Raw genomic sequence first — 44,236 nt, forward strand, 5'->3', positions numbered from 1 at the left:
ATCCCAACCTCTTTTTAATCGTTAGTTATTGAAAAATGTTTTGATATATTTGAATTTACCTTTATAAGGTGGGAAGACAAGACTTGATTCTAAACGAGTTGTTTTGAAAATATAAGATTTTGCATGACTGAAAGTATCAAAACTGTATTTACCGTGGTATTGACCAATACCCGAAAGTCCTACACCGCCGAATGGTAAATTAGGATTGGCTAAATGCATAATAGTATCATTGATGGCACCACCACCGAAAGATAATTCATTTAAAATACGTTCTGTAGTATTTTCATCTTCACTAAATAGATATAAACTCAATGGTTTAGGTTTACTTTGTAAAGTGTTAATAATTTCATCAAAATCATCGTAAGCAATAATAGGTAAGATAGGCCCAAAAATTTCGTCTTTCATAATTGTAGAATCAAATGTAATATTATCTAAAATAGTAGGGCTAATGTAGTTCTCATTTTGATCGGTATCACCACCGAAAACAATTTCATTTTGGTGTGATTCAAGTAATTGTTGTAATCGCGTAAAATGTTTAGCGCTAACAATTCTACCGAAATCAGGCGATGATTGGATTTGTGTACCATAAAACTCTTTAATTGTAGTTTTAATAGCTTTAATAAGATCTGCTTTTACCTTTTGATTGACTAAAATAAAGTCTGGTGCAACGCAAGTTTGGCCAGCATTAATAAATTTACCAAAACAAATACGTTCGCTGGCAACTTTAATATTGGCTGTGTCGTCAACTATAACTGGAGATTTTCCTCCTAATTCTAACGTTACTGGTGTTAAATTTTTGCTCGCCGCTTGATAAATGGAACGACCAACGTGTTCACTACCAGTGAAGAATATATAGTCGAAAGGTAATGCTACTAGTTGTTTTGTTACTTCTGCATCACCTTCAATAATGCTAATGTAAGCTGAATCAAATGTAGATTCAATAATATTTTTGACGACGTGTGAGACATTAGGTGTGAGTTCTGAAGGCTTCAAAATAACCGTATTACCAGCAGCTATAGCACCAATCAATGGCTCTATCAATAACTGAAATGGGTAATTGAAAGGTCCGATAATGAGTACCGTACCGTATGGTTCTTTCATTATATAGCTTTTAGTTGGAAACATGTGAAGCGGAGTATTTACTTGTTTACGTTTAGCCCAATTTTTAAGTTCTTTTCGTGCTAATTTTAAATTTTTTAGGACAAAACCAATTTCAGACGCATAAGCTTCGACTTTATTCTTTCCTAAATCTTGTTGAAAAGCGTGTAACAAGTCATCTTCGTGCGCTTTAATACTTTTACTAAGCGCCTTTAATTGTCTTTTTCTGAATTTAAGATCTTTTGTAACATGTGACTTAAAGTATTGTTTACTTTGGTTGAAAACAGTGTCGAACTGATTCAAACTAATTCCTCCTTTAAGTGTGTAAATGTATAACAGTATTATGTGAGAAAAAACTGGAACATAGTTATGTTCCAGTTTAATGTATATAAAATTAAATAGTAAAGGATATTAGCTTAATACTTCAGTAATTTGAGGTACAACTTGTTTCTTTCTAGAAACAACACCTGGTAAGAATGCTGTACCGTTTTCTAATTGTACATTAAATGCTTCGCCAACTTTATCTTTGTTGTCACCGATAACTAAGATTTTTGAATTACTGTTGATAATATCTGTCACTAATAAAACAAATAAATCATAATTTTGTTCTGTGTTTGCTGCTAACATTGCTGTAGCTAATTCATCGTGACGTTCAAAAACTTCGTCAATATCAACCGTGTTTACTTGTCCAATACGAGTTACATAGTCACCCATGTTGAATGATTTAGCATCTAATGATAATAAGTCCACTGCACTTTTATCTACTGTAGATGCACCAGCTTTTAACATTTCAAGGCCATATACTTCTAAATCAACATTTGCAATTGCTTTTAAAGCTTCAGCAGCAGCAACGTCTTCTTCAGTACATGTAGGTGATTTGAATAGTAAGCTATCTGAAATAATTGCAGAAATCATTAAACCAGCAATTTCAGGTTTGATTTCGAAACCTCTTTCTTTATACATTTTGTATAAAATAGTTGCTGTACAACCTACTGGTTCAGCGCGATAATAAAGTGGCGCAGCAGTTTCGAAGTTTGCAATTCTGTGATGATCAATAACATGTTGTACCGTAGCGTTTGCTATCGAATCCGCACTTTGTTGGAATTCGTTATGGTCAACCAATATTACATTTTGATCTGTTAAATCATCATTTAAAAGGTCTGGTGCTGTAATGTTGAAATAATCTAAAGCATGTTGTGTTTCTGGTCCGACTTCGCCTAAGCGGAAGGCTTGAGCATCTGTATTACCAGTTTGTTTTTCAAAGTCTGCCATGATGATTGCTGATGAAATTGCATCCGTATCTGGATTTTTGTGTCCGAAAATATAAGTTTTAGCCATAATTCAATTCTCCTTAAATAAATATTTAATATTATTCTAGCATGATTTATGCTTGATGTTCTACTTCAGCACCTAACGAATTTTTAAAATGTTCTAAAGCCCAACTATGACCTGTTTGGTTGAATGAAGCTACACCTCGTGCTGAAATTGCTATTTTGTAACCTAAATTATATGCTGAAATTGCAGTATGTAATACACAAATGTCAGTACATACGCCAACGATTTCTAAACGTTTAACACCACGTTCGCGTAACAGTAACTCTAATGGTGTGCCACAAAAAGAATCATAACGTGTTTTATCAATAAAATGGACATGATCATTGTATTGAATGTTTTGATAAATATCATTGACTTTACCATATAATTGTCTTCCTGACGTTCCCAATATGTTATGTGGGGGGAAGAGTTTGTTTTCTGGATGGTTATAATCGTCTTCGTGATGCAAATCCATCATAAAAAAAATAGGGCATTTATGACTATTGTAATCATCGATACGTCGTACGATGTAAGATTCAATCCTTTGTCCAGGTTTTCCACATGTAAGTTTCCCATTGTCAGCAACAAAATCATTAGAATAATCTACAACAATTAAGGCACTATTTTTCATAAATCTCTCCACACTCCAACTTTATTAATAAGTTATACCAAAAGTATATGTGTTAGCATAACTTAAAAAAGCAAATTAATCGAGTTTAAATATTTTATATTTTGTTAATTACTAACTATCAACACACATAGTGGAAAGGAAAAAATTATGCAAATAAACGCACAAGATTTTGGCTTAGTGGGACGCAATAAACGTAAAGACACACGAGCGATTCAACAAGCATTAAACGTCGCTAAAAAATATCCCCATACTACAGTGTTCATACCTAAAGGTGAATATCATATAAGAAAAGCATTGGTCATCTATGGCAATACTACAGTTATAATGGATAACCAATGTGTGTTAAAACGATGTGGCAGAGATGCTTTAATTAAAAATGGGAAAAAACCTCGAGTGTATTATGGATATAATGGCAACAGTCATATTACTATTCGTGGTGGTGTCCTAGATATGAATGGTATACAGTACCCGTATTATAATACAGCGCTATGTATAGGACACGCACGTGAAATTTTAATTGAAGAAGTGACATTTAAAGACGTGGTAGGAGGGCATTGTATTGATGCATGCGGCTTAAATGGTGTGCATATTAATAAATGCAACTTTTTAGGGTTTAATGACCCTAAAAATAAACGCCAATTTTCTGAAGCGGTGCAAATTGATATGCAAGTGAAAGGTGCTTTTCCGAAATTTGGAGCAACAGATGGAACTACGACGCAAAATATGATTATTGAAAATTGTTATTTTGGTTCGTCTGACACGCCAGGCATGAAAGCGTGGAATCGTGCTATTGGTTCGCATGCAAGTCGTTTTGACCAATACTATACAAATATTCATATTAGACGTAATACTTTCAATAACATGCACTATTATGCATTAACCCCGTTAAAATCATACAACATTTATATTTATGATAATTTATTTCAACAGTGTGCAGGTGGGATTCGCTATCTAGCTGTTAAGGAAGGCAATATACATGCCCAAGACTTACAAGGACGGATGAGTAAAACACAGGCTGGAAATAACTTAAACATTTATCGCAATCGTTTTGAAGGTCAAATGGCGTATGATGCAGTGCATATTAGGAGTTATGATAACATAAGACATTCTAATGTTGTCATTGCTAACAATAACTTCACCCATGATTCACAATCATTACATCTTGAGGATATTGAGCATTTAATATTAACACAATATGATAAGGTCAAATTAAAAACAATAAATGTTATTAAGTAAAAGCATAAACTATAAAAATGTTTTTAGAATTTATATATATAAGTAGGTTATAATGTGATACAATCCAATTGTTATTATTGAGAATATTCAGATAATAACAAGGGGGATTATAAAATGAAACAAAATAATACTAGTAATGTGAGATCCTCGTATTATTTAACGTTCTTTTCAAAAAAGGATAAAAATCAGTCTTATAATACGGGGCAATTAGTTGGCTTAATAGTAGGGCCGTTATTATTTGTGCTAACACTACTATTTTTCCATTCAGACTCATTATCTACACAAGGTACTTTTGTGTTAGGTATTACGCTATGGATTGCTGTATGGTGGATTACTGAAGCAATTCCAATAGCAGCAACGAGTTTGTTGCCGTTAATTTTACTACCTCTGGGTCATGTCTTATCACCTGAAGAAGTGTCAGCACAATATGGTAATGATATTATCTTCTTGTTTTTAGGTGGTTTTATATTGGCGATAGCTATGGAGCGTTGGAATTTACATACTCGTGTAGCATTAAATATCATTAATTATCTAGGAACAAGTACGGGACGAATTTTATTAGGTTTTATGATAGCAACTGGTTTTTTATCCATGTTTGTATCTAACACCGCAGCAGTGATGATTATGATACCAATTGGTTTAGCTATTATTAAAGAAGCGCATGAACTAAAAAGTAGTAAAACGAGTACAGAGAGTTTAAATAAATTTGAGCAATCTTTAGTATTAGCAATTGGATATGCAGGTACTATAGGTGGTTTAGGTACACTTATAGGAACACCGCCATTAATCATTTTAAAGGGGCAGTATCAATCTGCATTTGGTGAAGAAATTAGTTTTGCTAAATGGATGATTATTGGAGTGCCAACAGTTTTTATATTATTATTTATTGCATGGTTTTATTTAAAAAATTTAGCTTTCAAACATGATATGAAAGAATTACCTGGCGGACATGAAATTATTAAACAAAAGTTAGATGAGCTAGGGAAAATGAAGTACGAAGAAAAAGTTGTGCAAATTGTGTTTATGTTGGCGAGTTTTTTATGGATTACGAGAGAGTTTTTATTAAAAAATTGGTCTGTAACTTCAGAGATTGCTGATGGTACGATTGCGATTTTTATTGCGGTGTTATTATTCCTAATTCCTGCTAAAAATAAAGAACAACATAAACGTATCATTGATTGGAATGTGGCAAAGGACTTACCTTGGGGCGTATTAATACTATTTGGTGGTGGTTTAGCACTCGCAAAAGGTATTGCCTCAAGTGGTTTAGCTGCATGGTTAGGTGATCAGTTGAAGTTAATCCAAGGAGTGAGTCCACTCATTATCGTTATCGTAATAACATTGTTTGTACTATTCTTAACTGAAATTACTTCTAATACTGCAACAGCAACGATGATATTACCTATATTAGCTACGTTGTCGGTAGCGGTTGAAGTTAACCCATTATTGTTAATGGTACCTGCAGCAATGGCAGCGAACTGTGCTTATATGTTACCTGTAGGAACACCACCGAATGCGATTGTCTTTGGTACTGGAAAGATATCAATTAAAAGAATGGCATCCGTAGGTTTTTGGGTCAATTTAATCAGTGCATTAATTATTATTTTAGTAGTGTATTTTGTGATGCCATATGTGCTTGGTGTAGATCTCACGCAACCAATGCCACTAAAAGATTAATAGTAATGCATAGTACAAAAGTTTAGAAATATTATTATATTTAGCTAGTAATAGCATTAAGCAACAGAAAATAAGAGGATTAATCCTAAACATGGATTTGTCCTCTTAGACTGTCGATAAAGCTTCCGACTTTGTTGGCAGTTTTTTTGTGCACGCTTTCCGCGGGCGTCAGCACGTTACAAAACCGATACAAATTATATTTTATTAGTCAAAATAGGGCTCTTCGAAAACCAACAAATAGTAATAAAGAATTATAGATGTGAATATTTTATAAAACTAATAAAACGTCAATTTCTATATCGTATCAATAGAAATTGACGTTTATTTTTTAGTCAGAGCTTTTTATGTACTGGACTCTTTGTTTAATTGATTTTATTGAAAGAACCGATAAGTTTAGTATGGAAATCTAAAGTGTTTAATATGGTAATCACTTTGTTTAAATTTTCATTCATCGAACTATCAGCTTGAACGAAGAAGTGATACATACCTAGTTGTGTTTTTAAAGGTCTTGATTCGATCCACGATAAGTTGATGTCAAATAGAGCAAAAGTATTTAAGATGCTAGCTAATAAACCAGGCTTATCATGCTTTGGAGTTATTAATAATATGGTATCTGAAGCATTAGTTGTATGTTGTGCTTGGTTACTTACGACTAAAAAGCGTGTAACGTTATGTGGGTAATCTTGGATATTTTGCATTAATGGTGAATATCCATGTGCTTCGCCACTGCCTAAAGGAGCAATCGCTCCTACGGTAGGAGTGATTTTTTCTAAACTTTTGACAGTACTATCCACATAATCGTATTGATAGCCCTGTTTTTGAATAAATTGACTCGTTTGACTAATAGCTGGCGCTATGGAATAAACCTTTTCGATATTTGTAACAGAGCTCTCTTGGTCACCGTATAATGCGAATTGAATGTCTAAGTGAATTTCACCTTGGGCATAAATGTTTTGTTGTGTCAGTGCATCGGCAACTATATTAATAGTACCTTCAATTGAATTTTCAATAGGAACTACTGCGACGCTATTACTATCGAGAGAGACAGCATTTACAACTTCATAGAGGTTTGCTTTAGGAATATAAGTCATTTCTTGTTCTGATTTGTATTGTAGAGCTGCTAAATATGAAAATGTCCCTTTAGGCCCTAAATAATATAATTTCATAGTTTGATCTCCTTAACTTTATGCATACTTTAGTGGAACGGACAGCCCCGTTTTTCTTGCTGCTTATAATGAAAATTTGGATCATTCATAATGTTTGGATAGCCATGGTGATAGTTTGATACTAATGTAGGCGATAATGACGGCACTAGCCATGACCATTTTCCAGTTACATCTCGCTTGTTTTGATATTCGTTTTGTTCAAACAAGGAGAATTGTTTAGAAGCAGTATGATGATCCACAATAGATACACCAGCTTGCTTAAATGAATGATATACTGCGTGATTCAATTCGACTAAAGTACGATCTTTATTGAACGAATTATTTTTAAGTGTATCAAATTCAAGCGCTTCTGCAACAGATTCTAATAAATTATAGCGATAACTATCAGTAAAATTACGGACTGCAATTTCATTAACCATATACCAGCCGTTGAATGGTGCAGTTGGATACGTAATTCCACCAATCTTCAAATCCATGTTTGAAATGATAGGTACTGCATACCATTTTAATGCTAATGACTTGAGTTTCGGATACTGATCATGAGTTATTGCAACTTCTTTAATAATTTCAGACGGATATTCATAATAAGTTACTGGTTGATTTGGCATTGCATAAATTAGAGGTAAGACATCAAAATTTGTATTATTGCCTTGCCATCCCAATTGCTGAGCTAAAGCGGTCACTTGCTTTTCTGCTGGATCACCATAATCATCGTAACCAGCATAGCGAATAAGTTGATTGTTGAAAATTTTAGGTGGGTGCTCAGGATGATAGATTGTAATAAAAGGTTTGATTTTACCGTTATTTGTAGCTTCATTAATATGATGATTGATAGAAGCGATAAAAGTGTCTTCATCATCGACATCTCTAGCATCTTGAACTGTCAAAGTATTCCAGAAAAAACGTCCAATACAACGGTTAGAATTACGCCAAGCCATTTTTGCGCCGTAACTTAATTCCTCATACGTATGTGTATAGGAGCCTGTGTCAGTTATTTCTGCGGAGATTGCTGTTAAACGTTCGTTTAAGCTTTGATTATCATAATTTAACTCTGAGTACATCTGAGTAATAAAATTCTTGGCTTCTGTTAACATTTTTTAACACCTCAAAATTAAGTATAATTGATTTTGCTAAAAGGTATTGAGATAAATTAAAAAATGTCACTAATTTGTCGATTGAATGGTCATAAAACACACAAATTTTAAAAATGCTATATATCAATGATTTATGATAAACTAAGAAAAAAGGTTGATTGGAGAGATAATCTGTGCAGCAATTTGAGGATGATACGCTTACATTACATAATGATTTATACCAAATAAATATGGCAGAAACATATTGGCATGATGGTATTCATGAACGTAAAGCAGTGTTTGATTTGTATTTTAGAAGTATGCCTTTTAATAGTGGATATGCAGTATTCAATGGTTTAAAACGAGCTATAGAATATATTAAAAATTTTAAATTTTCCGAGTCTGATATTGAATACTTAAAATCTATAGGCTACCAAGAAGATTTTTTAGCATATTTACAAGAACTTAAATTTACTGGTAACATCCGTTCAATGCAAGAGGGAGAATTATGTTTTGGTAATGAACCATTAATGCGAGTAGAAGCGCCATTGATTCAAGCGCAATTAATAGAAACAATGCTCTTGAATATAGTTAATTTCCATACTTTGATTGCGACTAAAGCAAGTCGTATTCGTCAAGTTGCAAATGATGATGTATTAATGGAATTTGGTACGCGCAGAGCACAGGAAGCAGATGCAGCAGTTTGGGGAGCTCGTGCTGCATATATTGGTGGCTTTAATTCAACAAGTAACGTACGTTCAGGAAAATTATTTGATATTCCAGTGTCAGGAACACATGCACATGCAATGGTGCAAACATACGGAGACGAATATATTGCTTTTAAAAAGTATGCTGAACGCCATAAAGACTGCGTATTTTTAGTGGATACGTTCCACACTTTAAAATCAGGGGTACCAAATGCAATCAAAGTTGCAAAAGAATTAGGTGATCAAATTAATTTTGTAGGTATCCGATTGGATTCTGGTGATATAGCATATTTATCAAAAGAAGCACGTAGAATGTTAGATGAAGCTGGCTTTACAGATGCTAAAATCATAGTCTCTAACGACCTAGATGAACAAACGATAACAAGTTTAAAATCACAAGGTGCTAAAGTTGATTCGTGGGGAGTAGGGACGAAATTAATTACTGGTTATGATCAACCTGCCTTAGGTGCTGTATATAAATTAGTGGCTATAGAAGATGCAGATGGTAATTACGTAGATCGTATCAAATTATCAAATAATGCTGAAAAAGTAACCACACCGGGTAAAAAGAATGTGTACCGTATTATTAATAAAAAGACGAATAAAGCTGAAGGTGATTATATTACCTTGTCTCATGAAGATCCTAATGCAGAATCACCGTTGAAATTATTCCATCCTGTTCATACGTACAAAATGAAATTTATAAAGTCCTTTGTTGCTAAAGATTTACATCATGATATTTTTGAAAACGGGAAGTTGGTTTATGATGTACCTACAGAAAGAGAAGCACAGCTCTATTTGAAAGATTGTTTATCTCATCTATGGGAAGAAAATAAACGTTATTTAAATCCACAAGAATATCCTGTAGATTTAAGCACTGCATGTTGGGAAAATAAACATAAACGTATATTTGAAGTTGCAGAACATGTGAAGGAGATGGAGGAAGAAAATGAGTAATTTACAAGATATTGTCGTCAACGAAATGAAAGTGAAGCCAGAAATTGATAGTGAACTGGAAACACGAAATATCATTCAATTTATTAAAAATTACGTACAATCACATGGATTCATTAAATCACTTGTATTAGGGATTTCTGGTGGACAAGATTCAACCTTAACTGGAAAATTAGTACAAATAGCTGTAGAAGAGTTAAGAAATGAAAACAGAGAATGTAAATTTATAGCTGTAAAATTACCATATGGGCAACAACAAGATGCTGCTGAAGTTGAAGATGCTTTGAAGTTTATAGCACCTGATGAAATCGTAACAGTAAATATTAAACCGGCTGTTGATCAAAGTATTGCGTCATTAGAAGAGGCCGGCATTCAGTTAACAGATTTTCAAAAAGGAAACGAAAAAGCACGTGAACGAATGAAAGTACAGTTTTCTATAGCTTCAAATCAATCAGGCATTGTTGTAGGAACTGATCATTCTGCAGAGAATGTCACAGGATTTTATACTAAATATGGTGATGGAGCAGCAGATATAGCACCTATATTTGGTTTGAATAAAAGACAAGGAAAGCAATTATTAGTCTATTTAAATACACCTGAACATCTCTACAATAAAATCCCTACCGCTGATTTAGAAGACGACAAACCACAATTACCAGATGAAGCGGCATTAGGTGTTACGTATGAACACATCGATGATTATTTAGAAAACAAAAAAGTGCCAGATGAAGCCCAAAATATAATTGAAAATCACTATATCAACAATGCACATAAAAGGGAATTAGCCTATACACGTTATAGTTGGCCTAAAAACCCACAATTTTATAGTGACAAATTTTAATGCTACTGATACACTAATTTAGATTTAAAGTATTGAAAGAAGGAGTAAGTCATGTCAGTTATTGCATCAAATCCGTGGCTCATGGTATTAGCGATATTTATAATTAACGTAGCGTATGTAACATGTCTAACAATGCGAACGATATTAACGTTAAAAGGCTATCGATATGTCGCGGCAATAGTAAGTTTTGTCGAAGTACTTGTTTACGTTGTTGGTTTAGGACTAGTGATGTCTAGTCTAGATCAAATACAAAATATTGTTGCTTATGCCTTTGGTTTCTCTATCGGTATTATTGTAGGTATGAAAATAGAAGAAAAATTAGCGTTAGGTTATACAGTTATTAACGTTACATCATCTGCATATGAATTAGATTTACCAAAACAATTAAGAGATTTAGGTTATGGTGTTACACACTATACTGCATATGGTCGTGATGGTAATAGACTGATTATGCAAATATTAACACCGCGAAGATTTGAATTTAAGTTAATAGAGACCATTAAACAAATTGATGACAAAGCCTTTATTGTAGCTTATGAACCAAGAACGATTCACGGTGGTTTTTGGGCTAAAGGTCTTAAAACTAAAAAACTTAAACAATATGATACAGATGAAGTGGAAAGTATATGAAAAAACAACAAAAATTTACAGTTGAAGAACATGAAACAATAGAACAATGTTTGCAACGTATAAGAGAAGCAGGCTATATGCCTGTTAAACGTATAGAAAAACCTGTCTACAAAGAAAATAAAGATGGCAGTGTAGAAGTATTAAAGCAAAACATCGAATTTGTAGGTAAAAAAATAGAATAATTAAGCAATGGTTGAGTTAAAGTTATAGAAAAGCTACTCAACCATTTTGTTTTTAAATGTACACTTAAAAACCTTATACTTTTTAAGTTGATTCTGTTAAACTATAGTTGAAGGTACTAAACACGAACTTTATACGAAAACATTTTGATAATGTACATGTTTTGGAGTTTGTTACATAAAATCTTATAGATGATAGGAGTTTAATGAAATGATAGAACGTTATTCAAGAGAAGAGATGTCAAATATTTGGACAGACCAAAATCGTTATGAGGCTTGGTTAGAGGTTGAAATTTTAGCTTGTGAAGCTTGGAGTAAACTAGGTCATATACCAGAAGAAGATGTTAAAAAAATTCGTGACAATGCACAAGTAAATGTTGAACGTGCACAAGAAATAGAACAAGAGACACGTCACGATGTTGTTGCTTTTACAAGACAAGTTTCTGAAACACTTGGTGAAGAACGTAAATGGGTACACTATGGTTTAACATCTACAGATGTAGTAGATACTGCATTAAGTTATGTCATCAAACAAGCAAATGATATCATCGAACAAGATTTAGAACGTTTTATTGAAGTTTTAGCACGTAAAGCAAAAGACTATAAATATACTTTAATGATGGGTCGTACACACGGCGTACATGCTGAACCGACAACATTCGGCGTGAAAATGGCATTGTGGTATACAGAAATGCAACGTAATCTTGAAAGATTTAAGCGTGTAAGAGAAGAAATTGAAGTCGGTAAAATGAGTGGTGCAGTTGGTACTTTTGCGAATATTCCACCAGAAATTGAAGCACATGTTTGTGAACGTCTTGGCATTGGTGCAGCACCAGTTTCAACACAAACGTTACAACGTGATAGACATGCATATTATATTGCTACACTAGCATTAATAGCAAGTTCAATGGAAAAATTTGCAGTAGAAATTCGTAATTTACAAAAAACTGAAACACGTGAAGTGGAAGAAGCATTTGCAAAAGGTCAGAAAGGTTCATCAGCAATGCCACACAAACGTAACCCAATCGGTTCTGAAAATATTACAGGTTTATCTCGTGTTATTAGAGGCTACATTACTACAGCATATGAAAATATCCCATTATGGCACGAAAGAGATATTTCACATTCTTCTGCAGAACGTATTATGTTACCAGATGTAACGATTGCATTAGATTATGCTTTAAATAGATTTACTAATATCGTAGATCGTCTGACAATTTATGAAGATAATATGAAAGCAAATATAGATAAAACGTACGGTTTAATTTTCTCACAACGTGTGCTATTATCGTTGATAAATAAAGGTATGGTACGTGAAGAAGCCTATGATAAAGTTCAACCTAAAGCTATGGAATCATGGGAAACGAAAACACCATTTAGAACATTAGTTGAACAAGATGATACAATCACGTCACTTTTATCTACTGAAGAACTTGATGAGTGTTTTAATCCGGAACATCATTTAAACCAAGTTGATACAATTTTTGAACGTGCAGGATTAGTTTAAAATAGCGTGATTACAGCGTCTTATAAAGAATTTCAATTTTTTAAGGGAAATTACTACATTTTAATGCGTTAGTACGTTAAAATGAGATTAAATTGAAATGTACAGGGGTTGTTTTATATGCAAATTGAAAAATTAAGAGGACAAGCGTTAGACGAATTATTTGATGCAATATTAACGCTTGAAACACGCGAAGAATGTTATCAATTTTTTGATGATTTATGCACAGTTAACGAGTTGCAATCATTGTCTCAAAGATTACAAGTGGCAAAAATGATTAAACAAGGATTTACTTATGCTACGATTGAACAAGAATCCGGCGCATCGACAGCGACAATTTCAAGAGTAAAACGATCATTACAATGGGGCAATGACGCCTACACTATGATTTTAGATAGAATGAATATTGAAACTGCAGATTAGTATAACTGAATTATGTGAAGATGTTTCTGTTTGGTCACTTTAATAGTATACAGACAGTTACTAATGCAACCTCAAAGAGTCAACAACGAAATGTTGACTCTTTTTGTAGTGTCATAATATAATCTGTAGCTGAATAAAAAGCATAAATGAACTAGATCGTGCAAGGGGGATAATAAGTGAAGAAAAAAACTTTTAGTCTCGTGTTAGTTATTTTGATAGTTAGTTTCACAGTGTTTATTGTGCAATTATTTATTACTGTTAGTAGTAATAAGAGTAATCAATATACTGCTTATGTTAAGCCAGAAAATGCATTGCCAATCTTAACAACTGAAGACGGAGTAACTAAAGTAAATGGACACGTTTTAGTTAATGAACAATATAGTTTGCCGGAAACTTATAACCCAGGTGAAAGTAAACATGCACGTCGTCAGTTAAATAAATTGTTAGCACAAGCTGAAAAAGAAGAAATTGATTTAAAATATAGAAGCGGTTTTAGAAGCTACGAAGAACAACAAAAACTCATCAAGCAAGCGATTAAACAAGATGGCCGACAGAAAGCATATGATTATACTGCGAAACCTGGTCATTCTGAACATCAAACAGGACTTGCTTTTGATGTTGGAACAGATGCCCCTTTATCCAATTTTAAGAAAGAATTTGGTCACTCTAAAGAAGGGCGCTGGCTAGCAAAGCATGCTAAACAATATGGATTTATTATACGTTATCCTAAAGGGGAAGAAGATTGGACAGGGTATGAATATGAACCGTGGCATTTAAGATATGTGGGTGACAGTTTAGCTCATACAATACATGAAGAGCAGACTAGCTTAGAAAAATATTATAATTTAAAATAATATGGCATTTAACGACGGTTTTTTATTAAATGCAGCTACAAAATCATCTTAAAATTTAAGGTGATTTTTTGTTGCAATTTTAGAACTCAAATCATAAAAATGCTATAATCAGATGTATGCTATAAGAAGGAGTAACATGCAATGTATAACATTAAAGAATGGCAACATATTTTTAAATTAGACCCAGCAAAAGATATAAGTGATGCGGACTTAGAGTCCATTTGTGAGTCCAATACAGATGCTATAATAATTGGTGGTACTGATAATGTTACTGAAGATAATGTTATTCATTTAATGAGTCGCGTTAGGCGTTACCCATTACCTTTAGTATTAGAAATTTCTAATATAGAAAGTGTAATGCCTGGTTTTGACTTTTATTTTGTGCCGACAGTGCTAAATAGTAACGATGTCACATATCATAATGGGATATTACATGAAGCGTTAAAAACCTATGGACATATGATTGATTTTAATGAAATGGTTTTTGAAGGATATGTGGTGTTAAATTCAGACAGTAAAGTGGCTCGAAAAACACAAGCAACTACGGATTTAACAATTGAAGATGTTGAAGCGTATGCACAAATGATTAACAACATGTATAAATTACCAATCATGTATTTAGAATATAGTGGACAATATGGAGATGTCGAGATTGTACGCAGTGCCGCAGAAATGCTTACTGAAACTCAGTTGTTTTATGGTGGTGGGATAGTTGATTTAGATACTGCAACTGAAATGGCAACGTATGCAGATACAATTATAGTTGGAGACATCATCTATCAAGACATAAAAAAAGCGTTAAAAACAGTGAAAATAAAGGAGTTACATAAATGAATTCGTTAGTAGAGAAAATGAATGATGAACAAAGTTTAGCGGTGAGAACCACAGAAGGTCCATTATTAATCATGGCAGGTGCAGGTTCAGGAAAAACACGTGTGTTAACACACCGAATTGCTTATTTATTAGATGAGAAGGATGTATCACCGTATAACATTTTAGCAATTACATTTACTAATAAGGCTGCCAGAGAGATGAAAGAGCGTGTGGAATCACTTGTCGGGGAACAAGCTGAAGTGATATGGATGTCAACGTTTCACTCGATGTGTGTACGTATATTACGTAGAGATATTGATAGACTTGGTATAGAACGCAATTTTACAATTATTGATCCTACTGATCAAAAGTCAGTAATTAAAGATGTGTTAAAACAAGAAAATATTGATAGTAAAAAATTCGAACCACGCATGTTTATTGGAGCTATTAGCAATTTAAAAAACGAATTAAAAACACCTGAAGATGCACAAAATGAAGCAACAGACTATCATTCACAAATGGTCGCAACTGTTTACAGTGGTTATCAACGTCAATTGTCACGTAATGAAGCGTTGGATTTTGATGACTTAATCATGACAACAATTAAATTGTTTGAACGTGTTCCAGAAGTATTAGAATATTATCAAAATAAATTTCAATATATACATGTGGATGAGTATCAAGATACTAATAAAGCACAGTATACTTTAGTACAACAATTAGCGAGTAAATTTGAAAACTTATGTGTTGTAGGGGACTCAGATCAATCTATTTATGGATGGCGTGGTGCTGATATCCAAAACATTCTATCTTTCGAAGAAGATTACCCACAAGCAACAACAATATTTTTAGAACAAAATTATCGTTCAACTAAAACCATCTTAACAGCTGCGAATGAAGTAATAAAAAACAACTCTGAGCGTAAACCTAAGGGTCTATGGACTGGCAACACTGAAGGTGAAAAAATTCAATACTATGAAGCGACAACTGAACGTGATGAAGCGGAATATGTTGTACGTGAAATAATGAAACAGCAAAAAAAGAATAAAAAGTACAAAGACATGGCGATATTGTATCGTACAAATGCGCAATCACGTGTGCTTGAAGAAACATTTATGAAATCGAACATTCCATATACGATGGTAGGCGGTCAAAAGTTCTATGACCGTAAAGAAATTAAAGACTTATTAAGTTATTTACGAATTGTAGCCAATAGTAATGATGATATTAGTTTACAACGCATTATTAATGTACCTAAAAGAGGTATCGGTCCATCCTCAGTAGATAAAATTGCTAATTATGCACGTCAAAATGACATTAGTATGTTTGATGCATTAGGTGAAGTCGATTTTATCGGCTTATCCAAAAAAGTAACTCAAGAATGTATTACTTTTTATGAATTAATGCAGAACCTCATTAAAGAACAAGAATTTTTAGAAATAAGTGAAATTGTAGAAGAAATTTTACAAAAATCAGGGTATAGAATGATGTTAGAAAAAGAACAAACACTTGAATCTCGTAGTCGCTTAGAAAACATCGATGAATTTATGTCAGTTCCTAAAGATTATGAAAAAAACACCCCTTTAGAAGAACAATCGTTAATTAATTTTTTAACTGATTTATCATTAGTAGCTGATATTGATGAAGCGCAAATTGAAGATGGTGTTACTTTAATGACAATGCACTCTGCGAAAGGTTTAGAATTCCCAATAGTCTTTATAATGGGAATGGAAGAATCTATCTTTCCACACATTAGAGCAATTAAAAGTGATGATGAGCACGAAATGGAAGAAGAGCGCAGAATTTGTTATGTAGCGATTACTCGTGCAGAAGAACAATTATTTATTACCCATGCAACGTCTAGAATGTTGTTTGGACGATCACAGTCAAACTTACCTTCTCGTTTCTTAAGAGAAATCCCAGAAGAATTATTAAATAACACTTCAAGAACGTCTGCACAAAGTCATAAAATTAATACTGCAACTAAAAAACCTGAAAAACGAGGATTTAGTAAAAGTGTTCGTCCTTCTAAAAAACAGGTAAGCACAAATGAATGGCATGTAGGTGACAAAGTGACGCATAAGTCTTGGGGAGAAGGCATGGTTAGTAATGTAACTGAGAAAAATGGTTCAGTTGAATTAGACATTATATTTAAATCCGAAGGTCCTAAAAGATTATTAGCGCAATTCGCACCTATTGAGAAGAAGGGGGAATAACTTCATGAGTCAACAAATTGAACAACGTGTTGAAACGTTACGACAATTATTGAATCAATATAGTTATGAATACTATGTAAAAGATCAACCTTCAGTACCAGATAGTGAATATGATAAGTTGTTACACGAGTTGATTGATATAGAAGCAGCACATCCTGAAATGAAAACTGCAGATTCTCCGACCGTTAGGGTGGGAGGAACTGCACAATCAACGTTTGAAAAAGTAAAACACGATACCCCTATGTTAAGTTTGGGAAATGCTTTTAATGAAGAAGATTTAAGGAAATTTGACCAGCGAATACATGACCAAATAGGCACAGTAGAGTATATGTGTGAATTGAAAATTGATGGGTTAGCAGTGTCATTAAAATATGAAAATGGTGTATTTGTAAAAGGTCTAACTCGTGGCGATGGCACAACGGGTGAAGATATTACAGAGAATTTAAAAACCATTCATGCCATTCCATTAAAAATCAAGAAGCCACTTACATTTGAAGTTCGCGGTGAAGCATATATGCCTAGATCCTCATTTTTAAAATTAAATGAAGAGAAGGCTCAAAACGATGAACAGCCATTTGCTAACCCTCGAAATGCTGCAGCAGGCTCACTAAGACAATTGGATGCACGTTTAGCTGCCAAAAGAAAGCTCAGTGTGTTTTTATATAGTGTAAATAATTTTACGGAATTTGATGCAACTACACAAAGTGGCGCTTTAGATGAATTAGATGAACTTGGTTTTAAAACGAATCAAAAGCGTAAAAAAGTTGGAACTATTGACGAAGTATTGGAATTTATATCTTATTGGACTGAGCAACGTGAATCACTGTCTTACGATATTGATGGCATAGTCATTAAAGTGAACGATATTGAACAACAAGAAGAAATGGGATATACACAAAAATCACCACGGTGGGCAATTGCATATAAGTTTCCTGCTGAAGAAGTAGTTACTCAATTACATGATATTGAATTGAGTATTGGACGTACAGGAGTAGTAACACCAACGGCGATTTTAGAGCCAGTTAGAGTCGCTGGCACAACAGTATCAAGAGCTTCATTACATAACGAAGATTTAATTCATGAAAAAGATATTCGAATTGGTGATAGCGTAGTAATCAAAAAAGCAGGCGATATTATACCAGAGGTCGTATACAGTATTGTCGAAAGGCGTCCTGAAGGTGTTGAAACATATCATATGCCGACACATTGTCCTAGCTGTAATCACGAATTAGTCCGTATTGAAGGAGAAGTTGCGTTAAGGTGCATAAATCCTAAGTGTCAGGCACAATTAGTTGAAGGACTAATACATTTTGTATCTCGCCAAGCTATGAATATTGATGGTCTAGGTACAAAAATTATTCAACAGCTTTATGAAAATAATAAAATTAAAGATGTAGCGGATATTTATTATTTAACTGAGGAAGATTTGTTGCCATTAGAGAGAATGGGGACTAAAAAAGTAAGTAACTTATTATCAGCTATTGAAGCCTCAAAAGAAAATTCACTCGAACAGTTATTGTTTGGTCTAGGTATTAGACATTTAGGTGTAAAAGCCAGTCAAGTGATTGCAGAGAAATACGGTACGATTGATAAATTATTTGATGTTACGGAAGAAGAACTTATTGAAATTCATGATGTAGGTCACAAGCTAGCGCAATCTGTTGTAACGTATTTAGATAACGAAGATATTCGTGCACTCATTAATAAATTAAAAGAAAAACATGTTAATATGGATTTTAAAGGGGTCCGTACAACTAATATAGAAGGACATCCTGACTTTAAAGATAAGACAATTGTGTTAACTGGCAAATTACATCAAATGACTAGAAATGAAGCTGCACAATGGCTAGAGTTACAAGGTGCCAAAGTAACTAACAGTGTAACTAAAAAAACAGATGTCGTTATTGCCGGTGATGATGCAGGATCTAAATTAGCGAAAGCGGAAAAATTCGGTACTACGGTATGGAGTGAAAATGACTTTATCGCAAAACAAAAAGAAATTATGAATTAGAGGAGATAGTGCATGAAACGGACATTATTACTAATCATCTCAGCAATTATCGTATTATCAGCATGTGGCAATTCGGAAGAAAATAAAAAAGACTCAGATAATTCCAATGAGCAAGCAACAGAAAATAAAAAAGGCTCTGTGAAGGAAATAGCGACAGATAAAAATGTACAAGGTAATAATTATAGAACAATTTTGCCATTTAAAGAGAGTCAAGGTCGTGGTTTGCTTCAAGACAATATGGCAAACAGTTACAACGGTGAGGATTTCGAAACAGGCTTATTAGAGTTAAGTAAACAAGTTTTTCCTACAGATGACTACTTATATCAAGATGGCCAATATCTAGATAAAGATACTACTAATGCCTACTTACAGCCGAAATATACTAAAGATGAAATAGACAAAATGGATAAAGATGAACGTGAAGAAAAAAATGCTAATGAAAATTTAGGGTTAAACCCATCACACAAAGGTGAGACGGACCCTGAGAAAATTGCAGAACAATCTCCAGCATATTTATCTAATATTTTAGAACAAGATTATTATGGTAGCGGTGATACAAAAGGTAAAAACATCAAAGGTATGACAATTGGTTTAGCAATGAATGGTACATACTATTATCAAAAAGAAAAAGATGGGGAAACATTCAGTAAAAATCTAGATGATAAAGAAATCAAGAAACAAGGAAAACAAATGGCTAGTGAAATATTAACAAGATTACGTGAAAACAAAGATTTAAAAGATATTCCAATTCATTTTGCCATTTATAAACAATCTGGAAAAGATGCAATCATACCAGGTGAATTCATTGCAGGGACAACTGTAGAAAAAAGTAAAACGAAAATTAACGAGTGGAATGATATTAACCAAGAAACGGTATTATTACCTTCTGATGAAGCAGGAGAATTAGACGACAATTTGAATGAGAACTTTAAACAATTTAATGATAATTTACAGTCATACTTTAGTAATTTCACACAAGCTGTAGGTACAGCTAAGTTTGAAAATAAAAAAATTAAAGAACTTGTTGTCGATTTACCAATAGATTACTATGGTAGAGCTGAGACAATAGGTATTACGCAATATGTAACAGAACAAGCAGATAAATATTTCAAAGATATAGATGAATATGAAATTCATATAAAAGATGGCAACAGTTCGAAAGCTTTAATTAGTAAATCTAAAGATGATGATGAACCACAAGTTCATATTTACAAAAATAGTAATTAGCATATATTCACAATATGCATACAAAAACGAAAGCGCATGTAGTATGTATCATTTCTAGAAGATAGTAATGTCTATGATTGTAAACAAAAGAAAATTGTAAGTTAAATATGTGAGTTTATATTTAAGGGAGTAAGATTGAAGTCAACAATGAACGCGTAGACTTCAATCTTACTCCTATTTTGAATTGAATATGAAAGGCACATCGGACAGAGTAATATTTATTTGTAAAAATAAGTAACAATTACTAAATAATGCAGATGAAGTTAGTAATAAATTGAATATTTATTAAAATACTTAGATTTTTAAGGCGAATTTTGGTACAATTTTGTAATGAATGAGTAAAAGGAGGCTTTTTATTTAATGGCTAAAGTTACACGTGAAGAAGTTGAACATATAGCAAATTTAGCTAGACTTCAAATTTCAGAAGAAGAAACTACAGAAATGCAAGAAACGTTAGAAACAATTTTAAATTTTGCCAATCAAATAGATTCTGCAAAGACAAGCGATATTGAACCAACATATCATGTCCTTGATTTACAAAATGTATTAAGAGAAGACAAAGCGATAGAGGGTATTCCTCAAGAGCAAGCATTAAAAAATGCAAAAGAAACGGAAGATGGACAATTTAAAGTACCATCTATCATGAATGAGGAGGACGCTTAAAATGACCATCCGTTACGAATCTGTGGAAAACCTAATAACTTTAATTAAAAATAAAGAAGTAACACCATCACAAATTGTAAGTGATATATATGATGCAATTGAAGAAACAGATCCTACAATAAAATCATTTTTAGCTTTAGATAAAGAAAATGCATTACAAAAAGCTAAAGAATTAGATGACTTACAAGCTAAAGATCAAATGGAAGGTAAACTTTTTGGTATTCCAATGGGAATCAAAGATAACATTATTACTGAAGGTGTCGAAACGACATGTGCTAGTAAAATGTTAGAAGGCTTTGTACCGATATATGAATCAACAGTGATGAATAAATTGAAAGCTGAAAATGCTGTATTAGTCGGGAAAGTAAATTTAGATGAATTTGCAATGGGTGGTTCTACAGAAACTTCTTATTTCAAGAAAACAGTAAACCCATTCGATCATACAGCTGTACCTGGTGGTTCTTCTGGTGGCTCTGCAGCAGCAGTAGCAGCTGGTTTAGTTCCATTTACATTAGGTACTGATACAGGAGGTTCCATTCGTCAACCTGCAGCATATTGCGGCATAGTTGGGATGAAACCTACATACGGAAGAGTATCACGTTTTGGACTTGTAGCATTTGCCTCTTCATTAGACCAAATTGGACCATTAACGCGCAACGTTAAAGATAATGCATTAGTGCTTGAAGCTATTGCTGGTGTTGATGAAAATGATTCAACAAGTGCACCAGTTGAAAATGTGGATTTCACTTCTACTATTGGTCAAGATATTAAAGGATTAAAAATTGCGTTACCTAAAGAGTATTTAGGTGAAGGAATTGATGAAGAAGTTAAGGCATCAGTTAAAACTGCAGTAGACATTTTAAAATCATTAGGTGCCACTGTTGAAGAAGTATCATTACCAAATACGAAATACGGTATTCCATCATATTATGTAATTGCATCATCAGAAGCATCATCAAACTTATCTCGTTTTGATGGTATTCGTTATGGTTATCATTCACCAGAAGCAAACTCACTTGAAGAATTATATAAAATGTCAAGAAGTGAAGGCTTCGGCGAAGAAGTAAAACGTCGTATTTTCTTAGGAACATTCGCTCTAAGTTCTGGATACTATGATGCATTTTATAAAAAATCACAAAAAGTTAGAACATTAATTAAAAACGACTTCGATAATATCTTTGAAGATTATGATGTAGTAGTAGGACCAACAACACCTACAACTGCTTTCAACATTGGAGATGAAATTGACGATCCTTTAACAATGTATGCAAATGACCTATTAACTACACCAGTTAACTTAGCTGGGTTACCAGGTATTTCTGTTCCTTGTGGTCAATCAAATGGTCGCCCAATTGGCTTACAATTCATTGGTAAACCGTTCGATGAAAAAACGTTATATCGTGTCGCTTATCAATATGAAACTAAATTTAATCTTCATGATGAATACGAAAACTTATAAGGAGTGGAAATAATGCATTTTGAAACTGTTATCGGACTTGAAGTCCACGTTGAGTTAAAAACCGAATCAAAAATGTTTTCACCAGCCCCTGCACATTTTGGAGCTGAACCAAACTCAAATACTAACGTAATTGACCTTGCATATCCAGGTGTATTACCAGTTGTTAACAAACGTGCAGTCGATTGGGCTATGAGAGCTGCAATGGCTTTAAATATGGATATTGCAACTGAATCTAAATTTGATCGTAAAAACTATTTTTATCCTGATAATCCAAAAGCATATCAAATTTCTCAATTTGACCAACCAATAGGTGAAAATGGTTATATTGATATTGAAGTAGATGGTGAAACAAAACGTATTGGTATTACACGTTTGCATATGGAAGAAGATGCTGGGAAATCCTCACATAAAGATGGTTACTCACTTGTTGATTTAAATAGACAAGGTACACCATTAGTTGAAATTGTATCAGAGCCAGATATTCGTTCTCCTAAAGAAGCATATGCATACTTAGAAAAACTACGTTCTATTATTCAATATACAGGTGTTTCTGATTGTAAAATGGAAGAAGGTTCATTACGTTGCGACGCTAATATATCATTACGTCCATACGGGCAAATGGAATTCGGTACAAAAGCTGAATTGAAAAACTTAAACTCCTTTAACTATGTGCGTAAAGGTTTAGAATATGAAGAAAAACGCCAAGAAGAAGAATTATTAAACGGTGGAGAAATCTTACAAGAAACACGCAGATTTGATGAATCAAATGGCAAAACAATTTTAATGCGTGTTAAAGAAGGTTCAGATGACTATCGTTACTTCCCAGAACCAGATATCGTACCGCTATACGTTGATGAAGCGTGGAAAGAACGTGTACGTCAAACTATTCCAGAATTACCAGATGCACGTAAAGCAAAATATGTTTCCGATTATGGTTTACCAGCATATGATGCCCACGTCTTAACACTGACAAAAGAAATGTCAGATTTCTTTGAAGGTGCAGTAAAAGCTGGAGCAGATATTAAATTAACATCAAACTGGTTAATGGGTGGGGTAAATGAATATTTGAATAAAAATCAAGTAGAATTACAAGACACTCAATTAACACCAGAGAACTTAGCTGGCATGATTAATTTAATAGAAGATGGAACAATGAGTAGTAAGATTGCTAAAAAAGTCTTCCCAGAGCTAGCAGAAAATGGTGGCGATGCAAAACAAATTATGGAAGACAAAGGATTAGTACAAATCTCTGATGAAGCAACATTATTAAAATTCGTCAATGAAGCGTTGGATAATAATGAACAATCTGTTGAAGATTATAAAAATGGTAAAGGCAAAGCTATGGGATATTTAGTTGGCCAAATCATGAAAGCTTCTAAAGGACAAGCAAACCCACAATTAGTTAATCAATTATTAAAACAAGAATTGGATAAACGTTAATTGTAAGTTAAATCTATAGTTATTTTCAGTTACCTGCGAGCACAATAAATTACTCGCAGGTAACTTATTGTGTAAAAAATTTGAGTTGAGACAAAAATATATAATTGAAATGCTTTCAACTCGTTTCTAAATCCTTTAATATAGAAGATGAGTATACTAAGTTGAGGGATAAATTATGAGAAAAAAAGCTAGAATTATTTATAATCCAACGTCAGGCAAAGAGCTTTTTAAAAGAACATTGCCAGACGTTTTAATTAAACTAGAAAAAGCAGGATTTGAAACAAGCGCTTATGCTACCGAGAAAAGTGGAGACGCAACTGAAGAAGCCCAAAGAGCTTTGCAAGGAAATTATGATGTATTAATAGCTGCAGGTGGAGATGGTACTTTAAATGAGGTCGTTAATGGGATTGCTGAACAACCCAACAGACCTAAATTAGGTATTATACCTATGGGGACAGTCAATGACTTTGGACGCGCTTTACATTTGCCTAATGATATCATGAGTGCTATTGATGTTATTATCGATAATCACATAACTAAGGTCGATATAGGAAAAATGAATAACAGATATTTTATAAACTTAGCTGCAGGTGGCCAATTAACACAAGTATCTTATGAGACACCTAGTAAGTTGAAAACAATTGTTGGACCATTTGCTTACTATATCAAAGGCTTTGAAATGTTACCTCAGATGAAGGCAGTTGATTTAAGAATCCAATATGACGATGAAGTTTTCCAAGGTGAAGCTTTACTATTCTTGCTTGGGTTAACTAATTCTATGGCTGGCTTTGAAAAGTTAGTACCTGACGCTAAGTTAGATGATGGCTATTTTTCACTTATTATAGTTGAGAAAGCAAACCTAGCAGAATTAGGACATATTATGACTTTGGCTTCTAGAGGAGAACATACTAAACATCCGAAAGTTCATTATAAAAAAGCAAAAGCAATTAATATTTCTTCATATACAGATATGCAGCTAAATGTTGATGGAGAATATGGAGGCAAATTACCTGGTAACTTTTTAAACTTAAAGCAACACATCGAAGTATTCACACCTAGTGATGTAACAATCAGTGAGTTAACAGAGCAATAATAAATGTAATATACGAGCACGTAGTTTAATAATAAGAGGTTAGGTAAATATCTAAAAACATCCTAGCCTCTTTTAGTATGGAGTGAATGACTGTGAATACTATTCAAAAAAACGAAGTAAGAACTGGAAAAGTAGTGGACCTAACACATGAAGGACATGGTGTAGTAAAAATTGATCGTTATCCTATTTTTGTGCCTAATTCTTTAATTGATGAAACGATTGAATTTAAAATTATCAAGGTAAAAAAGAATTTTGCCATAGGTAAATTACTAACAATAGCGACAACAAGCCCTGAGCGAGTGGAACCACCTTGTGTGTATTACTATAAATGCGGTGGCTGTCAGTTACAACATATGAGTTATGAAACACAATTAGCGATGAAAAAAGAACAAGTTATCACATTATTTCATAGAAAAGCTAATTTTAACTCAACAATTATAGGCGATACTATTGGGATGACTAATCCATGGCGATATAGAAATAAATCACAAATTCCTATTGGGAAAAATAGTGATGACCAAGCAATAATGGGCTTTTACCGTCAGAGAAGTCACGATATTATTAATATGGACGAGTGTCTAATACAAGATGAACAACATCAACACATGATGAATTTTATTAAACAATGTTGTAATGAATTAAATATTAGTATTTATAATGAAAAAACAAAAAAAGGTTTGTTGCGTCATTTAGTAGTTCGTACTGGTCATCATACAAACGATTTAATGGTGATTTTAGTCACTAATGGAAAACAATTCCCGCAAGCTCAACAACTTATTTCACGTTTAATACAGAACTTTCCCCAAGTGACGAGTATTAAGCAAAATATTAATACGACACATTCTAATGTCATTATGGGTGATCAGTCATATACATTATATGGTGAAGATAAAATCATTGATACTTTAAGTGAAATTACATTTAAAATCAGTGATCAATCCTTTTATCAAATCAATTCTGCTCAGACTGAAAAACTTTATCAAAAAGCTATTGATTATGCTAATTTAGCAGGAAATGAAATAGTACTAGATACGTATTGTGGTATTGGTACAATCGGGTTATATATGGCTCCTAAAGCAAAACATGTTTATGGTGTCGAAGTAGTCAAAGAAGCAATCGAGGATGCTAAGCAAAATGCTCAACTTAATGAATTTGAAAATACAACTTTCGTCTGTGGTAAAGCTGAAGATGTTATCTTACAATGGAAACAAGAAGGAGTACACCCAGATGTTGTGATGGTAGACCCTCCAAGAAAAGGCTGTGATGAAACATTTTTAAATACATTATTAGCCTTAGAACCCAAAAAAATAGTCTATATATCTTGTAATCCTTCTACACAACAACGTGATGCACAAATACTTGCAACAAAATATAATCTTACCCAAATTACACCAGTCGATATGTTTCCACAAACAACTCATGTAGAAACAGTGGCGCTTTTTGAACGCTTGACATCTAACGAATGATGCAGTGTAAAATGTTTCAATATGGAAAAGTTTATTAAAACTATATTACAGACAATTTATTTTATTGAATTTTATAATATAGGCATTTATAATCAAAATTGAAATTAATATTAATGTGATTGAGTGAGGAGGGTGAATAGTGTTTAAAGTTAGTTTGTTTTCAAATAAAAAGGCGCTAGAGCGCTTTGCATTGTTTCAACTTGCGGTTATTATGATTACCATTTTGTGTTCATATAAAATTGCTTATGCGTATACGCATATCATAGAACAAAATTTAATATTGAATATACTTTTCGGTGTGATTGGATTTGTAGTTGTAGCAGTTATACATGAATTTATTCATAACTTGTTATTCCGAGGTTTTTCCAAAGGAAATAAGCCTATTCATCGCTTCCACTTTGGCATAATATCAACACATATGCCTAACGTTTACTTTAAAAAATGGCAATATGCCATAATCATGCTTACACCGTTAGTTGTTATAACAACAGTACTTTCAATATTATTCTTATTCTTTTCTTATTCATCATTAATATTTATTGGAAGTTTTCATATAGGTTATTGTCTTCTTGATTTATATTTTGTAATGGGAGTATTAAATAATAAAGTGAAATACATTGAAGACACTGAAGAAGGTCTAATTTATTACACAGAATCACCATTACAAGAAGTACAATCAGAAACAAAATAATAGTACAAATGATTCACTCCAACATGTCAGTAGGACAAGCTTTTGGAGTGTTTTTTGTTTGATTGTATTATAATTTAACTGGTTGATGATACATGGATGAACAAATTATTGTGCAGGAGGGAAAAGTTATGCATGAAAGACGAATAATTCATATTGACATGGATTACTTTTTTGCACAAGTTGAAACGAGAGATAATCCATCTTTAAAAGGGAAACCAGTCATAGTAGGTGGTAAAGCAAGTGGACGAGGTGTAGTGTCTACGGCTTCATATGAAGCAAGGAAATATGGTGTTCACTCAGCAATGCCTATGGCTCAAGCGCATAAATTATGTCCCAATGGTTATTATGTAACGCATCGTTTTGAAGCATATAGAGCGGCCTCAAAAATTATTATGAGCATTTTTAAAAGTTATACTGAAATTGTTGAGCCACTATCATTGGATGAAGCATATTTAGATATAACACATTTAGTGAGACCTGACTTACCAGCATCAACGATTGCACAATTCATCAGACGTGATATATGGGAGCAAACACAGCTCACAGCATCTGCAGGTGTTTCATACAATAAATTTCTAGCAAAATTAGCGAGTGGTATGAATAAACCTAATGGCTTAACAATTATTGATTATCATAATGTGCATGATATTTTAATGGGCTTAGATATTGGAGACTTTCCCGGTATTGGAAAAGCAACTAAACAGAAAATGCACGACCATGAGATTTTTTGTGGCCGAGATTTATATGAACAAAGTGAATATAATTTAGTGCGGTTGTTTGGGAAGCGAGGTCACGGCTTATATAATAAAGCCCGAGGTATCGATCATAATTTAGTAAAGCCTACGCGAATTCGTAAATCAGTAGGTACTGAACGTACTTTTGCTACAGATATGAATGATGATGAGGCAATACTGCAAAAGGTATGGGAACTGAGCACTAAAACAGCTGAAAGATTAGCAAAATTACAAAAGTCGGCCAAAACAGTAACCGTAAAAATCAAGACATATAAATTTGAAACATACTCTAAGCAAAGAAGTTTGAGAGAGCCAGTGAGGTCTGAAACAGATATATACAATATTGCGTATGCTTTGTTTACAGAATTAAAAGAAGCGGATGTGCCGATTCGGTTAGTAGGAGTAACTGTTGGAAATTTAGAAAAAACGACATTTGAAAATATGACGATATATGATTATTTAAATTAATCCTTATCTTGTAATTGTTTACCATAGACGTTTAACATGGCTTGTAAGTTATCATAGTGTTTTAATAGGCGAAACGTAATCATAGCACAAGCTTTAGCATCGTTAAGCGCATCATGATGTCCATGAAAATCTAAATTATAAAATTTCATCATATGGTTTAACCCATAACGCGAGTTACTGACAGTACGTCGTGCTAATTGCAATGAGCAAAAATACGTCATAGCTGGTGTATCACAGTGAATATACTTGATACTTTCATGTAGTACAGTCATATCAAAAGAAGCATTATGAGCTACCACTGGTAATTGATTGATAAATTGCATCATATAAGGATATACTTCTGCGAAAGTTGGAGCTGATTTGACATCACTACTTTGTATACCATGAACTGCTATGTTTTGTTGTGAAAAGTAATCATGAGGATTGATGAGCGTATAAAAAGTTTCTACGATTTCATGGTTCACAACTTTGACCATACCTATAGAACAAATACTAGTACGTTTTCCATTTGCAGTTTCAAAATCAAGTGCTACGAAGGCATTATCGTTCATTAGCTTTAAATCCTTTCTGTGTGAAAATGAGTTTTAGACATATTACTATAAAAAAATAGTTCACGAGGTATTTTAACATACAATAGATAATATTTATTATATAATAAACATGAGATTGTGACAGCAGTGCTTAAAATCTGAGTCCTCATTATAGGTACTTCAAACAATAATCACACGTCCCAACCTCATGGTAATGTATCGTATTAATTTATTAGATGAAACTTATTATTCCTCTTCATCAAAAGAACGTGCAGCAAGCTCTTTTTCATATAGATATAACGTATTGTGGTCATCGCCAATACGTTTTAAGTAATCAATATGAGTTTCAAACATTGATTCTTCTTCTACTTGTTCATCTAAGAACCAGTTTAAAAATGAAATAGTAGCATAATCTTTATCTTTGTTCGCGATATCTGATAAGTTGTAAAATCTACGAGTAACATCTTGCTCTTGAGTTAGTCCATCTTCAAAAGTTTCTAAGATACTTTTGAATTCTGATTTAGGAGCTGATATAGCAGAAAATACGGCATGCTCACCACGATCATTGATATAATCATAAATTTTCTTACCATGGAAACGTTCTTCTTTTGCTTGTTGGATATAAAAATTTGCAAAACCTTCATAGGACTCTTTATCACAGTATGCAGCCATTGCCATATAAGCATGTGCTGCAAAAAATTCATGGTTCATTTGTTCATTTAAAGCATTTAACAATTCTTTATTTAACATAAATAACAGCCTCCTATTGGTGTAATTGGTACAAGTATAGCAAAACCATTGTTTTTAGTAAATAATAATAATTACAATCTGTGTATTGTCAAACCTTTTTAATTGAGAATGGTTTGGAAAGCAATTAAATCGTGTTATAATATTTTAGCGAATAATTAAGGGAGGAAACTTATGAGACATTGGACTGCAACTCGATTAGCCAAATTGGCAAGGTCAGCTAGTAGAGCTGTCGGTAAGAAAGGAACAGACTTACCTGGCCAAATTGCGCGAAAAGTGGATAAAAATATATTGAAAAATTTAGCTTCAAAAGTAGATGAAATTGTATTTATTAGTGGTACAAATGGGAAAACAACTACATCTAATTTAATTGGTCACACTTTAAAGAAAAATGATATTGACATCATACATAATAATGAAGGAGCTAACATGGCTGCTGGTATCACTTCAGCATTCATATTACAAAATACGGCTAATACAAAAATAGCTGTTATTGAGATAGACGAGGGTAGTATTCCAAGAGTATTAAAAGAGATGACTCCGACAATGATGGTATTTACTAACTTTTTCAGAGATCAAATGGACCGTTTTGGTGAAATTGATATAATGGTTAATAATATTGCTAAAGCAATTGAAAATAAGGGAATAAAATTATTGTTAAATGCAGACGATCCTTTTGTTAGTAGATTAAAAATAGCGAGCGATACAGTTTTATATTATGGTATCGAAAAAAATGCCCATCAATTTGAGCAAAGTACAATGAATGAAAGTAAATATTGTCCAAACTGTGGAAAATTATTACATTATGACTATATACATTATAATCAAATTGGACATTATCACTGTGCGTGTGGGTTCAAGCGTGAACAACCTAAATATGAGATTTCTGAATTTACATTATCACCATTTATAAATATGGTAGTGAATGAAACCACTATGAACATGAAAATAGCAGGAGATTTTAACGCATATAACTCATTAGCTGCTTACACAGTTTTACGAGAATTAGGTTTAGAAGATGACCTTATTCGTAAAGGCTTTGAAACATATACATCACAAAATGGACGCATGCAGTATTTTAAACATGGGGAAAAAGAGGCCATGATTAACTTAGCTAAAAACCCTGCAGGTATGAATGCCAGTCTGTCAGTAGGTGAAGAAATAGAAGGTAGCAAAGTATATGTTCTAGGTTTAAATGACAATCCAGCAGACGGTCGAGATACATCATGGATTTATGATGCAGATTTTGAAAAGTTATCACGTCAAACTATCGAAGCAATAATTGTAACTGGGAATAGAGCAGAAGAATTACATTTACGATTAAAGCTAGCTGAAATAACGGCTCCAATTATCGTAGAAAAAGATATTCACAAAGCGTCAGCGCTAACAATGAATTATGCTAGTTTTACAGTAGCAATTCCAAATTATACTTCATTAGCACCTATGTTAGATCAGTTAAATCGTTCTTTTGGGGAGGCAAACTAAATGAAAGAACTGACCATTTATCATTTCATGCCAGATAAATTAAATTTATATAGTGATATTGGCAACATTATCGCATTAAAACAACGGGCAAAACAACGCAATATAACAATTCATGTCGAAGATATAAACCAAACTGAAGGTGTAACTTTAGAAAATTGTGATTTATTCTTCATTGGTGGTGGAAGCGACAGAGAACAAGCGCTAGCAACCCAAGAATTAAGTAAAATTAAAAACACTTTAAAAGAAGCTATTGAAGATGGTATGCCAGGCTTAACAATTTGTGGCGGTTATCAATTTTTAGGTAGTAAATATATAACACCAGACGGTACAGAATTAGAAGGCTTAAATATTTTGGATTTTTACACACAATCTAAAGAAGAGCGTTTAACTGGTGATATTGTAATAGAGAGTGACACATTCGGTACTATTGTAGGGTTTGAAAATCATGGTGGTCGAACATATCATTCGTTTGGCACTTTAGGTAAAGTCACACATGGATTCGGCAATAATGATACAGACGGCAAAGAAGGTATTCATTATAAAAACTTATTAGGTACATATTTACATGGACCAATATTGCCTAAAAATCACGAATTAACAGATTACTTATTAGAAAAAGCATGTGAGAGAAAAGGTATTACTTTCGAACCAAAACAATTAGACAATACAGTAGAAGAAGCGGCAAAACAAGTTATAGTTAAGCGCGTGAAAAATAATAAAAAGTAGCTATTAATAAAACCACTAAGTTTACTTAGTGGTTTTTAGATTGTCGACTAAGTTTATGGCTTTGTTGGCAGTTTTTGTACACGCTTTCCGCGGACACTGCCTTAGCCTGTAGTCTTCGGCTAGTGCTCTTCCCGCAGGAGTCGGCCCAAAGCATTGCCAATATAATAATATATAAATTAAAAGATAAAAAAGAGTGATTTGAGAGAAAATTGGGCGATGCAAAAGAACAGTATAGTTTGCTCGATGGACGATATATGGATTCCAAAGTTTTCATAAATAACACACTAATTTGTCCTGCCATGAACCTTAAAAAATTAGCAATGTAGTTAGTAAAATAAATAATGAACGCCTGATAGACACTACTTTTATGAAAAAACTATATAGATAAAATAAACAAACACCACCTTTGCAAATTAATGTGAAGGAGGTGTTTATGTTTTGAAAGTCTAAGTAAGCATACTTAGTGGTTTTACATATGTATTATGATTACGCATAGCGTTCATCTAAAATACGATAAATCAATAAAATTTCGTAAATGATGTGACTTTTAAGTTGATGTTCATCGAATTCATCCAGTCCTTTAACTGAATTTTTTAATATAGAAGCACTTTGCTTTTCTCTTTTGAAATGACCTGTTGCTATTATTTGATTAATACTATTTGCAATGGATAAGATTGCGTATTTTTCTTCAATATCAAAGCCAATTGCTGTGCGTTTAGGTAGATATATAATGTTCGATAAATGAGAAATAAAAAGGCGATCTGTTTGTGCTAAAGTTTGAAGTTTTTTAAATTTTATCCATTCTTGCTTATCGTTTTTATGATATGCTAATTCATCGTTTTGATAATTAATTAAAGTTTCTATTTTTTTGCTCGCATCTAATAATTGGTTAAGTTGTTGGTTTGACTGTTCGGATTTAAATTGACTGAGTAATAATTGTTGCATGCGATTACTATATAAACTGTACATTTTAGACTCAGTCTCTTTAATTAGTTGATCAAGTTGATTATAATATTTTGGGGGCAAGATAATAAAATTGACTAATGCCGCAGTACTTAAACCAATAAAGGCAGTTAGTAATCTAGAAAAGAAATTAAAAATATATGCGTCATGTATACCAGGTATCATTGCAACTGCTGTCAAAGTAGCAACAGTAGTACCTGCATGTAAATTTAAGCGGGTACAAATTAAAATGGTAAACATAGTACTTAACGCATAGGATAATGGAGATTGATCACCGAATAGGTAAGTAAATATAACAGCTAAAAGTGCACCAATAACAGTGGCAGGTAGTCTTTTGTATCCTTTTTTTATTGACGCTTTTGCAGTAGGTTCAATTGTTACGACTGCTGTCAATATAGCAAAAATAGGATTTAAATTTAGCAGCATACAGAAGAGCGCTGTTAAGAATGTTGCTAGTCCTGTTTTAAGTGTACGTGCACCAATAATATTTTTATACCATTTATCGTTCATAGTTCAAAACTCCTAATCATAATAACCAGATGTGTAAAACTGTTTATGTAATTTGAAAAGTTAAAATGTTAAACTAGTATGTATTCTAATACTGTAAGTTATTATATCAAAATTTTTCTGCTATAATAATAAGTAATATAATTTTATAAAAAGGATCGGGATAAAATGATTGTAAAAACAAATGAAGAATTACAAGCCTTGAAAGATATTGGGTATATTTGTGCTTTAATAAGAGATAAAATGCAAGAAGCAACAGTACCTGGTATTACAACAAAAGAATTAGATGATATCGCAAAAGAATTATTTGAACAACATGGAGCATTATCTGCACCTATACATGACGAAAACTTTCCAGGACAAACATGCATTAGCGTAAATGAAGAAGTCGCACATGGTATTCCTGGCAAACGTGTCATTCGTGAAGGAGACTTAGTAAATATTGATGTTTCAGCTTTAAAAAATGGTTACTATGCAGATACAGGTATTTCATTTGTAGTAGGTGAAGCAGACAATCCAATGAAACAAAAAGTATGTGATGTGGCATTAGAAGCATTCGATGCGGCTATGACGAAAGTTAAACCTGGAACAAAATTAAGTCAAATAGGTAAGGCAGTACATGCTACAGCACGTAAAAATGATGTTACAGTTATTAAAAATTTAACTGGTCATGGCGTAGGGCAATCATTACATGAAGCACCAAGTCACGTGATGAATTACTATGATCCAAAAGATAAAACATTATTAAAAGAAGGCACAGTTATTGCTGTTGAACCATTCATTTCATCTAATGCAACATTTGTTACAGAAGGCAAAAATGAATGGGCATTTGAAACAAAAGATAAAAGTTATGTTGCCCAAATAGAACATACTGTAATTGTCACGAAGGATGGCCCATTATTAACAACTAAAATTGATTAATAATGTTCGGTCTAAAGTCTTAATGTAATATGGTTCCGGAGCCTATAGGATTGGTTCCGGTAATTTTTTATAATGAAATCTAATCAATGATGAGGTGGTTTCATGAATTATATTACAACTTATTTAAATCGTGTGTGTCAACAAACAATGGAAGTTAGTTTAAACACATACCGTGAACATTTAGATCAAAAACTTAAAAGTATCGAACGCTATATTAACTATTTAGTGCAAAAAAGGGACTACATAGGTAAGATGATTGACAGTCTCGCATTAAGATTAGAAAATAAATATATCGATATGATTGAAGAAGAATATATTGACTGTGCAGAAGAAATTGAACATGATGATATTGAAGCAATAAAACAAAAGTTAAATGTAATGGAAGCTGACTATGCACGTATTGAGACAGATTTATCACTACAAGCAAAAGAAAAAATCAACACAGAAACAGAATGTGATTTAATCGAACGCATAAGTTTAGTCGCTTAAAGAAAGGTGGCGAACCATGACACATAAGTATATATCGACAGAGATGTTGATTATCTTTACAGCATTGATGATTATAGCCAATTTTTACTATATCTTTTTTGAGAAAATTGGCTTTTTATTAGTGTTGTTATTAGGATGTATCTTAGTTTATGTAGGCTATGTATATTTCCATAAGATAAGAGGGTTGTTATCTTTTTGGATAGGTGTGTTATTAATTGCTTTTACATTGCTATCAAATAAATATACGATCATTATTTTATTTATCTTTTTAGTAGCTTTGATTGTAAAGTATCTTATTTACAAATTCAAACCTTTAAAAGTTGTTGCAGCTGAATCTGAAGTGGACAATCCAGAATTTATAAAACAAAAATGGTTTGGTGAACAACGTACACCTGTGTATGTATACAAATGGGAAGATTTACAAATACAACATGGTATTGGCGACATACACATTGATATGACAAAAGCAGCCAACATTAAAGAAAATAATACTATTGTAGTAAGACAACTCATTGGTCGCATTCAAATTATCGTACCACTTAATTACAATTTGAATTTCCATTTTAGTGCTTTGTACGGCAATGCTTATCTCAATGATAAATCATATAAAATTGAAAATAATAACATTAAAATTAATGAAGAAACCAAAGAAGAAAATTACAATGTAAATATATACGTATCTAGTTTAATAGGAGATGTTGAGGTGATTTATAGATGAATCACTACATTAGAGCAATAGGCTCTATGCTAATATTAGTATATAGTACATTAATTGCTTTTTTCTTTATAGATAAAATATTTGTAAATATTATGTATTTTCAAGGTATGTTTTATACCCAAATATTTGGTATTCCAGTATTTTTATTTTTAAATTTGCTCATAATTTTATTATGTATCATTGTAGGATCGGTTTTAGCTTATAAAATAAACCAGCAAAACCATTGGCTACAAACACAAATTGAACGTTCAATTGAAGGAGAAACAGTAGGGATTAATGACCAAGATATAGAACTTTATAATGAAACTATAGAGCTCTATCAAACGTTAGTTCCACTCAATCAAGAAGTACATAAACTGCGAATGAAGACCCAAAATTTAACAAATGAATCTTATAATTTAAACGATGTCAAAGTTAAAAAAATAATCGAAGATGAACGACAAAGATTGGCTAGGGAATTACATGATTCAGTGAGTCAGCAACTTTTTGCAGCTAGCATGATGTTATCAGCTATCAAAGAATCTCAATTAACACCACCTTTAGATCAACAAATCCCTACATTAGAAAAAATGGTACAAGATTCTCAACTAGAAATGAGAGCATTATTACTACATTTAAGACCAATTGGTTTAAAAGATAAGTCTCTCGGAGAAGGTATTAAAGATTTAGTTGTCGATTTACAGAAAAAAGTACCAATGAAGGTCATACATGACATTGAAGATTTTACTGTACCTAAAGGTATTGAAGATCATTTGTTTCGTATTACGCAAGAAGCGATATCCAATACATTACGTCATTCCAACGGTACAAAAGTAACAATTGAATTATTTAATCAAGAAGCATATTTATTATTACGTATTCAAGATAACGGTATTGGTTTTAACGTAGATGATAAAGCTGAACAAAGTTATGGATTGAAAAATATGCGGGAGCGTGCATTAGAAATAGGTGCCACATTCCATATTGTATCGCTGCCTGATTCAGGTACTAGAATAGAAGTGAAAGCACCATTAGATAAGGAGGATATAGATGCCAATTAAAGTATTATTTGTAGATGACCATGAAATGGTTCGGATTGGAATTTCTAGTTATTTATCAACACAACAAGATATAGAAGTAGTAGGCGAAGGTAAGTCAGGTAATGAAGCAATTGAATTAGCACATAAGTTACAACCCGATTTAATACTAATGGATTTAGTTATGGATGATATGGATGGGGTAGATGCAACTGCGCAAGTAAAAAAAGACTTACCGCAAATTAAAGTAGTTATGTTAACAAGTTATATAGAAGATAATGAAGTATATCGTGCGTTAGATTCAGGTGTAGATAGCTATATTTTAAAAACTACAAGTGCAAGTGATATTGCCGAAGCGGTGCGTAAGACATATCATGGTGAGGCTGTGTTTGAAGCAGAAGTATTAGTGAAAATGCGTAATCGTATGAAACAACGTGCTGAGCTTTATGAGATGTTGACAGAGCGAGAGATGGAAATATTATTGTTAATTGCTAAAGGTTATTCTAACCAAGAAATTGCTAGCGCATCACACATTACTATTAAAACAGTTAAAACACACGTAAGTAATATATTAAGTAAATTAGAAGTACAAGACCGTACACAAGCAGTAATCTATGCATTCCAACATAATTTAATTCAATAAAAAAAGCAGGTCACCGGCATTTTAGATAAATGCGAGGTGACCTGCTTTTTTTATTATATAACTTAAGAAAAATTAGCTTTGTCATCTTTATTTTGTTCAATAGCTTGCATTGTGCGTTCTTCAGGTGTTGGTCCTGAGATAATTTTACGTTGGTGAATAATTGCATTAATTTCAGCACCGATAATAATAATAAAACCAGTAATATATAACCAAAGCATTAAAATGATAATCCCTGCAATACTACCGTATGTTTTAGAATAATTCGAGAAATTAGAAACGTAATAGCCGAATAAAAATGACCCTACTATAAAGACAATCGTCGCAAATACAGCTCCTGGAATAACAGAAGATATTTTAATTTTGACATTAGGGGCTAATGTATATAGCACCATAAATGCCAATAAGACGATAATAAATGGTAACACAATACGAACAATACTAAAGAGCCAACTGATTTGTTCTCCTAGACCTAGAGGTCCAAATAATAATGAACCAATTTGTTCGCCAAATGCTGGTAAAATCATGGCAATTGGTAAAATAATAATCATGGCTAATGTGAAAACGACGCTTAATAATTTAGCAACGACGAAATTACGACTATCTTCAACATCATAGGCAACATTAAATGAATTCATTAATGCTGTCATACCGTTAGATGCAGACCACAGAGATAAAATTAAACCAACAGATAGTAAGCCGCCACTGGCATTATCCATTATGTCTGATATTAAATGAGATACTTGTTCAGCATAGTCGGGTGGCACGTTTTGGCTTATCATATTTTGAATTGTTTCTTGCTTTACGCCAACTACAGGTACGATTGTTAATAGAAAGATTAACATTGGGAAAAGAGAAAGCATAAAGTAATATGATAATTGTGCCGCTAAACCAGATGCATCGTCTTTACCAATTCGATAAACTAAATACGACAAAAAGTTCGAATCTTTTGTATATTTGGCTGGCTTATTTATACGTGAGACAAAGAATGCTTGGTTGTCTTTTTTAGTATCTTTGGAGTGGAATTCATTAGGTGTAACGTATGTACGATCAGTTTCAACCTTGTTAGACTTGTTATTTTTATTATGTTCCTTATTTTTAATAGAATTTAAAAATTTAGAAGTTGTAGGTTTGTTCTTTGACATATCTGATCTCCTTAACTTTTTAATAACTACTAATAATATACTGTATAAATTAAAATAGGTAAATACATTATTATGATATTAAAAAATAATTGTTAACCATATAAAATTTTAAGACAATGTAAATAATAACAGTGCGATAATTGTTTAGTAAAAGGCTGGGACATTATAAATGTTCCAGCCTTAATGAATGTATTGAATATAAATTCTATGCTCAAGATTAAAGCACGAGCTTGTTAAATACGTGATCAAGTCATTGCATAGCTCATGCTATAGAGAAACTTAACCATTAAGACGGTTATTTTTCTTTTCTACAAATGTATCTTTAGCATCTTTTAAAGATTTTTCTAATTCAGGATTATTACGTCTGATTTCTTCAATCGCATCTTTCCAATATAGAACTTCATCTTTAATATTGCTAATTGCAGATGGTTTGCTTTGACGGTTACCGTTTTTAGCATCTTGAATAGATTGTTTTAATGATTCACGTGTTGATTTGTCAGCTAAAGTAGCTGCGCCGCCAATAACTGCACCTAATAATATACCTGGAACTAATTTATTTTTCATTGTGTGTTACCCCTCTCTTAAGTTAGCGTCTTTTACAATATAATCAATTAAGTTATCACAAGCTGATTGTACCATTTCAAAAACACCTTCAAAGTTATTAGTGTAATAAGGATCTGGTACATCACTTTCTTCCATACTACTAAATTCTAGTAATTTGAACAACTTTCCTTTGATAGATGGATTAATTTTTTTAATATTTTCGACATTACTTTGGTCCATCGCTATAATATAGTCGAAATCATCATTCGGTTCAAACAATTCACTAATCATTCCATCAGTTGGAATATTTTGACTTTGCAATATTTGTTGCGTACCTTCGTGTGGTGGTTGACCTAAATTCCATTTACCCGTTCCACGAGATTTTACACGTATCCCCGTGATGTTTCTATCTTGTAAGCGTTGCTTCATAATACCTTCTGCCATCGGAGAACGGCAAATATTGCCTAAACAGACAAATGCAACTGTTACCATAACTGATTACCTCCATATTAATTACTACATACACCTATTTTACCGGTTTTTTAAGTATTTCTAAAGCTGAATCGTAATAAAAATTTTACATGATTGCATTATTTGATAAAATAAATTGATAAAGAGGTGATATAAATGACTAATAAAAATGAACAAATGATAATAGAAATTAGAGAGCGTCTAAATTTAGTTAATCAAAGCGTCATTGACCCAGCTAAATTTGAAGATGCAGATGAAAAAGAAATACAGGAAATTCATAGTTATGTAACAACGAAATCTTCATTTACACCAAGTGAAGCGACTGCTATTGCGGATGCATTAGGCCAAATACGTAAATAAGGAGTGTTAGCATGTCTGACTTACAATATAAATTACAACAATACGCTCAACTATTAGTTGATGTAGGAATGAATGTACAACAAAATCAACCAGTATATATTCGCTCTAGTGTTGATGCATTAGAATTAACGCATTACATAGTTGAAGCAGCTTATAAAAGAGGTGCTTCAGATGTCAAAGTCGAATACAGTGATGATCGTTTGACACGTTTAAAATTTGAACATGAAACAACTGAACATTTTGAACATAATGAAGTTAAATCTTATGAAGTAGATAAAAGAATGGATTATGCACAACGTGGTGCTGCAAATTTAGCACTTATAACGCAAGATCCGGAATTATTAAATGGCATTGAAGCTGACAAATTAGCAACATTTCAAAAGGAATATAGTCTTGCATATAAAGGATATATGGAAGCAAGTCAAAAAAATGAATTTCCGTGGTGTGTTGCAGCATACCCGTCTAAAGCTTGGGCCAAAAAAGTATATCCTGAATTATCCGAAGAAGAGGCATATTCTAAGTTTATTGATGAAGTACTCGATATTGTAAGAGTGGATGGTAATGATCCTACTGAAAATTGGCAACAACATGTCGCTAATTTAAGTAAACATGCTGAAAGACTACAAGCTAAAAATTATTCGGTATTAAGATATGAATCAGAAGGTACAGATTTAACTATTGGTTTACCAGAGGGGCATATATGGGAAGATGCTACGAGTTATACAAGTAATGGACAAGCCTTTGTCGCTAATATACCAACTGAAGAAGTGTTTACTGCACCACATCGTGAACGTGTTAATGGCTATGTTACGAATAAATTACCATTAAGTCATAATGGAAATATTATAGATGGCTTTAAGTTAACTTTTAAAGATGGAGTAGTAGTTGATGTTGTTGCAGAACAGGGTGAAGAAGCTTTGAAAACTTTATTATCTACAGATGAGGGCGCTAAGCGCTTAGGCGAAGTTGCTTTAGTGCCAGATGATTCACCGATTTCTAATCGTAATACTGTGTTTTTCAATACACTGTTTGATGAAAATGCTTCTTGTCATATCGCATTAGGTTCAGCATATGGTTTCAATATTGAAAATGGAACAGAAATGACAACTGAAGAAAAAGTTGCGAGTGGATTAAACGACTCATTGATTCATGTTGATTTTATGATTGGTAGTGCTGACTTAACTATCTATGGAATCACACAAGATGGAACAGAAGAACTTGTTTTTGAACAAGGTAATTGGGCTAAGTAAGCATAATAGTTAATTCACGCACGGGGAAGGGAAATGATTATGAAAAATAGAGCAAGCAAACCAATGTCTGAAGCTAGAAGCGTTAAAGCTCGACAAGTATTTCCACAGGACACGAATCATCACCATACAATGTTTGGTGGCACATTAATGGCCAATATTGATGAGATTGCCGCCATTACTGCTATGAAACATGCAAATGCACAAGTTGTAACAGCATCAACGGACTCTGTAGACTTTTTAATGCCGATTAAAACAGGTGCAATTTTATCATATGAGTCAATGGTTAGTTACGCTGGTAGCACATCAATGGAAGTATGTGTTCAAATTATAATTGAAGATTTAATTAAAGGTGAGCGCCAATTAGGAGCATTAAGTTTTCTTACTTTTGTCGCTTTGGATGATGATGGAAAGCCAACAACCATTCCTGAAGTGTATCCGGAAACAGAAACAGAAAAATGGTTTTACGACTCTGCTAATATTCGAGTTAAACGTAGAAAAGAGCGTAGAATCGAAAGTAAAGATACAATTGAATTTTTAGAGAAAGTACAACACATAGAATAGTTAGTAAAAATTAAAGTAGAAGAGAGTGGGGCAGCAAACTGATGTTATTTAACACATTTTCGTCCTACCTTGGAAAATGAGAGGCCGAGTCAATCCAATGATATCTCGGCATTTAAAACATAACCAAACCTTAGGTGAATTCACTTAAGGTTTGGTTATTTATATCTATTGATTTATTTTTTGTTTCATATGGGCAGTGCTTACGAAAAGCGTACACAAAGACTGCCAACAAATTTATTGACAGTCTTTGAAGTGGGACAAATCAATGATATCCCAGATATTTTATAATTAATTATATAGTTGATGCATACGTTTTTCATTTTCTTTAAAGTTTGTCGTTGGATAATACATATCTTTAACTAAAACGTTAGGACCTAAACATTTAAATGCAGGACAATGACAATTTAAACTTTGTGCTAATGAAGAATTTAACCATTTATCGAAAACCGTAGGCAAATTATCATGTTTGATGTTAGATATAGTACCTGTCTCATCACCAAAATCAGTTACTATCACATTACCCGTAAATACATTTACGTTTAAACGATTACGACCATCCGGATCATTTCGCATAGTGACATTTTTACTTTGACGCAGGCGGTGTAATAAAGCTTGGTCGTCATCATCCTTTATACATGGATAAATAGGTAGTGTGCCAAATAGCATCCAAGTGTTTTCGTCTCGCATATCGAGTAACTGATGAATCGCTTGTTTCATCTCTTTTAAGGACAAAACATTTAAGTCACTGGCAAAATCCGCGGGATACATCGGATGGATTTCGTGTCTACTACATTTCATATCTTTCACAATTTCGTTATGTATCTTTGTTAAATAGGGTAAAGTACTTTGATTTAACATTGTTTCTGCTGAAATAAACATGCCTTGATCAGATAAGGTTTGAGCGTTATTGAGCATTTGGTCATAAAGTTTGAGCTTGGCTTTTAAAGGTGGTTGTTTTTCCATTGCTCCAAATCCTACTGTTGCAAATTCATCTAAAGTCCCCCAATTATGCGAGATATGCATTACGTCGATATATTCTGCAATGTCTAAATAACGATCTTGAGGTAACGTAAGATTGGAATTCATTTGTACATAAACCCCTCGATCATAGGCATATTTCAATAATGGTTTAACTACTTGCTTGATAGATTTTTTTGAAAACATCGGTTCTCCACCAGTAATCGACATCGTTTTTAAATGTGGGATTTCATCTAAACGACGATAAATAATGTCCATAGGTAAGGGGTCAGGATCTTGCGTTTGTAGTGTATAACCAACAGCACAGTGACTACAACGCATATTACATAGGTTTGTAGTGGTAAACTCTATATTACTTAAAGTGAGTTGATTATGCATATCGATATCTGTATAGGCTTCCCAAGGGTCATTGTTTATGCTAATGGGCTGTTTAGTACGGATTTGGTGTATCGTCATTACTAATCCTTCTTTCCTTCATATTCATTTTATCTGTTCTATTGTAAACAAAATCCAATGCGACTGTATACCACATAACGTCAAAAAGTTGTAAAAATTAAACTGTAATATAATATATCGGCTATCATTATTAGTTCAGAACATGTTAATATGTAATTATCATATATAAAGGAGTTAACATTCAATGGATGAAAATCAAACTATGAATCAAATCAAAAATAGATTAGAGCAATTTATTGATGACATTGATCACGTAAATCCTAACGAAGTTAAAGTTGAAGATATAGATGAGTGGATTGGTTTATTAGATCAACTAGAAGAAAAAGTTAAATCAGTATCTAAGTAAAGAAGTAATACCGATAATGTTTAAAAATTGTCTTTTTTGGTTATATCATATTATATAACGGCAAAGAGAAAGGTGATTTTAAATGGCAAAAAAAGTAGCAATTATACTTGCAAATGAATTTGAAGATATTGAATTAACAAGTCCAAAAGAAGCAATCGAAGAAGCTGGCCATGAAACAGTGATAATTGGCGATGTTGCTAACCATGAAGTAGTAGGTAAACATGGCGAAAAAGTAACGATTGATGTAAGCATTGCTGATGCTAAACCTGAAGACTATGATGGTTTATTAATTCCTGGAGGATTTGCACCTGACCATTTAAGAGGTGACGAAGAAGGAAGATATGGCACATTTGCTAAATATTTCACGAAAAATGACGTGCCAGCATTTGCGATTTGCCATGGACCTCAAATACTCATAGATACTGATGATTTAAAAGGAAGAACGTTAACTGCAGTGTTAAATGTGAGAAAAGATCTTTCAAACGCTGGGGCACAAGTTGTAGATGAATCAGTAGTTGTAGATAACAATATCGTTACAAGTCGTACACCTGACGACTTAGATGACTTTAATAAAGCAATTGTTGAGCAATTAAAATAACAATCGTTAACAAAATTTAATTTAAATATTCATTATGGATTTAAGAGGCTAGGACAATATTGATACGTCCTAGTCTCTTTTCATATTGGCAGTAGCTGACTGCATTGAAAATGCGATTCAAACCAAGCTTGTTTCAATACTAGCCATCCTTTCCGGGGTGGGAAGACGAAATCATTTTTTCAAAATCAGATTTCTGTCCCACTCCATGTTTTATTAGA

44 protein-coding genes are annotated in these 44,236 nt (G+C 32.9%); 32 read left to right on the plus strand and 12 right to left on the minus strand.

Annotation, left to right across the window (positions count from 1 at the left end):
- Nucleotides 1-21: 21 nt before the first annotated feature.
- The 3 genes from CD036_RS07905 to CD036_RS07915 all read right to left on the minus strand — a co-directional run bounded on the left by CD036_RS07905 (nucleotide 22) and on the right by CD036_RS07915 (nucleotide 3,043).
- Nucleotides 22-1,401, minus strand: a complete 1,380-nt coding sequence (locus CD036_RS07905) for an aldehyde dehydrogenase (RefSeq protein WP_002509147.1) — start codon at nucleotides 1,399-1,401, stop codon at nucleotides 22-24.
- 108 nt (nucleotides 1,402-1,509) lie between these two features.
- Nucleotides 1,510-2,436: a manganese-dependent inorganic pyrophosphatase gene (locus CD036_RS07910; RefSeq protein ID WP_002509148.1), complete on the minus strand. Its 927-nt coding sequence runs from the start codon at nucleotides 2,434-2,436 to the stop codon at nucleotides 1,510-1,512.
- A 46-nt stretch (nucleotides 2,437-2,482) separates the two neighbouring features.
- Nucleotides 2,483-3,043 (minus strand): cysteine hydrolase family protein, encoded by a 561-nt coding sequence (locus CD036_RS07915; protein WP_002509149.1) that lies wholly within the window; start codon nucleotides 3,041-3,043, stop codon nucleotides 2,483-2,485.
- Nucleotides 3,044-3,190: 147 nt separating this feature from the next.
- Here CD036_RS07915 and CD036_RS07920 point away from each other — a divergent pair, with 147 nt between their 5' ends.
- Together CD036_RS07920 and CD036_RS07925 are read left to right on the plus strand one after the other, a co-directional pair.
- Complete coding sequence (locus CD036_RS07920; RefSeq protein WP_002509150.1) at nucleotides 3,191-4,279, plus strand: glycosyl hydrolase family 28-related protein; 1,089 nt, start codon at nucleotides 3,191-3,193, stop codon at nucleotides 4,277-4,279.
- A 114-nt stretch (nucleotides 4,280-4,393) separates the two neighbouring features.
- Nucleotides 4,394-5,956 carry an SLC13 family permease gene (locus CD036_RS07925; RefSeq protein WP_103388391.1) on the plus strand — a complete coding sequence of 521 codons (1,563 nt, stop codon included), beginning with the start codon at nucleotides 4,394-4,396 and terminating at the stop codon, nucleotides 5,954-5,956.
- Nucleotides 5,957-6,318: 362 nt separating this feature from the next.
- On the opposite strand, the gene CD036_RS07930 is transcribed toward CD036_RS07925, so the two are convergent.
- Nucleotides 6,319-7,122: a prephenate dehydratase gene (locus tag CD036_RS07930; protein WP_103388392.1), complete on the minus strand. Its 804-nt coding sequence runs from the start codon at nucleotides 7,120-7,122 to the stop codon at nucleotides 6,319-6,321.
- Nucleotides 7,123-7,151: 29 nt separating this feature from the next.
- Complete coding sequence (locus CD036_RS07935; RefSeq protein ID WP_002509153.1) at nucleotides 7,152-8,216, minus strand: nitric oxide synthase oxygenase; 1,065 nt, start codon at nucleotides 8,214-8,216, stop codon at nucleotides 7,152-7,154.
- A gap of 173 nt (nucleotides 8,217-8,389) precedes the next feature.
- Here CD036_RS07935 and CD036_RS07940 point away from each other — a divergent pair, with 173 nt between their 5' ends.
- The 18 genes from CD036_RS07940 to dinB all read left to right on the plus strand — a co-directional run bounded on the left by CD036_RS07940 (nucleotide 8,390) and on the right by dinB (nucleotide 28,568).
- Nucleotides 8,390-9,859: a nicotinate phosphoribosyltransferase gene (locus CD036_RS07940; RefSeq protein WP_002509154.1), complete on the plus strand. Its 1,470-nt coding sequence runs from the start codon at nucleotides 8,390-8,392 to the stop codon at nucleotides 9,857-9,859.
- The gene (gene nadE, locus CD036_RS07945) at nucleotides 9,852-10,697 is read left to right on the plus strand and encodes an NAD(+) synthase (protein WP_002509155.1); all 846 of its coding nucleotides are present in this window, start codon (nucleotides 9,852-9,854) and stop codon (nucleotides 10,695-10,697) included. The genes CD036_RS07940 and nadE overlap by 8 nt, the downstream gene beginning before the upstream one ends.
- A gap of 51 nt (nucleotides 10,698-10,748) precedes the next feature.
- A complete protein-coding gene (locus CD036_RS07950) occupies nucleotides 10,749-11,327 on the plus strand; it encodes a DUF2179 domain-containing protein (RefSeq protein WP_103388393.1) in 579 nt (192 codons plus the stop codon).
- A complete protein-coding gene (locus tag CD036_RS07955; RefSeq protein ID WP_002509157.1) occupies nucleotides 11,324-11,509 on the plus strand; it encodes an NETI motif-containing protein in 186 nt (61 codons plus the stop codon). Before CD036_RS07950 ends, CD036_RS07955 begins: the two co-directional genes overlap by 4 nt.
- Before the next feature lie 208 nt (nucleotides 11,510-11,717).
- Complete coding sequence (gene purB / locus CD036_RS07960) at nucleotides 11,718-13,013, plus strand: adenylosuccinate lyase (protein ID WP_021459038.1); 1,296 nt, start codon at nucleotides 11,718-11,720, stop codon at nucleotides 13,011-13,013.
- Between the two features lie 117 nt (nucleotides 13,014-13,130).
- Nucleotides 13,131-13,433 (plus strand): YerC/YecD family TrpR-related protein, encoded by a 303-nt coding sequence (locus CD036_RS07965; RefSeq protein ID WP_002509159.1) that lies wholly within the window; start codon nucleotides 13,131-13,133, stop codon nucleotides 13,431-13,433.
- A gap of 176 nt (nucleotides 13,434-13,609) precedes the next feature.
- The gene (locus CD036_RS07970; RefSeq protein ID WP_002509160.1) at nucleotides 13,610-14,287 is read left to right on the plus strand and encodes a M15 family metallopeptidase; all 678 of its coding nucleotides are present in this window, start codon (nucleotides 13,610-13,612) and stop codon (nucleotides 14,285-14,287) included.
- 141 nt (nucleotides 14,288-14,428) lie between these two features.
- Nucleotides 14,429-15,121: a heptaprenylglyceryl phosphate synthase gene (pcrB, locus tag CD036_RS07975; RefSeq protein ID WP_002509161.1), complete on the plus strand. Its 693-nt coding sequence runs from the start codon at nucleotides 14,429-14,431 to the stop codon at nucleotides 15,119-15,121.
- Complete coding sequence (gene pcrA, locus CD036_RS07980) at nucleotides 15,118-17,316, plus strand: DNA helicase PcrA (RefSeq protein WP_002509162.1); 2,199 nt, start codon at nucleotides 15,118-15,120, stop codon at nucleotides 17,314-17,316. The genes pcrB and pcrA overlap by 4 nt, the downstream gene beginning before the upstream one ends.
- Nucleotides 17,317-17,320: 4 nt before the next feature.
- Complete coding sequence (gene ligA / locus CD036_RS07985; protein WP_021459036.1) at nucleotides 17,321-19,327, plus strand: NAD-dependent DNA ligase LigA; 2,007 nt, start codon at nucleotides 17,321-17,323, stop codon at nucleotides 19,325-19,327.
- A 12-nt stretch (nucleotides 19,328-19,339) separates the two neighbouring features.
- Nucleotides 19,340-20,554, plus strand: coding sequence for a CamS family sex pheromone protein (locus CD036_RS07990; RefSeq protein WP_103388394.1), 1,215 nt, complete (start codon nucleotides 19,340-19,342; stop codon nucleotides 20,552-20,554).
- A gap of 360 nt (nucleotides 20,555-20,914) precedes the next feature.
- Nucleotides 20,915-21,217 (plus strand): Asp-tRNA(Asn)/Glu-tRNA(Gln) amidotransferase subunit GatC, encoded by a 303-nt coding sequence (gatC, locus tag CD036_RS07995; protein ID WP_002509165.1) that lies wholly within the window; start codon nucleotides 20,915-20,917, stop codon nucleotides 21,215-21,217.
- A gap of 1 nt (nucleotide 21,218) precedes the next feature.
- Nucleotides 21,219-22,676 (plus strand): Asp-tRNA(Asn)/Glu-tRNA(Gln) amidotransferase subunit GatA, encoded by a 1,458-nt coding sequence (gene gatA, locus CD036_RS08000; protein ID WP_021459034.1) that lies wholly within the window; start codon nucleotides 21,219-21,221, stop codon nucleotides 22,674-22,676.
- A 12-nt stretch (nucleotides 22,677-22,688) separates the two neighbouring features.
- Entirely contained in the window at nucleotides 22,689-24,116 is a 1,428-nt protein-coding gene (gatB, locus tag CD036_RS08005) for an Asp-tRNA(Asn)/Glu-tRNA(Gln) amidotransferase subunit GatB (protein ID WP_002509167.1), read from the plus strand.
- A gap of 175 nt (nucleotides 24,117-24,291) precedes the next feature.
- Nucleotides 24,292-25,209: a diacylglycerol kinase gene (locus CD036_RS08010; protein ID WP_002509168.1), complete on the plus strand. Its 918-nt coding sequence runs from the start codon at nucleotides 24,292-24,294 to the stop codon at nucleotides 25,207-25,209.
- A 92-nt stretch (nucleotides 25,210-25,301) separates the two neighbouring features.
- Entirely contained in the window at nucleotides 25,302-26,675 is a 1,374-nt protein-coding gene (gene rlmD, locus CD036_RS08015) for a 23S rRNA (uracil(1939)-C(5))-methyltransferase RlmD (protein ID WP_103388395.1), read from the plus strand.
- Nucleotides 26,676-26,814: 139 nt separating this feature from the next.
- Complete coding sequence (locus CD036_RS08020; RefSeq protein ID WP_021459032.1) at nucleotides 26,815-27,366, plus strand: DUF3267 domain-containing protein; 552 nt, start codon at nucleotides 26,815-26,817, stop codon at nucleotides 27,364-27,366.
- Between the two features lie 128 nt (nucleotides 27,367-27,494).
- Nucleotides 27,495-28,568: a DNA polymerase IV gene (dinB, locus tag CD036_RS08025; RefSeq protein ID WP_002509171.1), complete on the plus strand. Its 1,074-nt coding sequence runs from the start codon at nucleotides 27,495-27,497 to the stop codon at nucleotides 28,566-28,568.
- Here the strand turns inward: dinB and CD036_RS08030 are convergent.
- Both CD036_RS08030 and ftnA read right to left on the minus strand, forming a co-directional pair.
- Nucleotides 28,565-29,119, minus strand: coding sequence for a 3'-5' exonuclease (locus CD036_RS08030; protein ID WP_021459031.1), 555 nt, complete (start codon nucleotides 29,117-29,119; stop codon nucleotides 28,565-28,567). The two genes, dinB and CD036_RS08030, sit on opposite strands and share 4 nt — an antisense overlap.
- A 225-nt stretch (nucleotides 29,120-29,344) precedes the next feature.
- Nucleotides 29,345-29,848: an H-type ferritin FtnA gene (gene ftnA / locus CD036_RS08035; RefSeq protein ID WP_002509173.1), complete on the minus strand. Its 504-nt coding sequence runs from the start codon at nucleotides 29,846-29,848 to the stop codon at nucleotides 29,345-29,347.
- A gap of 171 nt (nucleotides 29,849-30,019) precedes the next feature.
- Here ftnA and murT point away from each other — a divergent pair, with 171 nt between their 5' ends.
- Both murT and gatD read left to right on the plus strand, forming a co-directional pair.
- Nucleotides 30,020-31,330, plus strand: a complete 1,311-nt coding sequence (gene murT / locus CD036_RS08040) for a lipid II isoglutaminyl synthase subunit MurT (protein ID WP_103388396.1) — start codon at nucleotides 30,020-30,022, stop codon at nucleotides 31,328-31,330.
- On the plus strand, nucleotides 31,331-32,056 hold the full coding sequence (gene gatD, locus CD036_RS08045) for a lipid II isoglutaminyl synthase subunit GatD (RefSeq protein ID WP_021459029.1): 726 nt from the start codon (nucleotides 31,331-31,333) through the stop codon (nucleotides 32,054-32,056).
- 486 nt (nucleotides 32,057-32,542) lie between these two features.
- Here gatD and CD036_RS08050 read toward each other — a convergent pair whose 3' ends face one another.
- Nucleotides 32,543-33,529, minus strand: coding sequence for an FUSC family protein (locus tag CD036_RS08050; RefSeq protein WP_103388397.1), 987 nt, complete (start codon nucleotides 33,527-33,529; stop codon nucleotides 32,543-32,545).
- A gap of 165 nt (nucleotides 33,530-33,694) precedes the next feature.
- Between CD036_RS08050 and map the strand changes: the two genes are divergently transcribed.
- From map to vraR, 5 genes are all read left to right on the plus strand, one after another.
- A complete protein-coding gene (gene map / locus CD036_RS08055) occupies nucleotides 33,695-34,447 on the plus strand; it encodes a type I methionyl aminopeptidase (RefSeq protein ID WP_021459027.1) in 753 nt (250 codons plus the stop codon).
- Between the two features lie 102 nt (nucleotides 34,448-34,549).
- Nucleotides 34,550-34,936 (plus strand): hypothetical protein, encoded by a 387-nt coding sequence (locus CD036_RS08060; RefSeq protein WP_002509178.1) that lies wholly within the window; start codon nucleotides 34,550-34,552, stop codon nucleotides 34,934-34,936.
- A gap of 16 nt (nucleotides 34,937-34,952) precedes the next feature.
- Nucleotides 34,953-35,654 (plus strand): cell wall-active antibiotics response protein VraT, encoded by a 702-nt coding sequence (vraT, locus tag CD036_RS08065; protein WP_002509179.1) that lies wholly within the window; start codon nucleotides 34,953-34,955, stop codon nucleotides 35,652-35,654.
- On the plus strand, nucleotides 35,651-36,694 hold the full coding sequence (gene vraS / locus CD036_RS08070) for a sensor histidine kinase VraS (protein ID WP_002509180.1): 1,044 nt from the start codon (nucleotides 35,651-35,653) through the stop codon (nucleotides 36,692-36,694). Before vraT ends, vraS begins: the two co-directional genes overlap by 4 nt.
- The gene (vraR, locus tag CD036_RS08075) at nucleotides 36,684-37,313 is read left to right on the plus strand and encodes a response regulator transcription factor VraR (protein ID WP_002509181.1); all 630 of its coding nucleotides are present in this window, start codon (nucleotides 36,684-36,686) and stop codon (nucleotides 37,311-37,313) included. The genes vraS and vraR overlap by 11 nt, the downstream gene beginning before the upstream one ends.
- A gap of 62 nt (nucleotides 37,314-37,375) precedes the next feature.
- Here vraR and CD036_RS08080 read toward each other — a convergent pair whose 3' ends face one another.
- The 3 genes from CD036_RS08080 to CD036_RS08090 form a co-directional block, all read right to left on the minus strand.
- Nucleotides 37,376-38,455 (minus strand): YihY/virulence factor BrkB family protein, encoded by a 1,080-nt coding sequence (locus tag CD036_RS08080; RefSeq protein WP_103388398.1) that lies wholly within the window; start codon nucleotides 38,453-38,455, stop codon nucleotides 37,376-37,378.
- A gap of 279 nt (nucleotides 38,456-38,734) precedes the next feature.
- Nucleotides 38,735-39,019 carry a hypothetical protein gene (locus CD036_RS08085; RefSeq protein ID WP_002509183.1) on the minus strand — a complete coding sequence of 95 codons (285 nt, stop codon included), beginning with the start codon at nucleotides 39,017-39,019 and terminating at the stop codon, nucleotides 38,735-38,737.
- A 6-nt stretch (nucleotides 39,020-39,025) separates the two neighbouring features.
- Entirely contained in the window at nucleotides 39,026-39,490 is a 465-nt protein-coding gene (locus CD036_RS08090; RefSeq protein ID WP_002509184.1) for a low molecular weight protein-tyrosine-phosphatase, read from the minus strand.
- A 135-nt stretch (nucleotides 39,491-39,625) separates the two neighbouring features.
- Between CD036_RS08090 and CD036_RS08095 the strand changes: the two genes are divergently transcribed.
- The 3 genes from CD036_RS08095 to CD036_RS08105 are packed head-to-tail and all read left to right on the plus strand — an operon-like array spanning nucleotide 39,626 to nucleotide 41,640.
- The gene (locus CD036_RS08095) at nucleotides 39,626-39,829 is read left to right on the plus strand and encodes a DUF1128 family protein (RefSeq protein WP_021459025.1); all 204 of its coding nucleotides are present in this window, start codon (nucleotides 39,626-39,628) and stop codon (nucleotides 39,827-39,829) included.
- Between the two features lie 11 nt (nucleotides 39,830-39,840).
- Nucleotides 39,841-41,079 carry an aminopeptidase gene (locus CD036_RS08100; RefSeq protein ID WP_103388399.1) on the plus strand — a complete coding sequence of 413 codons (1,239 nt, stop codon included), beginning with the start codon at nucleotides 39,841-39,843 and terminating at the stop codon, nucleotides 41,077-41,079.
- Between the two features lie 33 nt (nucleotides 41,080-41,112).
- A complete protein-coding gene (locus CD036_RS08105; protein WP_103388400.1) occupies nucleotides 41,113-41,640 on the plus strand; it encodes an acyl-CoA thioesterase in 528 nt (175 codons plus the stop codon).
- A gap of 288 nt (nucleotides 41,641-41,928) precedes the next feature.
- On the opposite strand, the gene yfkAB is transcribed toward CD036_RS08105, so the two are convergent.
- Nucleotides 41,929-43,074, minus strand: coding sequence for a radical SAM/CxCxxxxC motif protein YfkAB (gene yfkAB, locus CD036_RS08110; RefSeq protein ID WP_103388401.1), 1,146 nt, complete (start codon nucleotides 43,072-43,074; stop codon nucleotides 41,929-41,931).
- Between the two features lie 184 nt (nucleotides 43,075-43,258).
- Between yfkAB and CD036_RS08115 the strand changes: the two genes are divergently transcribed.
- The gene (locus tag CD036_RS08115; protein ID WP_002509189.1) at nucleotides 43,259-43,420 is read left to right on the plus strand and encodes an SE1561 family protein; all 162 of its coding nucleotides are present in this window, start codon (nucleotides 43,259-43,261) and stop codon (nucleotides 43,418-43,420) included.
- Between the two features lie 82 nt (nucleotides 43,421-43,502).
- Nucleotides 43,503-44,018, plus strand: a complete 516-nt coding sequence (locus tag CD036_RS08120; RefSeq protein ID WP_002509190.1) for a type 1 glutamine amidotransferase domain-containing protein — start codon at nucleotides 43,503-43,505, stop codon at nucleotides 44,016-44,018.
- Nucleotides 44,019-44,236 lie beyond the last annotated feature (218 nt).

Source organism: Staphylococcus arlettae (assembly GCF_002902345.1).
Classification (GTDB): domain Bacteria; phylum Bacillota; class Bacilli; order Staphylococcales; family Staphylococcaceae; genus Staphylococcus; species Staphylococcus arlettae.

Coding starts and splice junctions, on each gene's coding strand:
- CD036_RS07910 (WP_002509148.1), bottom strand. CDS start 2,436: ATGGCTAAAACTTATATTTTCGGACACAAAAATCCAGATACGGATGCA.
- CD036_RS07915 (WP_002509149.1), bottom strand. CDS start 3,043: ATGAAAAATAGTGCCTTAATTGTTGTAGATTATTCTAATGATTTTGTT.
- CD036_RS07920 (WP_002509150.1), top strand. CDS start 3,191: ATGCAAATAAACGCACAAGATTTTGGCTTAGTGGGACGCAATAAACGT.
- CD036_RS07925 (WP_103388391.1), top strand. CDS start 4,394: ATGAAACAAAATAATACTAGTAATGTGAGATCCTCGTATTATTTAACG.
- CD036_RS07930 (WP_103388392.1), bottom strand. CDS start 7,122: ATGAAATTATATTATTTAGGGCCTAAAGGGACATTTTCATATTTAGCA.
- CD036_RS07935 (WP_002509153.1), bottom strand. CDS start 8,216: ATGTTAACAGAAGCCAAGAATTTTATTACTCAGATGTACTCAGAGTTA.
- nadE (WP_002509155.1), top strand. CDS start 9,852: ATGAGTAATTTACAAGATATTGTCGTCAACGAAATGAAAGTGAAGCCA.
- CD036_RS07950 (WP_103388393.1), top strand. CDS start 10,749: ATGTCAGTTATTGCATCAAATCCGTGGCTCATGGTATTAGCGATATTT.
- CD036_RS07955 (WP_002509157.1), top strand. CDS start 11,324: ATGAAAAAACAACAAAAATTTACAGTTGAAGAACATGAAACAATAGAA.
- purB (WP_021459038.1), top strand. CDS start 11,718: ATGATAGAACGTTATTCAAGAGAAGAGATGTCAAATATTTGGACAGAC.
- CD036_RS07965 (WP_002509159.1), top strand. CDS start 13,131: ATGCAAATTGAAAAATTAAGAGGACAAGCGTTAGACGAATTATTTGAT.
- pcrB (WP_002509161.1), top strand. CDS start 14,429: ATGTATAACATTAAAGAATGGCAACATATTTTTAAATTAGACCCAGCA.
- pcrA (WP_002509162.1), top strand. CDS start 15,118: ATGAATTCGTTAGTAGAGAAAATGAATGATGAACAAAGTTTAGCGGTG.
- ligA (WP_021459036.1), top strand. CDS start 17,321: ATGAGTCAACAAATTGAACAACGTGTTGAAACGTTACGACAATTATTG.
- CD036_RS07990 (WP_103388394.1), top strand. CDS start 19,340: ATGAAACGGACATTATTACTAATCATCTCAGCAATTATCGTATTATCA.
- gatC (WP_002509165.1), top strand. CDS start 20,915: ATGGCTAAAGTTACACGTGAAGAAGTTGAACATATAGCAAATTTAGCT.
- gatA (WP_021459034.1), top strand. CDS start 21,219: ATGACCATCCGTTACGAATCTGTGGAAAACCTAATAACTTTAATTAAA.
- gatB (WP_002509167.1), top strand. CDS start 22,689: ATGCATTTTGAAACTGTTATCGGACTTGAAGTCCACGTTGAGTTAAAA.
- CD036_RS08010 (WP_002509168.1), top strand. CDS start 24,292: ATGAGAAAAAAAGCTAGAATTATTTATAATCCAACGTCAGGCAAAGAG.
- dinB (WP_002509171.1), top strand. CDS start 27,495: ATGCATGAAAGACGAATAATTCATATTGACATGGATTACTTTTTTGCA.
- CD036_RS08030 (WP_021459031.1), bottom strand. CDS start 29,119: ATGAACGATAATGCCTTCGTAGCACTTGATTTTGAAACTGCAAATGGA.
- ftnA (WP_002509173.1), bottom strand. CDS start 29,848: ATGTTAAATAAAGAATTGTTAAATGCTTTAAATGAACAAATGAACCAT.
- murT (WP_103388396.1), top strand. CDS start 30,020: ATGAGACATTGGACTGCAACTCGATTAGCCAAATTGGCAAGGTCAGCT.
- gatD (WP_021459029.1), top strand. CDS start 31,331: ATGAAAGAACTGACCATTTATCATTTCATGCCAGATAAATTAAATTTA.
- CD036_RS08050 (WP_103388397.1), bottom strand. CDS start 33,529: ATGAACGATAAATGGTATAAAAATATTATTGGTGCACGTACACTTAAA.
- map (WP_021459027.1), top strand. CDS start 33,695: ATGATTGTAAAAACAAATGAAGAATTACAAGCCTTGAAAGATATTGGG.
- CD036_RS08060 (WP_002509178.1), top strand. CDS start 34,550: ATGAATTATATTACAACTTATTTAAATCGTGTGTGTCAACAAACAATG.
- vraT (WP_002509179.1), top strand. CDS start 34,953: ATGACACATAAGTATATATCGACAGAGATGTTGATTATCTTTACAGCA.
- vraS (WP_002509180.1), top strand. CDS start 35,651: ATGAATCACTACATTAGAGCAATAGGCTCTATGCTAATATTAGTATAT.
- vraR (WP_002509181.1), top strand. CDS start 36,684: ATGCCAATTAAAGTATTATTTGTAGATGACCATGAAATGGTTCGGATT.
- CD036_RS08080 (WP_103388398.1), bottom strand. CDS start 38,455: ATGTCAAAGAACAAACCTACAACTTCTAAATTTTTAAATTCTATTAAA.
- CD036_RS08085 (WP_002509183.1), bottom strand. CDS start 39,019: ATGAAAAATAAATTAGTTCCAGGTATATTATTAGGTGCAGTTATTGGC.
- CD036_RS08090 (WP_002509184.1), bottom strand. CDS start 39,490: ATGGTAACAGTTGCATTTGTCTGTTTAGGCAATATTTGCCGTTCTCCG.
- CD036_RS08095 (WP_021459025.1), top strand. CDS start 39,626: ATGACTAATAAAAATGAACAAATGATAATAGAAATTAGAGAGCGTCTA.
- CD036_RS08100 (WP_103388399.1), top strand. CDS start 39,841: ATGTCTGACTTACAATATAAATTACAACAATACGCTCAACTATTAGTT.
- CD036_RS08105 (WP_103388400.1), top strand. CDS start 41,113: ATGATTATGAAAAATAGAGCAAGCAAACCAATGTCTGAAGCTAGAAGC.
- yfkAB (WP_103388401.1), bottom strand. CDS start 43,074: ATGACGATACACCAAATCCGTACTAAACAGCCCATTAGCATAAACAAT.
- CD036_RS08115 (WP_002509189.1), top strand. CDS start 43,259: ATGGATGAAAATCAAACTATGAATCAAATCAAAAATAGATTAGAGCAA.
- CD036_RS08120 (WP_002509190.1), top strand. CDS start 43,503: ATGGCAAAAAAAGTAGCAATTATACTTGCAAATGAATTTGAAGATATT.